This window comes from Lentzea sp. NPDC058450 (assembly GCF_042721395.1).
Classification (GTDB): domain Bacteria; phylum Actinomycetota; class Actinomycetes; order Mycobacteriales; family Pseudonocardiaceae; genus Lentzea.
On sequence record NZ_JBHXLO010000020.1, the window covers coordinates 56,261 to 111,614 of the forward strand.

A 55,354-nucleotide genomic window follows, 5' to 3' on the forward strand; every position below is an offset into this window, starting at 1 on the left:
GGCACTGCCTCTGTCCCGTGGGACGTCCCCCATCCGCAACCGCACCTCGTCGAGTGGGCCTCCGCCGACGGCACCGGTCAGCGCGTGCTGGTCGTGGGCTGCGGTCTCGGCCGCGACTCGGAGTTCCTCGCCTCGCGCGGGTACGAGGTGACCGCGTTCGACATCTCCCCCACCGCCGTCGCGGCCGTCCAGGCGCGGTACCCGGACTCGAAGGTCACCTACGTCGTCGCCGACCTGCTGAACCCGCCCGCCGACTGGCACCGCGGGTTCGACGTGGTCGTCGAGAACATGACCGTCCAGGCGCTGCCGGTGGACCTGCACCCCGAGGCCACCGCGAAGGTCGCCTGGCTCACCGGTTCGACGTTGCTCGTCCTCGCCGTCGCGCGGGACGAGGGCCCCACTCCCGACGGCCCGCCGTGGCCGCTGACGCCGTCCGAGATCCGGGCGTTCGCCGCCGACGGTCTGACCGCCCGTTCGGTCACCAGGGACAACGGCAGGTGGGTGGCCGAGTACACCCGCGACAACTGACCATGAACTGACCACTTATGACGGTCTTCCGCCGCTTAGCGTGAATCATGCTCGTTCGTCGGCTGATCGCCCGTCTGCTCGACTGGCTCCTGGTGCTGGTCGTGGTGTGGCCGTTGGTCCGCGAACCCGCTGCCGTGGTGCTGTGTGCGGCGGTGTACGACGCTCTGCTGCTGCGCCTGAACACCGTCGGCAAGGTCCTCACGGGGTTGCGGGTCGTGGGCCCAGCGTCCGGCCTGAACCTCAGACGCGTGCTGGCGCGCACGCTCGTCACGACCGCGCTACCGGGCGCGGGCGCGGTGCTCGTGCTGACCGGACTGGGCTGGCGGGAGCCGGCGCTGATGACGACGCTCGGCTGGCAGCAGCCGTGGGTCGTCGTCGGCGAGCACGTGAACGCGGGGTCAGCGGGCTGGCTCTCGTCGTTGCTGCTGGTCAGCGGGTTCGCGTTGCTGGTGCTGTCCATCGTGGAGGCGCTCGACCTGCGCGGGACCCGGACGTGGCACGACCGCAAGGCGGGCACGGCCGTGGTGCGCCTGAAGGTCACGTCCCAGCAGAATCGCTGATCGTCCGCAGGCCCGCGGTCCCCTGCGCGTGTTCTTCCCGAGGCTCGCACGACGCTGCTCTGACGACGCGCCGGAACACAATGTGCGCCGATCATGACAAGCGTGGACACTCTGACACTGCCACACCTGCGGCGGCGGACCCAGGATTCCGGGGTGGAATCCGACCGGGTTGACGTTGTTTCAGCAGCGTAACAGGGGGTTGTCCGATGGCAGTCGAGTCCTCACCGCCCCAGGTCACACCTGATGGCCGCGTCGAACTGAGCGACACAGGTCCCATCGAGAACAGCAGGTTCTTCAACCCCGAGCTCGCCCCCGTCCCCGTCGAGCAGCGGACGTGGTCGACCTACAACTTCTTCGCGCTGTGGATGGGCATGGCGCACAACATCCCCAGTTACACGCTCGCGGCGTCGTTGATCGCGATCGGCATGGACTGGGTCCAAGCGTTCCTCACGATCACCCTCGGCAACCTGATCGTGCTGGTCCCGATGCTGCTCAACAGCCACGCGGGCACGAAGTACGGCATCCCGTTCCCGGTGTTCGCCCGCGCGTTCTACGGCATCCGCGGCGCGAACCTGGTGGCGTTGCTGCGGGCGTTCATCGCGTGCGCCTGGTTCGGCATCCAGACGTGGGTCGGCGGCAAGGCGCTGCACGTGATCATCGGCAGGCTGGCCGGTGACGGGTGGACGAAGGCGTCCGTGATCGGCGGGCAGCCGTGGACGTTGTGGCTGTGCTTCTTCGGGTTCTGGGTCGTGCAGATGCTGGTGATCTGGCGCGGCATGGACGCGATCCGGCGGTTCGAGAACTGGACGGCGCCGCTGGTGAGCGTCGGGTTCCTGATCCTGCTCGGGTACGTGCTGGTGAAGGCGGGCGGGTTCGGGCCGATCCTGCACCAGGGCAGCAGCCTCGGCTGGGGGCCGGACTTCTGGAAGGTCTTCTTCCCCGCGCTGATGGGCATGATCGCGTTCTGGTCGACGCTGTCGTTGAACATGCCGGACTTCACGCGGTTCGGCGGGTCGCAGAAGAAGCAGGTGACCGGGCAGATCCTGGGTCTGCCGACCACGATGTCGTTCATCGCGATCGTGGCGATCCTGACGACGTCCGGCGCGCAGGCGCTGTACGGCGAGGCGATCTGGGACCCGGCCGACCTGGCGTCGCGGTTCGACAGCACGCTGCTGGTGATCGTCGCGCTCGTCTCGCTGGTGCTGGCGACGATCTCGGCGAACCTCGCGGCGAACGTCGTGAGCCCGTCCTACGACTTCTCCAACGCGTTCCCGAAGCGCATCTCGTTCGCGGTCGGCGGCCTGATCACCGGCGTGATCGGCATCGTGATCCAGCCGTGGCGGCTGATCTCCGACCCGACCATCTACATCTTCGCGTGGCTCGGGTTCTACGGCGGCCTGCTCGCGTCGGTGGCCGGGGTGTTCGTCGCCGGGTACTGGGTGATGAAGAAGACCCGGCTGGAGCTCGCCGACCTCTACCTGGACGGCCGCGGCGCCTACTGGTTCAACGGTGGCTGGAACTGGCGCGCGGTCGTGGCGACGCTCGTGGGCTCGGTGCTCGCGGTAGGCGGCGCGCACGGCGGGCCGTTCCCCGACGGCGGGCTGATCCCGTTCCTCAAGCCCCTCTACGACTACAACTGGGTCGTCGGCTTCGCGGCCGGCTTCCTGGTCTTCCTCGCTCTGAAGGACAACTCGGCAAAGGAGACGACCAGGTGAGCAACATCATCCGGGCGGCGCTCGTCCAGCAGAAGTGGACGGGCGACAAGGAGTCGATGATCGCGAACGCGGTCGAGCACATCCGCACTGCCGCTTCCCAAGGCGCGCAGGTGCTGTGCCTCCAGGAGCTCTTCTACGGACCGTACTTCTGCCAGGTGCAGGACGCGGACTTCTACTCCTACACCGAGTCCATTCCGGACGGTCCGACCACGCGGCTGATGCAGGAGGTCGCCGCGCAGCACAACATCGTGCTGATCGTGCCGATGTACGAGGTCGAGCAGCCGGGCGTCTACTACAACACCGCGGCCGTGATCGACGCGGACGGCACGTACCTCGGCAAGTACCGCAAGAACCACATCCCGCAGGTCAAGGGCTTCTGGGAGAAGTTCTACTTCAAGCCCGGCAACCTCGGGTACCCGACGTTCGACACGGCGGTGGGCCGCATCGGCGTCTACATCTGCTACGAACGGCACTTCCCCGAGGGGTGGCGCGCTCTCGGGCTCGCGGGTGCGAAGATCGTGTTCAACCCGTCGGCGACCTCGCGTTCGCTGTCCGAGTACCTGTGGAAGCTGGAGCAGCCCGCCGCGGCCGTCGCGAACGAGTACTTCGTCGGCGCGATCAACCGCGTGGGCGTGGAGCCATTGGGAGACAACGAGTTCTACGGCCAGACGTACTTCGTGTCGCCACGCGGCCAGCTCGTCGGTGACGCGGCGTCCGACACCGAGGAAGAGCTCGTCGTGCGCGACCTCGACCTGGACCTGCTGACCGAGGTCCGCGACACGTGGGCGTTCTACCGCGACCGCCGTCCCGACACCTACGAGGGCCTGGTGACGCCGTGAGTGTCCTGATCCGCAACGGCCTGGTCATCAACGCGACCGGCTCACACGCCGCCGACGTGCTGATCGAGGGCGAGCACATCGCGGCCCTCGTGACCCCCGGCTTCGAGGTGCAGGCCGACGAGGTGATCGACGCGGCCGGCAAGTACGTGATCCCCGGCGGCATCGACGCGCACACGCACATGGAGATGCCGTTCGGCGGCACCCAGTCCGCGGACACGTTCGAGACGGGCACGATCGCGGCGGCGTGGGGCGGCACGACCACGATCGTCGACTTCGCGGTGCAGCCCAAGGGAAGCAGTCTTCTGTCCACTCTGGACAAGTGGCACACCAAGGCCGACGGCAACTGCGCGGTCGACTACGGCTTCCACATGATCATCTCCGACGTGACCGACGAGTCGCTGAAGGAGATGGAGTCCTGCATCGCGGCGGGCGTGAACAGCTTCAAGATGTTCATGGCCTACCCCGGCGTGTTCTACGCGACCGACGGCGAGATCCTGCGTGCCATGCAGAAGGCGCGCGAGACCGGTGCCACGATCATGATGCACGCGGAGAACGGCATCGCGATCGACCAGCTCGTCGCGCAGGCGCTGGCGTCCGGGCTGGGCGACCCCGTGCAGCACGGCCTGACCCGGCCACCGGAGCTGGAGGGCGAGGCCACGTCCCGCGCGATCCAACTCGCGAAGGTGACGGGTTCGCCGCTGTACATCGTGCACCTCTCGGCGTCGCAGGCACTGGACGCCGTGACGGCGGCGCGGGACACGGGCCAGAACGTGTTCGCCGAGACGTGCCCGCAGTACCTGTACCTGTCGCTGGAGGACCTGGCGCGGCCGGGCTTCGAGGGCGCGAAGTACGTGGCGTCGCCGCCGTTGCGTCCCAAGGAGCACCAGTCGTCGCTGTGGCGGGGTCTGCGCACCAACGACCTCTCCGTCGTGAGCACCGACCACTGCCCGTTCTGCTTCAAGGACCAGAAGCAGCTGGGCGTCGGCGACTTCTCGAAGATCCCGAACGGCATGCCGGGCGTCGAGCACCGCGTCGACCTGCTGCACCAGGGCGTGGTGAAGGGCGAGATCACCCGCGAGCGCTGGGTCGAGATCGTCGCCACCACGCCCGCGCGCATGTTCGGCATGTACCCGCGCAAGGGCGTGATCGCGCCGGGAGCCGACGCGGACGTGGTGATCTACGACCCGCAGGCGTCCCAGACGATCTCCGCCGACACGCACCACATGGCCGTGGACTACTCGGCCTACGAGGGCTTCGACCTCACCGGCAAGGTCGACACGGTGTTCTCGCGCGGCCGCAAGGTGATCGCCGACGGCGCCTACCACGGCTCGACGGGTCACGGCCGCTTCGTGACCCGCGACCTCAACCAGTACCTCGTCTAGGAAAGGCGCCACCCGTGGACTTCGGTGTAGTGCTTCAGACCGACCCGCCGGCGCGGGACGTGGTGGAAGGCCTCCGCGCGGCCGAGGACTGCGGCTTCCGCTACGGCTGGACGTTCGACTCCTGCGTGCTGTGGCAGGAGCCGTTCGTCATCTACTCGCAGGTGCTCGCCGCCACCCGCGATCTCGTGGTGGGCCCGATGGTCACCAACCCGTCGACCCGCGACTGGTCGGTGACGGCCTCGTTGTTCGCGACGCTGAACGACATGTTCGGCAACCGCACGGTCTGCGGCATCGGCCGGGGCGACTCGGCCCGCCGCGTGATCGGCCAGAAACCGGCCTCCCTGGCCACGTTGGGCTCCGCGATGCACGTGATCAAGGAGCTCGCGGAGGGGCGAGAGGTCGAACACCACGGGACCGCGGTCCAGATCCCGTGGGTGCGCAACGGAAAGCTCGAGATGTGGATGGCCGCCTACGGTCCGCGGGCGTTGAAGATGGTCGGTGAGCAGGCCGACGGCTTCATCCTGCAGACCGCCGACCCGGACATCGCGCGCTGGACCATCGGCTCCGTCCGCGAAGCAGCGGTGGCCGCCGGGCGTGCCCCGTCGTCCATCACGATGTGCGTGGCCGCACCCGCGTACGTCGGCACGGACCTGGCCCACCAACGCGACCAGCTGCGGTGGTTCGGCGGCATGGTCGGCAACCACGTGGCGGACCTCGTCGCGCGGTACGGCGACTCGGGCGTCGTCCCCAAGGCCCTCACCGACTACATCAAGGACCGCGAGGGCTACGACTACGCCCACCACGGCAAGGCGGGCAACCGTTCCACCGACTTCGTGCCGGACGCCATCGTGGACCGCTTCTGCCTGGTGGGCCCTGAATCCGCGCACGTGGAGCGGCTCGAGGAGCTGAAGGAGATCGGCGTCGACAACTTCGCGCTGTACCTGATGCACGACGAGAAGGACAAGACGCGCGACGCCTACGGGTCGGCGATCATCTCCGCCGTGTAGGGCCGTACTGGTCGGAGCCCTGCCGGGCTTGCCTAACGGACCGTGCGGGTCTCGCCGTCCCAACCGTTCCTCAGGCTCGGCAGGAGCTCGGCCAGCTGCACCGGATACACGGTGTCCTCGGCCGACTCCAGCTCCTCCGCGCTCCACCACCGGTGCGCCGTGATCGAGGTTTCCTCGACGTCGTTGAAGCCCGACGTGTCCACGGCCGGGGCCTCGTCGACGGTGGCGTGGAAGAACCACTCCTCGGCGTCGAACGTCTCGCCGTCGAAGCTGAACACCGCGCGGCGGCGCCACACCGGGCCGACGAGCTGGTCGGTGGTGAACTCGAGCCCGGTTTCCTCGAAGGCTTCGCGCAGGGCCGTTTCGCGCAGTTCTTCGCCGTTCTCGACGCCGCCGCCGACCGTGAACCAGAACGACTCCTGCGGGCGGGCCGGGTCGAAGCCCTGGAACAGCAGGACCCTGCCCTCGTTGTCGGTCAGCACGATGCGGGCGGACGGGCGCGGTTTGAGCATCACCGCGTCGGACGGGGTGGCGGGCTCGGCGATCTCGAAGTACGACGGTTGCGGGGCCGTGCCGGCCAGGCGGAGCCAGCGGACGACCCGGCGGCGGCGTTGCAGGAGCGTGTCGCGGACGGCGTCGTTGTGGACCCGGCGGGCGAGCATCACCCGTTCCTCGGCGTCGGCGAGTTCGGCGGCCAGTGCCGGTGCCAGTGCCGAGCGGTCGAGGGCGCCGAGGAGGGCGGAGAGTTCGTTCTCGGCCTGCTCGCGGTCGGCGCGGCCCGCTGCCTCGGCCTGGGAGGCCGCCGCGGAGAGCGCCGGGTCGAGGAGTGCCCGGACGACGACGGCTCGGCGGGCCAGCGCGGCGTCGACCGCTGCCCAGGCCGCGTCGGTTCGGACGTGGAGGCGGTCCAAGCGGTTGGCGATGCGCAGGATCCAGGCGGCCAGCAGCAGGGCGACGAGGACCACGACCAGTGCGGTGGTCATGCCTCGCTCACCCGGCGCGGGTCGGCGGCGATGGCGGTCTCGTAGACGCGCAGCACCTGCGAGGCGACCACCGACCAGTCGAAGGCCTGGACCCGTTGGGACGCAACGGAGACGTACTCGGCGCGCAGGGCGGAGTCGTGCAGCACGGAGCGCAGCGCGTCGGCGAGGGCGCGGGCGTCGCCCACCGGGAACAGCACCCCTGCCTTGCCGTCGTCGAGCACGCGGCGGAAGGCGTCGAGGTCCGACGCGACCACGGCGGTGCCCGCGGACATGGCCTCGGTGAGGATGATGCCGAACGACTCGCCGCCGGTGTTCGGGGCGACGTAGACGTCGACCGACCGCAGCATCCTGGCCTTGTCCTCGTCGCTGACCTGGCCGAGCAGGTCGACGCGGTCGGCGAAGCGGCCTTCGAACGGGTTATCGCCGCGGCCCACGACGAGCAGGCGCAGGCCGGGGAACTCGTCGGCGATCAGGCCGAACGCCTCCCACAGCACCGGCATGCCCTTGCGCGGTTCGTCGTAGCGGCCGACGAAACCGATGGTGCCCTGGGGCCTCGGGTAGCCGTCCAAAGTGGACGCGGAGGCGAAGAAGTCGACGTCGACGCCGTTCGGGATCTCCACCGCGTCGCCGCCGAGGTGCTCGACCTGCACGCGCCGGGCCAGCGCCGACACCGCGATGCGGGCGGTGACCTTCTCGAGGAACGGCTGGAGCACGGGCTGGAACGCGGACAGCATCTTCGAGCGCGGCGTCGAGGTGTGGAAGGTGGCGACGATCGGGCCGTCCGCGACCATCAGCGCGAGGAACGACAGGGAGGGTGCCGTCGGTTCGTGCAGGTGCAGGACGTCGAACCGGTGCTCGTCGATCCAGCGCCGCACCCGCGCGTACGAGACGGGCCCGAAGCTCAGACGCGCCACCGAACCGTTGTACGGGATGCCGACCGCGCGGCCCGCGGACGTGACGAACGGCGGCAGCGCCTGGTCGTCGTCGGCGGGCGCGAGGACGTTCACGGTGTGGCCGAGGCCGATGAGGGCGCGCGCGAGGTCGACGACGTGCGCCTGCACTCCCCCGGGCACGTCGAAGGAGTACGGGCAGACGATCCCGACCTTCACCTGGCTTCCACCTTCACCGCGCGAGCCTCCTGGCCAACGCGGCGCGGCGCTTCTCCGGCAGGTCGGCGAGCCAGAGCTGCTGCAGCATGTGCCAGTCGGCGGGGTGCGCGGCGATGTCGGCGGCGAACACGTCGGCGACCGCCTGCGTGGCGGCCTGCACCGTGCTGACCTTGATCGGCGGGTGGATGCGGAAGTGCCAGCCGTCGTCGGTGAACCAGCACCCGACCGGCAGCAGCGCCGCCCCCGTCGTGGCCGCGAGGTGCGCCGGACCGGCGGGCATCAGCGTCTGCTCGCCGAAGAACGTCACCGGCACGCCCGACGACGTCAGGTCCCGGTCCGCCAGCAGGCAGACGACCTTGTTGTCGCGCAGGCGTTCGGCGAGCACCGTCGCGGGTGGACGGTCACCACCGCTGAGCGGCAGCACCTCGAAGCCGAGCGTCTCGCGGAACTCCACGAACTTCCGGTACAGCGACTCGGGCTTGAGCCGTTCCGCCACCGTCGTGAACGTGCCGGAGTGCCCGACGAGCCACATGCCCGCCATGTCCCAGTTGCCGCTGTGCGGCAGCGCCACCACCGCGCCGGTGCCGTTGCGGATCGCCGCGTCGAGGTTCTCCACCCCGGACACCTGCGAGTCGCACTTCTCGTACGCCTTCTTCAGGTCCATCGACGGCAGCCGGAACGCCTCGCACCAGTACCGCGCGTACGACCGCAGCGAGTCCCGGACGAGCTCGTCCAACTCCTCCTCGCCGGCCTGCGGCACCACCCGTCGAAGGTTCTTCCGCAGCTGCTGAACGCTTGCGCCGTTCTTCTTGGCCGCGTAGTCCGCGCCGACCCGGAACAGCCCCCGCGCCCACGACTCGGGCAGCAACCTGATCAACCGCCACCCGGCGCCGTACCCGAGCGTCGCGAGGTTCACGCCGCCTCCTTGGCGGACTTCGCGACGGCCAGGATCCGCTGCAACACCGTCACGACCGTCATGGCCGCGAGGAGCCACAGCGAGATGTCCATCAGGTACGGCACACCAAGCCCCTGCACACCGGCGCCGACCAACGCCACGATGAACCGCTCGGCCCGCTCGGCCAACCCGCCGTCGGCGTTGAGCCCGGACGCGTCCGCGCGCGCCTTCACGTAGGAGATGACCTGCGAGGCCACCAGGCAGATGAACCCGGCCGCCGCGGTCCACCGGTTGCCGGTGTCGAACGCGTACCAGGTGAGCGCCGCGAACAACGCCCCGTCCGCAATGCGGTCACAGGTGGCGTCGAGCACGGCCCCGAACCGCGTGGGCCCCTGAGCGCGGGCCATCGCCCCGTCGATGAGGTCGAGGAGCACGAAGAACGTCACGAGCGCACAGCCCAGGAACAGCTGCCCGCGAGGAATGAACCACAGAGCGCTGGCGACGGCGCCGATCGTGCCGCCGACGGTCACGGCGTTGGGCGTGAGGCCACGCGCCAGCAGCCACGCCCCGATCGGATCGGTGACGCGCGAGACGGACGCGCGAGCGAAGATGTTCAGCATGGCAGGTCGCAGCCTAGCTGGACTGGTGAAACGCACCGCTCGCGGGTGAGGCGGGACGTCCGGGGCTCAGGTGCGCGCGGGCGCGCTCGGGTGGCCGGCGGGGTGGGCGGGGGTGGCCAGCGGGATGGACGAGCGCGGGCGGCGGACGTGGCCTGCAGGCGGTTGGTGCCCGAAATGGCCGGTTCGCGGGTGCGGCGGGCGGGTGCGGCGCAGGGCGACAGCGGCCTGCATGGACCGTTCACGCGCCACCTTGTTCGAGCGGACCGCTCACGGGACACCACGTTCGAGCGGACCGTTCACGCCTCACGCGCGCCGGACGGAACGGGCGACGGGCCGGGCGAACGCCTTGCAGCGCTCGCGGTCAGCCCGCCCAACCCCCTCACAGATCTCTCAAGCCGGCCCGCGCGAACGAGTCGGCAGTTCTCTCAAGCCGGCTCGCGCAGACGAGCCGGCAGGTCTCAGGACTGCCCGCGTCGACGAGTCGGCGGAACTCTCAAGCCGGCCCTCTCCCACAGGGCCGAACAACTCGAGCCGACCAGCCCAACCAGAGCCGGTGGCCTTCCTCCGAGCCGGCCGGTCGGCCGACTCCATTCACACCGGCCCTCTCCCACAAGGGCCGGCCCGGCTAGCCCAGCCGGCGGTGGTCCTCGGCGATGCGCTTCAGCAACGCCTGCAGTTCCTCCCCTCGCACCGCCAGCCTCTCGAGCCGCCCGAACAGCGCGAGGTACTCGCGCACGTCCAGGGGATCGGTGATGGTGGCGTTGCCGGTCAGCACGCTGACCGTCACCACGCGCTCGTCGTAGATGTGGAAGCCGTGCAGCGCGACGATGTTCGCGTCGACGGACCACGGCACGACGCCCAGGCGGACGTTCGGGCGGCGTTGCAGGGCGGCCAGGTGTTCCACCTGTTCCGCCATCAGGTCGGCCGAGCCCATCCGCCAGCGGAGTGCGCTTTCGGAGAGGACGAACACGAACTGCTTGGCCAGGTCGTCCATCCGGGCTCGGCGGGTGCGCAGGGCGGCCACCGCGGCCTCCTGCTCCGAATGCGGCATCGTCCCCAGCACGACCCTCAGGTAGGACTCGGACTGCAGCAGCGAGGGGACCAGGTTGACCTGGAAGAACCTCGAAGTGGCAGCCCGCGCCTCCACGCGGGTGATCGTCTGCTGGTGGCGGTGCGCTCCTCGGTGCAGCACGACGCGGCGGGTTTCCGCCTCCGCGTGCAGCGACCTGGCGAGTTCGACCAGTTCGATGCGCGTCTCTCTCGCGGCGGCCAGTTCCGCCACGAGACGCTCCACATCCGTCACGGACGGGAGCAGCATGCCGTTCTCGATCTTCGACAGCTTTGACTGGCTCATCCCGGTGGCACGGGCGGTGGCCGTGCCGGTCATCTTCGCCTCGGTGCGCAACCGGCGTAGTTCACGCGAAAGCCGCTCTCTCGCTAATCGCGAACGCTCAGGTGCGGTCATGTTCGCACCGTAACCATTCGCGCACAGTGAGACGATCGGCCATAGGCGGGGACTTGACTCGCAGTTGACACCTCCAGGTGGGTGATCTCACCTACCTGGAATCGCTTTGTGCTGGTGTTACGTCTCGATCGACCGAAGAAATGCACCCGAAAGATGTAACCGAAAGCTATTCCTTGCCACGTGGAAACACGCTCGATTGTCCGCACCGGACAAGGTGAGTGCTTTTTGTCACTCTTTTGTCCAACAATTAGTACGGGCTTCAATCACAGTGAGGTCGACTAAACGCCAGGTTTAGCGCGCTAAACCCCCGAAAACAACAAGACCGCGACGACATCCGGAGGACGTCATCGCGGTCGAGAGCGAAGAACTGTCAGTCGACGGCCTTCCAGCCGTCGGCGAGGAGCTGCCGGGTCTCGCCCAGCAGCTGCGGCAGCACCTTGGTGTGCCCGATCACCGGCATGAAGTTCGCGTCCCCGCCCCACCGCGGCACGACGTGCTGGTGCAGGTGGGCGGCGATCCCGGCGCCGGCGACGACGCCCTGGTTCATGCCGATGTTGAACCCGTGCGGCGCCGCCACGTGCCGGCCGACCCGCATCGCCTTCTGCGTGAACGCGCCGAGCTCGGCGGTCTCCGAGACGGTCAGCGAGGTGTAGTCGGCGACGTGCCGGTACGGCAGCACCATCAGGTGGCCGGGGTTGTACGGGTACAGGTTCAGCAGCGCGAACACCTCGGCCCCGCGCGCGATGATCAACCCGTCCTCGTCGGACAGCGAGACCACCTGGCAGAACGGGCAGCCCGCGGGCTCGTCACCGGCGGCCTTGCCGGCGCCCTGCACGTACGACAGGCGGTGCGGGGTCCACAGGCGCTGCAACGCGTCCGGGACCCCCACACCGTCCTGAGCGGAGTACTCAGGCGTCACGAGAGCAGTTCCGCCGTGGGCGAGGCGTTCTCGCGACGGCCGACCCACTCCACGATCTGCTCCACGGCCCGCTCCACCGGCACGCCGTTGATCTGCGTGCCGTCGCGGAACCGGAACGACACCGCGTTCGCCTCCACGTCCTTGGCGCCGGCCAGGAGCATGAACGGCACCTTCTGCATGGTGTGGTTGCGGATCTTCTTCTGCATGCGGTCGTCGGACGCGTCCACGTCGACCCGGATGCCCTTGGCGCGCAACACCTCGCGCACCGCGAACAGGTGGTCGGCGTTCTCGGACGTCACCGGGATGCCCATGACCTGCACCGGCGCGAGCCACGCCGGGAACGCGCCCGCGTAGTGCTCGGTCAGCACGCCGAAGAAGCGCTCGACCGTGCCGAACAGGGCGCGGTGGATCATGACCGGGCGCTGGCGCGAGCCGTCCGGACCGGTGTACTCCAGTTCGAACTTCTCCGGCAGCATGAAGTCGAGCTGGATCGTCGACATCTGCCAGGTGCGGCCCAGCGCGTCCTTGGCCTGCACGGAGATCTTCGGGCCGTAGAACGCGGCGCCACCGGGGTCGGGCACGAGGTCCAGGCCGGACTCCTCGGCGACCGACGCGAGCGTCGCGGTCGCCTCCTCCCAGATGTCGTCGGGCCCGACGAACTTCTCCGGGTTCTTGGTCGACAGTTCCAGGTAGAAGTCGTCCAGTCCGTAGTCGCGCAGCAGGTCCAGCACGAAGTTCAGCAACGACTTCAGCTCGTCGCGGATCTGGTCGCGGGTGCAGAAGATGTGCGCGTCGTCCTGCGTCATGCCGCGCACGCGGGTCAGGCCGTGCACCACGCCGGACTTCTCGTAGCGGTACACCGAGCCGAACTCGAACATGCGCAGCGGCAGCTCGCGGTACGAACGCCCGCGCGACTTGAAGATCAGGTCGTGGAACGGGCAGTTCATCGGCTTCAGGTAGTAGTCCTGGCCGGGCTTGCGGACGGTGCCGTCCTCGTCGACCTCGGCGTCGAGGTGCATCGCCGGGTACATGCCGTCCTTGTACCAGTCCAGGTGACCGGAGACCTCGAACAGCTTGCCCTTGGTGATGTGCGGCGAGTAGACGAACTCGTAGCCCGCCTCGGTGTGGCGCTGGCGGGAGTAGTCCTCCATCGCCTTGCGAATGATGCCGCCCTTGGGGTGGAACACCGCGAGGCCGGAGCCGATCTCGTCCGGGAACGAGAACAGGTCGAGCTCGACACCGAGCTTGCGGTGGTCGCGGCGCTCGGCCTCGGCGAGACGCTCCAGGTACAGGTCCTGGGCCTCCTGCGACTCCCACGCGGTGCCGTAGATGCGCTGCAGCTGCGGGTTGTTCTCGTTGCCGCGCCAGTACGCGGCGGCCACGCGGGTGAGCTTGAACGCCGGGATGTGCTTGGTGGTCGGCACGTGCGGGCCGCGGCACAGGTCGCCCCAGACCAGCTCACCGGAGCGCGGGTCGAGGTTGTCGTAGATCGTCAGCTCGCCGCCGCCGACCTCCATGATCTCGCTGGTGTCGACGTCGCTCTTGATGTCGACGAGCTCCAGCTTGAACGGCTCGGAGGCCAGCTCGGTCTTCGCGGCGTCGATCGACTCGACGACGCGGCGGGAGAACCGCTGCGAGGACTTGATGATCTGCTTCATGCGCTTCTCCAGCGCCTGCAGGTCCTCGGGCGTGAACGGCTTCTCGACCTGGAAGTCGTAGTAGAAGCCGTCCTTCACGGGCGGGCCGATGCCGAGCTTGGCCTCGGGGAACTGCTGCTGCACGGCCTGCGCCAGCACGTGCGCCGCGGAGTGGCGGATGACGCTGCGGCCGTCCTCGGTGTCGGCCGCGACGGCCTCGACCTCGACGTCGACCTGCGGGACCCACGACAGGTCGCGCAGGTGCCCCTCGGCGTCCTTCACGACGACGATCGCGTCGGACCCCTTGCCGGGGAGGCCGGCTTCGCGCACGGCCGTGCCCGCCGTCGTCCCAGCCGGAACCACCACGCGCGGCGGGTTCTGGGCGACTGCTGGGCGCGACTCGGACACGGTGACTCCTAGATCGAAGAAGATGGTGTGCGGATCAGATGTTATCGGTGCTCAAGATGGACATGACGATCGCGTCGTGGAAGACGCCGTCCCAGAGCAGGGCGTCGCGCAGACGGCCCTCCTCGCGGAAGCCCAGCTTCTTGTAGAGGTGGATGGCCCGCTCGTTGAAGTCGTACACCTCGAGATCCACCCGGTGCAGGCCCCGCTCGTGGAACGCGTGGTCCAGCACGTGCTGGAGCGCGATCGTTCCGTAGCCCCTCCCGAACCCGTCCCACATCGCGATCCGCAGCCCCGCGGACCGGTTGGGAGGGTCGATGGTGAGCACGACCTCGCCGAGGAACTTCCCGTCCTCGGTGATGGCGCGGGTGTAGCGGTTCGGGTCGTTCAGGGTCCGCTCGATGTAGGCCTCGACATCCGCCAGCTCGAACGTCGCGTGAGTGCCCGTGAGCCGGGCGACCTCGCGTTCCTGCGGCCCACCGGCGAGCATGGCGGGGGCGAACTCCAGGCGGAGCGGTACGAGTTCCATGCCTCCGATTGAAGCCGGTCGGCGCAACCGCATTAGCTACGTACACGCTTCTGAGTGGTTTTCCGGATGCGTCACGGCGAGGCGGGCGAGCACTCTGTTCGTCATGTCCGACCTGGTGGTCAAGTGCCCTGTTCGCCTCACCGAGTCCAACCGGGACGATCTGCGCCTGCTGTACGCCGACCTGCGCGACCACTACACGCGCCGCGACGCCCGCAACGGCACGCGCACGGCCCTGCACTTCCTGTGGTCGGGCAAGCTCGACGAGGAGCTCTTCGGCGCGACCTTCGCCGACCAGAGGCACGTTTTCGCTGGTACGAGGCCCGTGCTGAACTCCGCGAAGAATCCTGAAGGACTTCAGGAAACGAACAGGTGGCTGTCAGCCCCAGCTCAGCAGAGCGGCGCATCGTTGAGGACATGAGCGAGCAGGGACAGACGCCTCCACCGCAGGAGCCGTCAGGGGACACACCGCGGGCCGACCGGCCCGCACCGGACCAGGCGACGACCCCGCTGCCGGCCGACACGACGGCCACGCCTGGCCAGCAGCCCACCGCGGGCACGACACCTGGCCCGCAGCCAGAACCCCAGCAGCCAGAACCCCAGCAGGCACCACCGGCCGCCACCGCCGCGGAGCCACCTCCCGCCGCGGCCCCGGTTCCCCCGGTGCCTCCGGCCCGCCGCGGTCGCGTGCGGAGAGTCGCCGGCCACCGGGCTACCCAGCTCGTCGCCGTAGGCCTCCTCGGCCTGGTGCTGGGCGGTGGCATCGTGGGTGCCGTGGCAGCGAACCGCGGAGACCACCGCGGCGGACCCGGCCACGTGCGGATGTACGAGCGCGGCGAACGCGGCCCCGATCGCGGTGACACCAACCGCGGTCCCGGCGACCGCTTCGACCAGCGCGGCCCCTTCGGTGAGGGCCGTCCCGGCGACCGCTTCGAGCGGTGACCGACCGAGCGCACGGCACCGCGTCCTGCCGATTCCCCGACGCCCGACGCGGGCCGTGCGCTCCCCAAAACCAGGAACGCGCGTCACGGCCGGATTAGTCCCCCTCGTTCAGCCGTGACGTGCGTTCCGCCCTAACGCCCTAGTGACCCTGCGGTCCCAGCCGGATCGCGAGCAGCTGCCGCCGCACCACCTTGCCGGTCGCGTTGCGCGGCAGCTGCGGCACGACCACGACCTCGCGCGGGACCTTGTGCCGCGCCAGCCTCGTGCGCACGAACTCGCGCAGCTCGCGCACGTCGATCCGCGTCCCCGCCACCGGCACCACGAACGCGCGCAACCGTTGCCCGTACTCGGCGTCGGGCACGCCGAGCACCGCCGCGTCGCGCACCCGGTAGTGCGTCATCAGCAGGTTCTCGACCTCGACCGGGTACACGTTCTCGCCGCCGGAGACGATCATGTCGTCCTCGCGGCCGTCGAAGTACAGCCGGCCGCTGGGGTCGAAGTGGCCGAGGTCGCCGGTCGACACGAGGCCTTCGATGGAGTCCTTCTGCGTGCCGTCCGTGTACAGGTCCACGGTCAACGAGCCGCGTACGTAGATGCGGCCGGTCACGAACGAACGCGTGATGCGGTTGCCCTCGTCGTCGTAGATCCGCACGACGCAGTTGTGCGGCGGCAGGCCGACGCTGGACGGCGCGGCCGCGAGGTCCTCCGGCGTGGCGACGGTGGCGACGGCGACTTCCGTTGAGCCGTAGAGGTTGTAGAGCACGGGCCCGAGCACGGCCTGGGTGCGCTCGACGAGGTCCGGCGAGATCGGCGCGCCGGAGGAGAACACGACGTTCAGGTGCGACAGGTCGAACGACGCGAGCACGTGCCGGTCGAGCTCCATGATCCGTTGCAGCATCGTCGGCACCAGGACCAGCGTCGTGCACCGCTGCCCCTGCACCGACCACAACGTCTTGCGCGGGTCGAACCGGCGGTGCAGCACCGCGCGCGAGCCCAGCGACATCGCGAGCGTCAGGTGCGAGTAGCCGACCGAGTGGAAGATCGGCGCGGCGATGAACGTCGACTCGCCGGAGTGCATCGGGATGCGGTCGAGGAAGTCCGACGCCGTCAGCACCGACTTGATCTCGCGGGCCGTGCCCTTCGGCGTGCCGGTCGTGCCGGAGGTCAGCTGGATCACGACACCGGGCTCGCGCGGCGGTTCGAGCTCGCCTCGGGGCGCCTTGGCGACCAGCTGGTCCAGCGTCGGCGTGCGGCGGTCCAGCCCGTCGCGCGACCACGCGAGCCAGCGCGGGATCGACGGCGGCAGCTGGTGGAACAGCGGCGTGAACTCCTCGTCGTGGATCACCAAAGACGCGCGTTCGCGTTGCAGCAGGTCCAGGACCACGGGGGCGGCGAAGCCCGTGTTGACCAGCAGCACCCGCACGCCGAGCTTCGCGCACGCCAGCAGCGACTCGACCATGCCGCGGTGGTTGCGGCACATCAACGCGACGATGTGCGTGTGCTGGACGCCCAGCGAGCGCAGCCCCTGCGCGATCGCGTTGGAACGCCGGTCGAGTTGCCGGTAGGTCACCGAACCGCGTTCGTCGACGATCGCGACGCCGTCCGGGTTCAGCCGCACGGACCGGCGCAGCGCCGTCACGTTCGGCCCCCAGATCTTGACCTCTCGCAGCGCCTCCACGGACATCTTGAGGTTCGTGAGACTCACCATGCCCGCGGCGGACAGAACACGGAGTGAGTGCACCCGGCCCATGGCGTCGCGAAACACCTTGCGCAACCCTGGCATCAACAGCTCCTCGCGCTGCAAGTCCCCGAGGTATTCGGACGGTAACTGTCCGCAAGACCCAAGCCAAGCCTTGTTCCATGCGGAATTCGCATGACAACGGGACATGTGGACGTGTAAACGTTTACACGTGCCGTGTACCCGCCAGGGCAGCCTGCCACACTGCTGCGTTGGAAGGAGTCTGACCGGTCAGACCAGGAAGCCGCGCAACAACGACGCCGTCCCGTCGAGGTGTTCGGCCATCGCCTGCCGGGCCGTGGCGGGGTCTCCGTCCAAAATGGAAGCGATGATGCGCTCGTGCTGGGCGTTGGAGTGCGCGAGGTTCGGTTCGAGCAGCGGGATGTGGTCGAGCAGCTCGTTGGCCCGCATCCGGGACTCGGCGACGGCCGCGGTGAGCGCGGCGGACCCGGTGGCCTCGGCGATCGCGAGGTGCAGCCGCGAGTCCTTGCGGCGATATTCGGCGAGCGTTGAAGTGGACGCTTCTTCCAGGCGAGCGCGCAACCCCCGGCGTTCGGCGGGCCCCAGCGACCGTCCCGCGGCCGTCTCCGCCGCGCCGGTCTCCAGCACCCTGCGCAACGTCAGCACGTCGTGCAGGTCGCCGAAGTCCTTGCCGGGCGCGGACTTCGGCAGCACCTCGTTGACGAACGTGCCGCCGTAGCGTCCCCTTCGGGACTCGACGTAATGGTTCTCCTGCAACGACCTGATGGCCTCGCGCACGGTCACCCGGCTCACGCCGAGCCGGGTGGCCAGGTCTCGTTCGGACGGCAGCCGCTCCCCCGGCGCGACGACGCCGAGCCGGATGGACTGCATGAGCCGTTCGACGGTCTCCTCGAACGCGTTGCCCGCCCGCACGGGGCGGAACAACGCGTCCTGCGCGTGCTCCATCATGTCTAGAGCGGTGTCACGTACGCGCCGGCGATGCCGCCGTCCACGAGGAAGTTCGACGCGGTCATGAACGAGGCGTCGTCGGAGGCCAGGAACGCGACCGCGGCGGCGATCTCCTCAGGTTCGGCGAACCGACCGAGCGGTACGTGCACGAGCCGGCGGGCGGCCCGCTCCGGGTCCTTCGCGAACAGTTCCTGCAGCAGCGGGGTGTTCACCGGGCCGGGAGACAACGCGTTGACGCGGATGCCCTCGCGCGCGAACTGCACACCGAGCTCACGCGACATCGCGAGCACGCCGCCCTTCGAGGCGGTGTAGGAGATCTGCGACGTCGCCGCGCCCATCGTCGCCACGAACGACGCCGTGTTGATGATGGAACCCTTGCCGTTGGCCTGCATGTGCGGGATGGCGTACTTGCAACACAAATAAACCGACGTGAGGTTCACCTTCTGCACGCGGTCCCACGCCTCGATGCCCGTGGTCAGGATCGAGTCGTCGTCGGGCGGCGAGATGCCCGCGTTGTTGAACGCGATGTCCAGCTTGCCGTAAGTGTCCACAGTGGTCTGGAAGAGGGCTTTGACCTGTTCCTCGTCGGTCACGTCGACCTGGACGAACAGCCCGCCGACCTCGTCCGCCGCCGCCTTGCCGCTCGTCGGGTCCAGGTCCGCGATGACGACCTTCGCGCCCTCGCTCGCGAACCGGCGCGCGGTCGCGAGTCCGATCCCGCTGCCGCCACCCGTCACGACGGCCACGCGGCCCTCGAGTCGCTGCACCATCTCTTGTTCTCCTCAGGTTCGCCGGATCAGGTCTGCCGGATCAGGTAGCGATGAAGACGTTCTTGACTTCGGTGAACGCGTCGAGCGCGTCGGGGCCGAGCTCACGGCCGAGCCCGGACTGCTTCACGCCGCCGAACGGAGTCCAGTAGCGGACGGACGAATGCGAGTTCACCGACAGGTTTCCGGCCTCGACGGCACGGGAGACGCGGATCGCGCGGCCGACGTCGTTCGTCCAGATCGAGCCGGACAGGCCGTACTCCGAGTCGTTCGCGATCCTGATCGCGTCGGCCTCGTCGGTGAACGGCAGCACGACGACGACCGGGCCGAAGATCTCCTCGGTGACCGTCACGTGGTCGGCGGGCGGCGTGAGCACCGTCGGCGGGAACCAGAAGCCGGGTCCGTCCGGCGAGGTGCCGCGGAACGCCACGTGCTCGTCGTCTGGCACGTAAGACGCCACCTTGCCGAGGTGCGCCGCGGTGATGAGCGGCCCCATCTCGGTGGCCTCGTCGCCGGGCTCGCCGACCTTGACGCCCTTGACCGCGGGCTCCAGCAGTTCCATGAACCGGTCGTAGACGCTCGCCTGCACCAGGATCCGCGACCGGGCGCAGCAGTCCTGCCCGGCGTTGTCGAACACCCCGTACGGCGCGGTGGCGGCGGCCTTCTCCAGGTCCGAGTCGGCGAAGACGATGTTCGCGGACTTGCCGCCGAGTTCCAGCGTCACCCGCTTCACCTGGTCCGCGCAGCCCGCCATGATCTGCTTGCCGACCTCGGTCGAGCCGGTGAAGACCACCTTGCGCACCAACGGATGCGTGACGAACCGGTTGCCGACGACGCTGCCCTTGCCCGGCAGCACCTGGAAGACGCCCTCGGGGATGCCCGCCTCCAGCGCCAGCTCGGCGAGCCGGATCGCGGTCAGCGGCGTCACCTCGGCGGGCTTGAGCACGACCGTGTTGCCGGCGGCCAGCGCCGGGGCGAAGCCCCAGCCGGCGATGGGCATCGGGAAGTTCCACGGCACGATCACGCCGACGACGCCGAGCGGTTCGTGGAACGTGACGTCGAGGCCGCCCGCGACCGGGATCTGCTTGCCGAACTGGCGTTCCGGCGCGGCCGAGTAGTACTGCAGGACGTCGCGGACGTTGCCCGCCTCCCACCGCGCGTTGCCGATGGTGTGGCCGGAGTTCTCGACCTCCAGCAGCGCGAGCTCCTCGACGTGCGCGTCCACGATCTCGGAGAACTTCCGCAGCAGCCGGGCGCGGTCGCCGGGGGCCACGTGCCGCCAGGTCTCGAACGCCTTCTGCGCGCGGCCGATCGCCGCGTCCGTGTCGCCGAGCGTGGTGTGCGGGACGGACCGCACCACCTTCTCGGTGGCGGGATTGATGACGTCAAAGGTCACGGCGTTTTGCTCCTTGCCACGTCCACGAGTGCTTCGAACAGCCTCAGGTCTTCGATGTCCTGCTCCGGGTGCGACTGCACGCCGACGACGAACCGCGCGCCCTCCAGTTCGACGGCCTCGACCGTGCCGTCCGGGGCCTGCGCGGTGACCTTCAGCCCGTCCGCGATCCGGTCCAGCGACTGGTGGTGATGGCATTGAACGGTCGTTCGATCGCCGAGGACGCGGTGCAGCGCGGAGCCCCGCGCGACGGCGATCTCGGTGTGCTCGAACACCGCGGGCGCCGGGTTGTGACCCTCGATGTGCTGGTGCAGCGTGCCGCCGAGCGCCACGTTGAGCACCTGCATGCCGCGGCACACGCCGAGCACCGGCAGGTCGAGCTTCAGCGCGGCCTCGACCAGCGCGAACTCGGCGTCGTCGCGGTCGCGGCGAGGCTCGCCGGTCAGCTCGTGCTTCTCGGCGCCGTAGGTGGCGGGGTCGATGTCCGCGCCACCGGCGATCACCAGGCCGTCCAGGAACCCGATGGTCTCGGCGTTCCAGGTGCCGACCGGCGGCAGCATGACGGGGTTGCCGCCCGCCTTGACCACGCAGTCGAGGTAGCCGCGGTAGAGCACCGCGGCCTCCACGTCCCAGTGCCCGAAGCGCGTGCGCTCCAGGTAGGTGCTGATGCCGATGAGCGGCTTAGAGGCGTTCAAACCCGCGTACCTTCTCCCAGTCCGTGACGGCCGCCTCGAACGCGTCCAGCTCGACCTTGGCCGCGTTCAGGTAGTGGTCGACGACGTCCTTGCCGAACGCGTCGTGCGCGATCTGGCTGCCCGCCAGCAGGTTCGCCGCTTCCTTCAACGTCGTGGGCACGGTCGGCCGGTCGGACGCGTAGGCGTTGCCGACGAACTCGTCCTCCAGCTCCAGCTTCTGCTCGACGCCGTGCAGGCCGGCCGCGATCAGCGCCGCCACCGCGAGGTACGGGTTCACGTCACCGCCGGGCACCCGGTTCTCGAACCGGAGCGACTGGCCGTGGCCGACGACTCGCAGTGCGCACGTGCGGTTGTCCCGTCCCCACGCGACGGCGGTCGGTGCGAACGAGCCCTCCACGAAACGCTTGTAGGAGTTGATGTTCGGGGCCAGGAAGTAGGTGAGCTCGCGCAGGCCCGCCAGCTGTCCGGCGAGGAAGTGCTTCATCAGCTCGGACATGCCGTGTCCCTCGGCGAAGACCGGCTCGCCTTCCTTGGACCGCAAGGAAAGATGAATGTGGCAGGAGTTGCCCTCGCGTTCGTTGTACTTCGCCATGAACGTGAGCGCCTTGCCCTGCTGGGCCGCGATCTCCTTGGAGCCGTTCTTGTAGATCGCGTGCTGGTCGCACGTGCGCAACGCCGTCGTGTACTTGAACGCGATCTCGTGCTGGCCGGGGTTGCACTCGCCCTTGGCCGACTCGACGGTCAGGCCCGCGCCCGTCATGCCGTTGCGGATGGCGCGCAGCAACGGTTCCACCCGCGCGGTGCCGAGCAACGAGTAGTCGACGTTGTACTGGTTGGACGGCGTGAGGTTGCGGTAGCCGGCGTTCCACGCCTGCTCGTAGCTGTCGTCGAAGAGGATGAACTCCAGCTCGGTGCCGACGTAGCAGTCCAGGCCCAGCGCTTCGAGCCGGTCGAGCTGCTTGCGCAGGATCTGGCGCGGCGAGGCGACGACCGGGTCGCCGTTCTCCCAGACGACGTCGCACATGACGAGCGCGGTGCCCTCCTGCCACGGCACGCGGCGCAACGTGTCCAGGTCGGGCTTCATCACGAAGTCGCCGTACCCGCGGTCCCAGCTCGACATCTCGAAACCGCTGACGGGGTTCATCTCGACGTCGACGGCCATCAGGTAGTTGCAGCCCTCCGCGGAATGGCCGAGGACGTCGTCGAGGAAGTACTGCGCGGCACAACGCTTGCCCTGCAGGCGTCCCTGCATGTCCACGATCGCGACCAGGACGGTGTCGATCTCACCGGCGTCCACGGCCGCGCGCAACTCCTCGACGGTCAGCATCTCCGCGTTCCTCCAAAGGTATGTCTGCGAGCCATTGGCGGCACCATCTTGACACCGCCCGGTGACGAGCGCCACCCTCAACCACCGCTCAAAGGACTATTAGGAGTCCATATGGCCAAGCACGTCGAGTACGAGAAGGTGAGCAGCGACTACCTGGAGCACCGACAGCTCAAACGTGGCGCGGCGGGGTGGGTCCTGCTGGCCGGGCTGGGAGTCTCGTACGTGATCTCCGGCGACTTCGCCGGGTGGAACTTCGGCCTCGCCCAGGGCGGCTGGGGCGGGATGCTGATCGCCACGATCCTGATGGCGACGATGTACACGTGCATGGTGTTCGGTCTGGCGGAACTGGCCTCCGCACTGCCCGTTGCGGGCGCGGGGTACGGCTTCGCGAGGCGCGCGCTCGGCCCGTTGGGCGGGTACGCGACGGGTATCGCGATCCTCATCGAGTACGCCATCGCTCCCGCGGCGATCTCGGTGTTCATCGGCGACTACATCAAGGCGCTTGGCATTCTCGACGCGACGTGGCCGGTGTACCTCGCCTGCTACATCGTGTTCGTCGGCATCCACCTGTACGGCGTCGGCGAGGCGCTGCGGGTGATGTTCGTGATCACCGGTGTGGCGGTCGTGGCCCTGGTCGCGTTCGTCGCGGGCATGATCCCGAAGTTCGACTCCTCCAAGCTGTTCGACATCGGTGACGGGTCGTTCCTGCCGATGGGCGTGACGGGCGCGTGGGGCGCGGTCGTGTTCGCGATCTGGTTCTTCCTCGCGGTGGAGGGCGTGCCGCTGGCCGCCGAGGAGGCCCGCGATCCCAAGCGGGACATGCCTCGCGGCATCATCGGCGCGATGGTCGTGCTGCTGGTGTTCGCGGCGGCGATCCTCCTGGTGGCCCCCGGCGGTGCGGGCTCGAAGGTGCTGGAGGCGTCCGGAAACCCGTTGCCCGAGGCCGTGCGCGCGGCTTACGGCGGCGACACCTTCCTGGCGCAGCTGGTGAACTACGTCGGCCTGGCCGGTCTGGTCGCGTCGTTCTTCTCGATCATCTACGCGTATTCGCGGCAGCTGTTCGCGTTGTCGCGCGCCGGCTACCTGCCGCGCTGGCTCTCGAAGACCGGCAAGCGCAAGACGCCGTACCTGGCGTTGATCGTGCCCGGCACGATCGGCTTCATCCTGGCCACGACGATGAAGACGATCGACCCCGTCACGGGTGGCGCCCGGCTCATCAACATCGCGGTGTTCGGCGCCGCTCTGTCGTACGTGCTGATGATGGTGTCGCACATCGTGTTGCGTAAGACGGCGCCGGATCTCCCCCGCCCGTACCGGACTCCTGGCGGTGTGGTGACCACGGGCGTGGCGCTGGTTCTGGCTGTTGCGGCGGTCATCGCGACGTTCTTCGTGGACGAGGTCGCTGCCGCGGTGACGGCGGGCATCGTCGTGGTCGCCGTCGCGTACTACTGGTTCTACAGCCGGCACCACCTGGTCGCGAGCGCTCCGGAGGAGGAGTTCGCGGCGATCGCGAAGGCGGAGGCCGAGCTCGATTGAGCAGGCGAGCGTTGATCCTCGGCGGCACGGGCCTCATCGGCCGTGCCGCCGCTCGGCGTCTGCGGTCCTCCGGGTGGACGGTGGACGCGGTCGGCAGCGAGGTGGACCGTGCCGACCCCCGCGCGCTGGCCGTCGCGATGGGCGACGGCGCGGACCTGCTGGTCGACTGCCTCTGCTACTCGGCCGCCGACGCGCGGGCGTTGCTGCCGTTGGCGCGCAAGGCACGTTCGGTCGTGATGATCTCGGCCAAGGCCGTGTACGTGGACTCGCTCGGCCGTCACGCGAACTCCGAGGACGCGCCGCGCTTCGACGGCCCGGTCACCGAGGACCAGCAGACCCTGGCGCCGCTCGACTCGGACCCGTTCACCCGCTTCGGCTACGGCCCGAACAAGGTGGCGGCGGAACGGACGCTGCTCGACAGCGGCCTCCCGGTCACCGTGCTGCGACCGTCCAAAGTGCACGGTCCGGGCAACCGCCGTCCGCTGGAGTCCTACTTCGTCGACCGGATCCTCGACGGCCACAAGGTCGTCGTGCTGGCGGCACGCGGTGAGGGCGTCGACCACCCGACCGCCGCCGCGAACCTGGCCGCGTTGATCGAGACGGCCGCCTTGCAGCCGGGAGCGCGCGTGCTGAACGCCGCGGACCCGGACGCGCCGAACGGCCTGGAGATCTCGCGGATCATCGCGCGGTCCCTCGGTCACCGGTGGCACGAGATCCTGCTCGACCACTCCGAGGCGGGCCTGCACCCGTGGCGCCGCGGCTTCGTCCTGGACACGTCCGCCGCGCTGACGTTGGGCTACGAGCCGGTCGGCGACTACGAGACCACCGTCCAGGAGACGCTCCGCGACCTCGTTTCGAGCAGCTCATGGCAGTATCGGGCGCGTGAGTGACATTCAGCGTGTAGGAGTCGTCGGTTCCGGCCTCATGGGGTCCGGAATCGCCGAGGTGAGCGCTCGTGCCGGTCTCGACGTCATCGTCGTCGAGGTCAACGCGGGTGCGGCCGAGGCGGCGCAGGGGCGGATCGCCACCTCGCTCGCCAGGGGCGTCAAGTCGGGCAAGCTCAGCGAGGAGGACCGCGACGGCGCCCTGGAGCGCATCCGGTTCACCACCGACATCGGTGACTTCGCCGACCGCCAGTTCGTGGTCGAGGCCGTCGCCGAGAACGAGCAGATCAAGACCGAGGTCTTCACCGCCCTCGACAAGGTCGTGAAGGACGAGGACGCCATCTTCGCGTCCAACACGTCGTCCATCCCGATCATGAAGCTCGGCATGGCCACCAACCGCCCCGAGCAGGTCATCGGCGTGCACTTCTTCAACCCGGTGCCCGTCCTGAAGCTGGTCGAGATCGTGCCGTCGCTGCTGACCGGCGCCGCCACCCAGGACCGCGCCGAGACGTTCGTGCGCGGCGTGCTGGGCAAGGAGGTCATCCGCTCGCAGGACCGCGCCGGCTTCGTGGTCAACGCGCTGCTGATCCCGTACCTGCTCTCCTCGATCCGCATGCTGGAGTCCGGCTTCGCCTCGGCCGACGACATCGACAACGGCATGGTGCTCGGCTGCGCCCACCCGATGGGCCCGCTGCGCCTCACCGACCTGATCGGCCTCGACACCACCAAGGCCATCGCCGAGTCGATGTACGACGAGTTCAAGGAGCCGCTCTTCTCCCCGCCGCCGCTGCTGCTGCGCATGGTGGACGCGGGCCTGCTGGGCAAGAAGTCGGGCCGGGGCTTCCACAACTACGCGAAGTAGACCTCGGGCCCGCTCTCCGGAGCGGGCCTTCTGCTTGTATGGATCACATGACTGGGGTCCTCAACGACTACGACAAGCTCGCCGCCGGGTACGACAGGTCGAACCACGACGACATCTTCAACGCCTACTACGAACGCCCGGCGATGCTCGCCCTGGCCGGTGACGTCACGGGCCGCAGGATCCTCGACGCCGGCTGCGGCGCCGGCCCGTTGCTGGTCGAGCTGAAGACCAGGGGGGCGGACGTCAGCGGTTTCGACCGGAGCCGGGGAATGCTGGACCTCGCCCGCCGCCGCGTCCCGGACGCCGACCTGCGCGTGGCCGACATCGCCGAACCACTCCCCTACGCGGACGCGGAGTTCGACGACGTCGTCGTGTCGCTGGTGCTGCACTACCTCGGCGACTGGGGCCCGTCGCTGGCCGAGCTGCACCGCGTCGTCAAGCCCGGCGGCCGTCTGCTGATCTCGGTCGACCACCCGTTCGCCATGCACATGATCCACCGCAGGGACGGCCTCAAGACCAACTACTTCGAGACCTACAACTACCTCGAGACCTGGGACCACACCGGCGAACCCGTCGAGATGTCGTTCTGGAACCGGCCGCTGCACGCCATGACGAACGCGTTCACCGCGGCCGGGTTCACCCTCACCGAGATCGCCGAACCGCTGCCGTTGCCCGAGGCCGCGGCGAAGTTCCCCGAGGAGTACGCGGCGCTGACGAGGAGCCCGAGCTTCCTGTTCTTCGTGCTGACAGCATGACCGAGCCCTGGACGCACGACGGCAGCCCGGTGTCCGACGTCGTGGCGTTGCTGCGCACGCGGATCGACGCCGGGCACCTCGAAACGTGGCTGACCAGCGAGTCCGGGCGGTCGCTCGCCTTCGTCACGAACACCGACCGCGCCATGCTGATGCTGCTCGACGGCGAAGGCGACGCGGGCGAGCACGCGACCACTCCGGACGCCGAAGGCGCGAGCGACGGGTTCGTCCTCTCCAACGGCCAGAACGACGAGTACCCGAAGGCGGACACCGTTGCGCTGCCGCAAGCCCTGGCCATCGCCGAGCACGTCGTCCGCACGGGCACCTGGCCGGCGGACGCGCACCACGTCAGCGACCGCTAGACGGCGGCCAGCCGGTTCATCGAGTGCTGGATCAGCCCCACCAGGACGGCCTTCGACGACTCGCGGTCCCGCGCGTCGCACAGGATCACCGGGATCGCCTCGTCCAGGTCCAGGGCGTGCCGCACCTCGTCCACCGTGTACATCTGCGACCCGTCGAAGCAGTTCACCGCGACGATGAACGGGATCCCGCGGTGCTCGAAGAAGTCGATCGACGGGAACGACGAGTCCAGCCGGCGGGTGTCCACGAGCACCACGGCGCCGATCGCGCCGGTGGCCAGCTCGTCCCACATGAACCAGAACCGGTTCTGGCCGGGCGTGCCGAACAGGTACAGCACCACCTTGGTGTTGATGGTGATGCGCCCGAAGTCCAGGGCGACGGTGGTGGTGTCCTTGCCCTCGATGCCGGCGAGGTCGTCGACGTGCGTGCCTGCCTCGGTGAGCAGTTCCTCGGTACGAAGCGGCGGGATCTCGGACACCGACGCGACCATGGTGGTCTTGCCGGTGCCGAACCCGCCCGCGATGACGATCTTGACCGCGGTCGGCACGGTCAGCTGGTCGTCAGATCCCACGAACACCATCCAGTACGGCCTGCAGGAGATTCCTGTCGGGAATCTTGGGGGAGGAGGTCTGCACGAGCACGTCGCCGCGCTCGATGAGGTCCGACAGCAGGACCTTCACCACGACGAGCGGGACGTCGAGGTAGGCGGCGACCTCGGCGACCGAGAGCGGGCGTGCGCACAGGGCCATGATCTCGCGATGTTCGACCGTCAGCGACGTCTGGTCGGACGCAAACGAGGACGAGCGGACCTGCGTGACGAGGTGGAGGTCAGGCGCATTCGGCCGAGTGCGGCCGCGCACCATCGCGTAAGGCCGCACCAACGGTCCCGCGGCCTCGTCGTACCACCAGTCGTCGCGCCCGGTCATCAGCGTGACTCACGCGCCGATGGCACGGTCGCGGTCTCCGCGCGCGGGGCCGACGACAGGTACGTGCCGACGCGCTTGACCAGCATGTTCATCTCGTAGGCGATCATGCCCATGTCCGCGTCCTCCTCACCCAGCACGGCCAGGCAGGCTCCGTGGCCGGCGGCGGTCACGAACAAGTATGCGTGTTCCATCTCCACGATGGTCTGCCGAACGGCGCCACCACCGAAATGGCGGCCGGTCCCCCGTGCGAGCGACTGGAACGCCGACGCCATCGCGGACAGGTGTTCCGAGTCGTCGCGGGACAGCCCGGCCGAGCGGCCGAGCAGGAGTCCGTCCGCCGACAGCACGACCGCGTGGCGCGCTCCGACCACGCGCTGGATCAGGTCCTCCAGCAACCAGTTCAGTTCGCCGTGCTGGGCTGCGTTGTTCATGACGAGGGGGCTCCTTCTGATCTCCAGTCGTCGGTCAGCCGAGCGTCCCGGGTACCGCGCTGGAACGCGGCGAAACCGTCCCGGGTCCGCTCCGCCGACCGTTCGCCGGTCACCGGCTCGGCGTGCGGCGGCTCCTCCGAGGACTGCATGAGCTGCGGCGCGAGGCTCTGCCGCTTCTTCCTGCGGGGAAGGGGTGCCTTCCCGTCCTGGGCCGGAGGGGCCGCGGGGGTCCTGTCGTCCACCGATGCTTCTGACACGGCCGTGGGCGCGATTGTGTTCACGTCAGGGTCTACGAGCGCGTGCAGGCCCGCGTTCACGGCTTCCAGCACTTCGGGATTCACCTTCACCGGAAGGCTCGGGTGGTCCTCGACGTGCCCGTGGTGCTGGTCGTGGAACGACCGCACCGGCATCTGGGTGGTCTCGGTGATGTCGCCCGCCTTGTTGTGCGGGGCGACGATGTTCGGCGGCAGCACGCACAACGCGACCGTGCCGCCGTACGGCGAGTCGCGCAGCTCCACCTTGATGCCCCGCCGTGCGGCGAGCCTCGCGACGACGAACAGGCCGAGGCGGGACTCGCCCCGGAACGCCATCGTCTCGAAGTCCGGCGGGTTGGAGAGCTTGGCGTTGGCCTGGAGTCGTTCCTCCTGGGTCAGCCCGAGACCGTGGTCCTCGATCTCGATGACCAGCCCGTGCGGCGCGGAGCTGGAGTGGATGACCACCTCGGAGCGGGGCGACGAGAACGCCGTCGCGTTGTCGACGAGCTCCGCGAGCAGGTGGATGGTGTCGGCGACGGCCACCCCCACGAGCGCGCGGTCGGGCACCGGGTTGACCCTCACCCGGACGTACTGCTCGGTCTCGGCCACGGCCGAGCGGATCACGTCGCTCAGGCGCACTGGCTTGCGCCACTGCCTGCCCGGCTGCTCCCCCGCGAGGATGATCAGGTTCTCCGCGTTGCGGCGGGCGCGGGTCGCCAGGTGGTCGAGCTGGAAGAGCGAGTCGAGCTGCTCGGGGTGTTCCTCTTCGCGTTCGAGCTTGTCGAGGATCTTGAGCTGGCGGTGCACGAGGCCCTGGTTGCGGTGCGCGATGTCGAGGAAGACGCGGTTCACGCCCTCGCGTGCCTGCGTCTCCTTCACCGCGGCCGCGACAGCCGTGTACTGGGCGGCGTTGAACGCGTCGGCGACCTGGCCGATCTCGTCGTTGCCGTAGTCGAGCGGCGGCATGTCGCGGTGCACGTCCACCTGCTCGCCGCCGCGCAGCCGGGCGACGATGTGCGGCAGCCGTTCCTGCGCGAGCCTCAGCGTGTCTTCTCGCAGCGACGCCAGGCGCGTCACCAGGGCGCGCGACACCAGGCGGTTCGAGATGCGCAACGCCAGGACGATGCCGACGACGACCGCGAGCAACGCGATCAGGCTGCCGATCAGCACGGCGGCGACCCGGCTGTCGGCCTTGTCGAGGCCGAGGTCGGCGGCGTTGCGGGCCTGCGTGACGGCGAGGCCGACGAGGTTGTCGTGCACCGGCGCGGCCACCCCGCGCCACTGCTCGTCGGTGACGCCCCGGTCGCCGTTGACGATCTTGCCTTCGAGGTCGAGCAACGTCCGGTACTCGGTGCTGCCGCGCAACGCGTCGTACTGCGAGCGCGGCTGCTCCAGCGCGAACGGGATCGTGGCGTCGAGGCTGCCGTGGTAGGCGCCGATCAGCCGGGAGAACTCGACCCGTTCGGCCGGGGTGAACGTGCCGTTGAGCAACCCGCGCGAGCCGATCGTGGCGCCGCGGGAGAGCCAGTCGGACGCCTGGAAGATCGTGACGGCCTGGACGTTGGCCTGGCTCGCCTCCGAGTCGGGCACGAGGCGTGCCTGCCGGGCCAGCAGCCCGACGCCCGAGTCGAGCAGGCTGTTGTAGTAGTCGTAGACCGCCTGCGGGTTCGCCGACCCGGACGCGATGCCCTGGCGTTGCTTCGGCAGCTCGTCCAGCACGGAGTTGAGGGCGTTGATGCGGTCGGTGGTGTCCTGCGGCGCGCTGTCGGCGAGCTCGGTGAACGCCTCGCGCATCTTCCGCACGGCCTCGTCGGTGACGGCGTGCTGGCGCCCGAGCCCGCCCCGGTCGACGCCCTGGGCGTTGCTGAGGACCTCGAGGCTCTGCTGGCGTTCCTTCTGCAACGCGGCGAGCGCCTCGACGGACGGGATCGCCGCGCCCTTGACCCCGGCCGCGACCGACCGCATGTAGAAACCGTCGAAAAGGGTGTAAGAGGAGAAAACGGCCCACATCACCAGCAGCACCACGCTGGGAACGACCACGACACCGGCCAGCCGGGACCGAATGGTCCGGTAGTTGGTCGGTGTGTAACCGCTCTTCTCGTTCACAGCGCTCTCACGGTCTCCGGTTGCCCACGGCTAGCGCTGCGGGTTACTCAAGTAACTCCTTCGGCTGTAATTAGGTTACGGCGAGGGATCTTCGTTACCCAATGACAGCGATCACACGCAGTACGCGGTTGGCAGGCTACCCAGTCGAGTGATGGGAGCAACACCCGGTACGGGGGTTCTTGCCTAGTGAGAACCCCCGTACGGGCTAGTTCTGTCGCTGCGCTTCTACGGCCTCTCGACCGCTACGACGGTGTAGGTCGTCTCCGGCGTCGGAGGCGTGCTGAACCGGGCATTCGGCAGGTAGAGGCGCTTGCCGAACGCGGCGACCGTCGTCGGCACGTCGAACCGCGCGTCCGTCCGTTCCGCCGCGAGCGTCGCGCCGTCACGACTGAGCGTGTAGCGCGCGACTTTGTTCAGGCGGTTTTGCACCACGTACAACTGCCGCCCCTCACGCAACAGACCGTCGCCATTGGTGAGTACTTGACCGCTCAAATTGATCTCGGTGGATTTGCCGCTCCGAGGATCGATCCTGAAGAGCTTTCCGGTGTTGCTCTGCACGACGATCAAACCGCCGTCCAGACCCGTCACGATGCCGTTGAGGTTGGTCGCCCCCGGCGTCACCACGAGATCGCCCGTCAACGCGAGCGTCCGGTGCGGCTTGAGGCTCAACGGCACCTCGTACAGCACGGCCTTGCGCGAGTCGGTGAACCACGCCGACTTCTCGGTCAGCACCACGTCGTTGACGAACGTGTCGGCCGTGGCGAACTGGAACGTGGCCAGCAACTTGCCCGACCGCGTGTCGTAGACCCGTGCGTCGCCACCGGTGCCACCGGCAACCCACAGCCGTTTGCGCTCATCGACCTTCATGCCGAGCGACGGCGTGCCGGGCCCCTTGGCCAGCACCTTGCCCGTGCCGGTGCGGAGGTCGGCCGCGTAGATGGACCCGTCGGCCCGCGACCCGAAGTAGGCCGTGGTGCCGCTGATCGCGATGCCTTCGGGCTGCCACCCGTTGGGCAGGGAGAACTCGGTCGGAAAGTGCTTGGACGCGCCTGCGGTGGCCGGCGCGGCAGCGGTGAGCGTGACGCCCAGAACCGCCGCGAGCAGGACACCGAATCTGCGGTACATGCCGCTCCTCCTCGGATTGGGGTGCGCCCCAGATCCTTCTCCTGATCGGCGGCGAACAGGAGTTTTCTCAGGAATCCGACATCTCCACAGGTCAGCGGTAGCGACGTGGGCCTGCCAGGTCAACAGCCGCTCAGAGTTCGGCCGCGGCCTCCGCGATGAGTTCCAGCGACTCCCCCTCCCCCAGCGCCACCTCCCGCAACCGCACGAACCGAGCCCCGCACTCCGCCGTCAACCCGGACTCCTCGACGTACTCCCCCTTCAGGAACGTCTCCAGGTACACCACGTCGTTGTGCTGCCGGTGCGGGAACCCCAGCAACGTGAACGGCGACCCCATCGCCGGATACGCCCCCGCACCCCGCGGCACCACCCGCACGCTCACCGTCTCCCGCTCCGACACCTCCATCAGGTGCAGCAGCTGCGCCTTCATCACTCGCGGCCCGCCGATCACCTGCCGCAGCACCGCCTCCGGGAACACCACCCGCACCACCAACGGATCCGGATCCCCCAGCCGCGTCGCCCACGCCTCCCGCACCATCGCGAGCCGCGCCGTCCGCACCGGGTCGTCACCCTGCAACACCGCGTTCGCGTACCCCGGCAACTGGAACACCGCCGGCACCAGATCCAGCGTGAACGCCGAGAACGACGTCGCCTCGAACACCAGGTTCGCGAAATCCGCCGCCGGCTCGAACCGCACGGCACCAAGAGAACGCGCCCGCGCCTGTTCAGCGAACTGCGCCCGCAACACCACCGACTGCCACTCCGGCACCGGCACCTTGTAGACGTACCCGAGCGCCATGATGTCCACCGCCGCCGACGGCTGCACCGCGTTCTCCATCATCGACAGCTTCGCGCTGCTGAAGCCCACCCGCTGGCCCGCCTCGGTGAGGCTCAGCTCGCGCTCCGCGCGCCACCCGGCCAGCTGCCGCCCGATGGCGCGTTCGAGTGTCGTGGCCCGGAAATCCTTCGGCATGACGCGAAGGATATGACCAATTCGGATTCCCGAAAGGGACGGGTCGCTGTGGATAACCCTTTAGCGCCAAGGAAGTTCGTTAGAACTGACCGTGTGCCGTTAAACGCTCGCACGGCCTATTCAGCTATTGCGCGCGCATGGGCACGCACGAGGTCGTGGAACCGGAACGCGTCGTCGCCCACCTCGGTCAGCAACGCCTTCTCGACCAGGTCGTCCAGCGCGTCCTCGACGTCGCACTCGGGCTCGCCCGCGATCGCCGCCGCCACCGGCACACCGAACGCGTCCGGCGCCCACGCGCACAACCGGTAGAGCCGCGCCTGCCGTTCCGGAAGCTCCACATAGGACCGATCGAGCAACGGCCCGAGCCGTCCGTCGTCGGTGAGCGGCCCGACGCGGATCTCCTGCCCCAGCCCCAGCGGCACGCGGCTCGTCACCAGCACCGTGCCGGACGCGGGCAGCAGCGGCGTCACCTGCTCGGCCGAGTCCGCGTTGTCCAGCAACAGGGTGAACTGCCTGCGCGCCACCAGGGCGCGGAACACGGCGGGGTCGTCGGTCGGCAGCCCGAACGCCCGCAGCACGCGGCCCACGTCGTGCGCCGCCAGGTCCACGTACAGCCGGCTGCCGGATCCCCTGTCCCGCAACCACTTCAGCGCCAGCGCCGTCTTGCCCGCCCCGGCGTCGCCGTGCAGCACCGTCACGCCCGGCCGGATCGACGCGAGCTCCGCGTCCCTGCCGACGAAATGCCGTGGCGGCGCCGGTGGCCGGAAGCGCGGCGGCACGTCGTTGCCTGCTCTGATCGAACCTGTGGCCTGCACGGCCAGCACGTCGCTCATCCCCGTACCTCCCCGAACACCTGAAGTTACGGTCTTTCCCCGGCTTTCATCAGACGGCCATAGAGTGATCGCACGTGAGCGCGGCGCCGGTCCGCGAGGTCGAGGACCGCACCTGGCGGCCGTTGACGATGATCTTGCAGGTGAGCTCGCCGCGCACGCCCTCCAGCCGGATCACGACCCGGCCCTTGCGCTTGCCCCGCCGTTCGAACGGCATGTCGGGGTTGCGCAGGGTGCGTTCCTCCTCGCCGGGGAACGTGTAGCTGAGCCGGTCGGTCGTGCCCGTTCCCTCCACCACAACGCGAATGCTGGGCGCTGCCGCACAGCCGGCGCTTCCGGCCAGCAGCAGGCCCACGAGTAAGGCGGCTGTCTTCATGACCGAACTGTAGGAACAACCCCTGCGACGAAGCATCAGCCTGAAGGCTCTGGCGGCATCAGCCATCAGACTGACAACGGACGCCCTTCAGCCCGCCTGAAGGGCGAGGAAGAGGTCAACTCTCGCCTCGAACTCCGCGAGGTCGACGCCCAGCAGCTCCTCGACCCGGCCCACCCGGTACCGCAGCGTGTTGACGTGCACGTGCAGCCGCGCGGCCGCCGCCGTCCACGAACCAGAGCAGTCGAGGAACACCTTCAGCGTGCCGACCAGGTCCGATCCGTGCTCGGCGTCGTAGTCCAGCACCGGGCCGAGCAGGCGGCGGCGCAACGACGTGCGCAACTCCTCCGGCACGCCCGCGAGCAGCAGCTGGTGCAGGGCGATCTCCTCGCCCGCCACCACGCACGTGCGACCGCCACGGCGCTCTCCCAGCCGACGCGCGTGCGTGGCCTCCTCCGCAGCGCCACGCAGTCCGCGCGAGGTGACCGGTGAGCTGATGCCGACGAGCACGCGCGACGAGCCGAGGCCCGGTTCCATCACGCGCATCGCGTCGCGCACGTCGTCGGGCACCGCGTCGGCCGCCTTCGCCACCGCGTAGACCGTGTCGCCGACGGGGGTGACGAGTGCCTGCGGCAGCGTCTCCTCCAGCACGGCGGCCGCGAGTTCGGAACGCTGGTCGGAGGTGACCGCGCTGATCACCCGCAGCCGCGCGCGTTCCAGCCCGGCCGCCGCCAGCCGCGACTCGACGTCCGCCGACCCGCTCAGCACGGCGGCGACCAGCGGCGCGGCTGTGCGGTTCTCGATCTGCCGTCCCTGCGCCTCGCGCAACCGTTCCAGGCCCACCAGCGACGCGAGCTCCGCCGCCGCCTCGGGCTGCACCGACCCGCCCACGACGAGGATCCAGCTGGTCAGGCGGTTGCCGCCGCGTTCGGAGACGGGCACCAGGGTCATGCCGCGGACCGTCTTCGGCAGCCGGTCGGCCTGCAGGAACTCCTTCACCAGCGCGACGCGGTCCGGCAGCTCGCCGCCGCCGACCACCCGGCCGGTCGTGGAGAGCACCCAGCACGGCGCGTTCAGCTCGTGGCCGCCGGCGAGCAGCAACGCGGGCAGGCCGGAGCCCTCCGCGACGACGTTCAGCAGTCTGCGGTGCCGCGAGAGCCCGACCAGTTCCATCGACACGCGTTCGGTGATGGTCGCGAACGAGAGGTCGACGGGCACCTCGAGCAACGGCACGTGGTGGCGTTCGCAGGCGTCGACCAGGTCGTCGGGGAGGTCCTTGTGGCCGGTGTCGGACGCGGCGAGCCCGGCCACGCGGGCGGAGGCGAGCGAACGGACGAACGTCTCGGAGTCGCCGGGGCCGTGGTGCCAGAGCAGGCCGGAGAGCACCAGCTCCCCGCCGGACAGGTACCGGCTGGGGTCGGGCAGCTCCGTTCCGTACACGCGGGTGACCGTGCGGTCGAGCTGGTCCTCACCGGTGTGCAGGCTCAGCCGCAGCTCCGGCATCTGCAGCAACGTCCGCAGCAGCAACATGACACGTCACTTTCGTCCATTCGTGTTTGTAGGAAAGCACAAATTCACGGGCTGTAGGAGCCTGACGATTCATGTAATGCGGCCGTAGCTCAGGGACACATGCGCTCTGTGTACTGGCTCACAACCAGATGGGAGGGCGAGTGACGATCTCCACGCACGTGCTGGACGCGGCCCGCGGCAGGCCGTTCGCCGGCATCGCCGTGTCGCTGCAACGGCGCGACGGGACCGAGGTGGCGAACGCCGAGACGAACACCGATGGCCGGATCACCGGATGGGGTGAAGGTCTTCCGGCCGGGGTCTACCGGCTGGTGTTCGACACGGCCGAAGCGGCGCCGTTCTTCCCCGAGGTCGTGCTCACCTTCGACTACTCCGATCCGGCGCAGCACTACCACGTGCCGTTGCTGCTGTCGCCGTTCGCCTACTCCACCTACCGAGGTAGCTGACGATGGACTTCCTTCGACCGGAAACGCTCGCGGAGGCGTTGGAGCTCAAGGCCCAGCGCCCTGATGCCGTGCCGATCGCCGGCGGCACGGACGTCATGGTGGAGATGAACTACGACCACCGCAGGCCGTCCGCGCTGCTCGACCTGACCAGGATCGCGGAGCTCCAGCAGTGGTCCGAGGGCCTGCGGGTCGGCGCCGGGGTGCCGTACGTGCGGATCATCGACGAGTTGGGCGCGCAGTTGCCCGGCCTCGCGATGGCCGCGCGCACGGTCGGTTCGCCGCAGATCCGCAACCGCGGGACCGTGGGCGGCAACCTGGGCGCGGCCTCGCCCGCCGGGGACACGCACCCCGTGCTGCTGGCGTCCGGCGCGGTGATCGAGGTGGCGTCGGTGCGCGGCACCCGGATGATCCCCGCCGCCGAGTTCTACCTGGGCGTGAAGCGCAACGCCCTGGAAGCCGACGAGCTGATCACGGCCGTGCACCTCGAGCCCGCTCCGGGCCCGCAGCAGTTCTCCAAGGTGGGCACGCGCAACGCCATGGTGATCGCGGTGTGCTCGTTCGGGATCTCGCTGTTCCCGCGGGAGAACCGGGTCGGCGCGGCGGTGGGGTCGGCCGCTCCGACGCCCCGGCACGCGGTCGACGCCGAGCAGTTCCTGGCCTCGGCGCTGGACTTCCAGAACCCGAAGCCGTTGCTGGACTCGGTGAAGCGCGAGTTCGGCGAGCTGGTGTCGCAGGCCGCGTCGCCGATCGACGACGTGCGCGGGTCGGCGGCTTACCGCAAGCACGCACTGGCCGTGATGGCACGCAGGACGCTGGGCTGGGCCTGGCAGGAACTCTTGGACGGGGACAAGGCATGCGCGTGAACGTGACGGTCAACGGCGAGCAGCGCCAGGCCGACGACGTCTGGGAAGGCGAGTCGCTGCTCTTCATGCTGCGCGAACGCCTCGGCCTGCCCGGCTCGAAGAACGCCTGCGAGCAGGGCGAATGCGGGTCGTGCACGGTGTACCTCGACAACGTGCCGGTGTGTGCGTGCCTGGTCGCCGCAGGTCAGGCGCAGGACCGCGAGGTGAAGACGGTCGAGGGGCTCGCGGACGGGGATCAGCTCGACCCGGTGCAGGAGGCGTTCGTCGAGGCGGGCGCGGTGCAGTGCGGCTTCTGCACGCCCGGTCTCGTGGTGCAGGCGCACGACCTGCTGGACCGCGTGCCGAACCCGTCCGACCCGGAGATCCGCGAGGCGCTCGCCGGGAACCTGTGCCGCTGCACGGGGTACGAGAAGATCCTGGACGCCGTGCGACTGGCGGCGTCCCGCCGATGATCGTCCTCGACCGCTGCGCGGTGTCCACTGTGGACGAGGCCGGGACCGAGCACGCGTCCGGGCACGTCGTGATCGACGGCGGCCGGATCCGGTCCGTCGGCTCGGGTCCCGCGCCCCGCCCGTACGAGTCGCACACGTACGTCGACGCGTCGTCGTGCCTGGTCACGCCCGGCCTGATCAACACCCACCACCACCTCTACCAGTGGGCGACGCGCGGGCTCGCGACCGACGCCACCCTGTTCGAGTGGCTGACCACGCTGTACCCGGTGTGGCGCGGCCTGGACGACACCGTGACGCACGCGGCGGCGTCGGCGGGCCTCGCGAAGCTCGCGCTGACGGGCTGCACGCTGGCCGCCGACCACCACTACGTGTTCCCGTCCGGTGGCGGTGACGTGTTCGACGCGCTGGTGTCGGCCGGGCGCCGGATCGGCATCCGACTGGAGGCGATCCGGGGGTCGATGGACCGCGGCCAGTCGCACGGCGGGCTGCCGCCGGACAACCTGGTCGAGGACACCGAGGCCGCGTTGATCGCGACCGAGCAGGCCATCGGCGACTACCACTCGACCGCCGCGGACGCCCTGGTGCGCGTCGCCGTCGGCCCGTGCTCGCCGTTCTCGGTGTCGCGCGAGCTGATGACCGGCGCGGCCGCGTTGGCCCGACGGCACGACGTGCGGCTGCACACCCACCTCGCCGAGACGCTGGACGAGGAAGAGCAGTGCCAGGCGGAGAACGGCTGCACGCCGACCGAGTACGCCGAGCAGCTCGGCTGGCTCGGGCCGGACGTGTGGCTCGCGCACACCGTGCACCTCAACGGCGACGCGGTGAAGCGGCTCGGGGCGACCCGGACCGGGTCCGCGCACTGCCCGACGTCCAACGGGCGACTGGGCACCGGTATCGCGCCCGTCCGCGACCTGCTGGACGCGGGTGCGCCGGTCGGTCTGGGTGTCGACGGGGCGGCGTCCAATGAGGACGGTGGGCTGGTCACCGAGCTGCGATCGGCCCTGTACCAGGCACGTCAGCGTGGCGGGCCGGGTGCGCTGGACGCCCGCAAGGCGTTGTGGATGGGCACGATGGGCGGCGCGCAGGTGCTGGGCCGCGCCGACGCGCTGGGGTCGATCGAGCCCGGCAAGGTCGCCGACCTCGCCGTGTGGGACCTGTCCGGTCTGGACTACGCGGGAATCGCGGACCCGGTGGCGGCGCTGGTGCTCGGCACGCCGCCGCCGTTGAAACTGTTGATCGTGGGCGGAGAGGTCGTGGTGCGGGACGGCGTCCTGCTCACGGCGTCGACCGACGACCTGGCGCGTGACCTCACCGCGGCCAGCGTGAAGCTTCAGGAGGCAGCGCGATGACCCTCACTCCCGCCGAACTCACCTCCGCGGTGTCGGGTGGCATCGGGACGTCACCGCAACGCCCGGACGGCAACCTCAAGGTGCGCGGCGAGTTCGCCTACGCGTCCGACCTGTGGCACGAGGACATGATCTGGGGCTCGACGCTGCGCTCGCCGCACCCGTACGCCCGGATCACGTCGGTGGACATCACCGAGGCGTTGAAGGTGCCGGGCGTGTACGCGGTGCTGACGCACTCCGACGTGCCCGGGCGCAACCTGTACGGGCTGGAGCACAAGGACCAGCCGGTGCTCGCCGTGGACGTCGTGCGCTACCAGGGCGAGCCGATCGCGCTCGTCGGCGCCGACCACCCGGAGACCGCGCTGCGGGCGATGAAGAAGATCGTCGTGACCTACGACGTGCTGGAACCCGTGGTGGACATGGAGACCGCGGCCGACGACACGCCGTTGCACCCCGGCGGCAACCTGGTGCGGCACGTGCCGATCCGGCGCGGTTCGCAGGACGTCACCGCCGACGTCGTGGTGACCGGGCGGTACGAGGTCGGCATGCAGGACCAGGCGTTCCTCGGGCCCGAGTCCGGGCTCGCGGTGCCGGCGACCGACGGGTCGGTCGACCTGTACATCGCGACGCAGTGGCTGCACGTGGACCGCGACCAGATCGCGGCGGCCCTGGGGTTGCCGCAGGAGCAGGTGCGGCTGACGTTGTCCGGTGTCGGTGGCGCGTTCGGCGGCCGTGAGGACCTGTCGATGCAGGTGCACGCGTGCCTGCTGGCCCTGCACACCGGCAAGCCCGTGAAGATGGTCTACAACCGCGAGGAGTCGTTCTACGGGCACGTGCACCGGCACCCGGCCGTGCTGTACTACGAGCACGGCGCCGACCACACGGGCAAGCTCGTCTACGTCCGGACTCGGATGTACCTGGACGGCGGCGCTTATGCGTCTTCTACGCCCGCTGTCGTGGCGAACGCGGCCACTCTCGGCGTTGGTCCGTACGAGGTCGACAACGTGACGGTGGACTGTTACGGCGTCTACACGAACAATCCGCCGTGCGGTGCCATGCGCGGATTCGGTGCTGTGCAGGCGGGTTTCGCCTACGAGTCCCAGATGGACAAGCTGGCCGAGGCGCTGGGCATGTCGCCGGTCGACGTGCGGGTGCGCAACGCGATGACCGAGGGGTCCGTGATGCCGACCGGGCAGGTGGTCGACTCGGCCGCGCCCGTCGCGCAGCTGCTGAAGCTGGTGCAGGACAAGCCGTTGCCCGCCGGCACGTCGTCGGACATCCGCGAACTGCCCGGTGGCGTCTCGAACACCACGCACGGCGAGGGTGTCGTGCGTGGGGTCGGGTACGCCGTCGGCATCAAGAACATCTGCTTCTCCGAGGGCTACGACGACTACTCGACCGCTCGTGTGCGCGTCTCGATGGTCAACGGGGAGTTGGCCGCCGCGGTGCACACCGCCGCGTGCGAGGTCGGCCAGGGCCTGGTGACGATCATGCAGCAGATCGTGCGGACCGAGCTCGGCATCGAGCGCGTGACCGTGCTGCCGATGGACACCACGATCGGCAACGGCGGCTCGACGTCGGCGTCGCGCCAGACGTACGTGACCGGTGGTGCCGTGAAGGCCGCCTGCGCGCTGGTCAAGTCGCGTTTGGACGGTCGGGTGGACATCGGTGACGAGATCATCGACGAGACCACCGAGTGGCGGCACCGCGCGACCGAGGCGCTGGATCCCGAGACGGGCCAGGGCAACGCGCACGTCCAGTACGGGTTCGCCGCCCACCGCGCGGTGGTGGACGTGGACGTCGACCTCGGCCTGGTGCGCGTGGTGTCGCTGGACTGCGCGCAGGACGTCGGCCGGGCGCTGAACCCGCAGGCCGTGGTGGGCCAGATCCAGGGCGGGTCCGCCCAGGGCCTCGGCCTCGCGGTGATGGAGGAGATCCAGACCTCCGGCGGCAAGGTGCGCAACCCGTCGTTCACCGACTACCTCATCCCGACCGTGCTCGACATGCCCCCGATGAGCATCGACGTGCTCGAACTCGCCGACCCCCACGCGCCGTACGGCATCCGCGGCGTCGGCGAACCGCCCACCATCTCGTCGACCCCGGCGATCGTGGCGGCGATCCGCGCGGCGACCGGCCTGGCGCTCACCCGCGTCCCGGTCCGCCCGGAACACCTCACAGGTACCTGAGTTTCTTGGAGTTTGTTGCTGTGAACGCACATCTGCTCGCCACCATCGACCTCGCGACCCAGAACGTGGCCTCCGGTGGAGGCCCGTTCGGCGCGATGATCGTCCGCGACGGCGAGGTGATCGCCACCGGCGTGAACCAGGTGACGCCAACGCTGGACCCCACCGCGCACGCCGAGGTCGTCGCGATCCGCGCGGCCTGCCAGGTCCTCGGTGATTTTCGTCTGACCGGCTGCACGCTGATCTCGTCGTGCGAGCCGTGTCCCCTGTGCCTGTCCGCCGCGCTCTGGGCGCGGGTGGACAAGGTGATCTACGCCGCCGACCGCCACGACGCGGCGGCCGCGGGTTTCGACGACCGGGAGTTCTACGAGCTGTTCAGCAAGTCGCGTGACGACTGGGAACTCCCGGTACTTCAGGTCTCCACAGGCGAGGACAACGCCCCGTTTACCGCGTGGACGTCACTCGCAACTCGAATCGATTACTAGGCCGTGTTTGTTCACGAGTAACTAGTACATCGGCGGCTTGCTCCCAGAGGAGCGCTGGCCGCGCGTCAAAGGGCCACGAGCCTGACTGCTGACCGGAGCTGTCTTCAATCGCGTTCCGGCGTTGGAACGCGCCCACCGGCATGGGAAAGGCCGTCCTCCATGACCCAGTTGCGGAGCCGACAATCGGCGTCGGCCCTCGATCAGTTCTTCCGCATCACCGAACGCGGCAGTTCGTTAGGCCGTGAAGTGCGCGGTGGCATCACGACGTTCGTCGCGATGTCGTACATCGTGCTGCTGAACCCGTTGATCCTCGGCGCGTCCGCGGACATCACCGGCGCCAAGCTCACCATCGCCGAGATCACCACCGCCACGGCACTGGCCGCCGGCGTGATGACCGTCCTCATGGGACTCGTCGGCAACGCACCGCTCGCCATCGCCGCCGGGCTCGGCGTCAACGGCGTGGTGGCCTTCCAGATGGCACCGGAGATGACGTGGGCGCAGGCCTTCGGTCTCGTGGTGCTGGAAGGCATCTGCATCGTGATCATGGCCGTCTCCGGGGTCCGTGAGCGGATCATCAACGCGATCCCGGAGCCGTTGAAGATCGCGATCACCGTCGGCATCGGTCTCTACATCGCCTTGGTGGGACTGGTGTCCGCCGGTTTCGTGACCCGCACGCCCGACGCCGCGCACTCGACGGTGCCGGTGCGGATGGGGATCGACGGCCACCTGAGCGGCTGGCCGATCGCGATCTTCTGCCTCGGGCTGCTGCTGATGATCGTGCTGATGGCGCGGGGCGTACCCGGTGCCGTGCTGATCAGCATCGTGGTGGCGACGCTCGTCGCGATCGGTGTGAACGCGGCGTTCGACGTCCAGGGCTGGGGGCTCGTCACGCCCTCGTTGCCCGACTCGGTGGTGAGCTCGCCGGACTTCGGGTTGTTCGGGCGCGTGGACCTGTTCGGCGGCTTCGTGTCGGCGGGCGTGATCGCGGCGACGATCTTCCTGTTCACGCTGGTGCTGTCCGGGTTCTTCGACGCGATGGGCACGATCACGTCCGTCGCCGAGGAGGCGGGGCTGCGCAAGGACGGCAAGGTCGAGGGGATGGGCAAGATCCTCATGGTCGACGGCGCCGGCGCGATCGCCGGTGGCGTCACGGGGTCCGCCCCGAACACCGTGTTCCTGGAGTCGGCCGCGGGGGTTGGCGAAGGCGCCCGCACCGGCCTGGCCTCGGTGGTGACCGGCGGGCTCTTCCTGGTGGCGTTGCTCTTCACGCCGCTCGCGACGGTCGTGCCCGCCCAGGCGGCAGCGCCCGCACTGGTGGTGATCGGCGGCCTGATGATGACCCAGATCCGCCGAATTCCCTGGCAGGAAACGGATTACACGATCCCCGTCTTCCTGACCATCGCCATCATCCCGTTCACCTACTCGATCACCAACGGCATCGGCGCCGGCCTCGTGTCGTTCGTCGTGCTGCGCATCTGCAAGGGCCGCTGGCCCGGCTGGCTGATGACCGGCCTGGCGCTGATGTTCGCCGTGTACTTCGCGGTGGACCTGATCAGCGGCAAGTGACCGCCGGGGCTCGGCCGGGCGGCCACCCGGCCGAGCCTTCTTGGGAGGACTTCGATGCGTGATCTGGCACCGACCTTGCTGTCGTGGGACCGGTTCGCGGTCGCGTCGGTCGTCGCCGTGCGGGGCAGCGCGCCCCGGCCGGTCGGCGCGGCGATGGCCGTCGGACCGTCCGGCGAGGTGATCGGCAGCGTGTCCGGCGGCTGCGTGGAGGCCGAGGTCCTTGACCTGGCGTGCCAGGTGCTGGAGACGTCCGAGTCCGTTCTGGCTTCGTTCGGCTACTCCGACGACACGGCGTTCGCCGTCGGCCTGACCTGCGGCGGTTCGCTCGACGTGCTCGTGCAACGCGACACTCCTTCGTTGCGTGCGGCTCTGTCGGCGTCGGTCGCGGGTGTTCCGCTCTCCGTGCGGTTCGAGGCCGAGGGCCGGGTGTTCACCGAGTCGTGGCTGCCCCCGCCGCGGCTGCTGGTGTTCGGCGCCATCGACCACGCCGCCGCCGTGGCCGAGATCGGCCGCTTCCTCGGCTACCACGTGACCGTGTGCGACGCACGGCCCGTGTTCGCCACCGCGGCCCGTTTCCCCGCGGCCCACTCAGTCGTCGTCGACTGGCCCCACCGCTACCTCGCCTCCACCCACACCGACTCCTCCACCGCCGTCGTGGTCCTGACCCACGACCCGAAGTTCGACATCCCGGTCCTGGTGGAGGCACTCGCGCGCCCGTTGGCCTTCGTCGGCGCCCTCGGCTCCCGCCGCACCCACGCCGAGCGGCTGGCCCGGCTGCGCGCCGAGGGTGTTCCCGACACCTCCCTGGCCCGTCTGCGTTCCCCCATCGGCCTCGACCTCGGCGGCCGCAGCCCCGCCGAGACGGCGGTGTCGATCGCCGCCGAACTCGTGGCCGTCCGGCACGGCGGCACGGGCCTGCCGCTGACCGCGCTGTCCACCCCCATCCACCGAACCCTGGAGAGTCATGGCACTGATCTTCCTCAACGGCGGCGGCATGAAGGACGGACCGCTGCACTCGCAGCTCCAGGGCACCCCGATGGTGTGCCGGGCGCGCAGTGCGGCCAAGTACCGCTACTTCTCGGTGCGGGGGAAGTTCCCCGCGATGCACGAGTCGGGCTCGGCCTCGGTGGTCGGTGAGCTCTACGACCTGCCGCTGAAGATCCTGCGGGACCACCTGGTCCCCGCGGAGCCCGCCGAACTGGAGATCGGCGTCATCGAACTGGAGGACGGCAGCGCCGCCCTCGCCACCGTCCTGCGCGACGGCCTGGTGGACCCACTACTCCAATCAGGTGACATCCGAGACATCTCGTATCTGGGTGACTGGCGCGAGTTCCTACATCGCGAGGGGTGAGGGAAGCGGCACCGGGGGGATGCCGCCGGCAAGGGGGAGTTGCCGCAGGCGGCGGGACCAACCGAAGTGGTCCCGCCGCGGGTCCTTCCCACCCGCTCTGCTCACCGCGATCGGCCCTTCAACAGCCCGCGCTCGTACGCCACCGCGACGGCAGCGGCCCGATCCGACACCCCGAGCTTCGCGTAAACGTGCAGCAGATGCGTCTTCACCGTCGCCTCGCTGATGAACAACGCCGCCGCCACCGCCCGGTTCGTGGACCCCTTGGCCACCAACCCCAGCACGTCCAGCTCCCGCGTGGACAACGGCTCCAGCGCAGGCTCCCGAACCTGCCCCAGCAACCGCGTCGCCACCGCGGGCGACAACACGGCCTCCCCGGCGTGCGCGGCCCGGATGGCCCGCTGCAACTCGTCGCGAGGAGTGTCCTTCAACAGGTACCCGGTGGCGCCGGCCTTGATGGCGGGCAACACGTCCCGGTCCGTGTCGTAGGTGGTCAGCACCAGCACGCGGCACGGGTGCCCGCGCAGCCGTTCGATGGCCGACAGGCCGTCCGAGCCGGGCATCCGCAGGTCCATCAGCACGACGTCCGGCGACACCGCCGTCACCACGGCGACGGCCTCGTCCCCCGACGCCGCCTCCCCCACGACCTCGAAGTCGGCGGCCGCGGCCAGCATGCCGCGCAGCCCGTCCCGCACCACGGGGTGGTCGTCCACGATCACGAGCCGGATCACGCCGCCACCTCGCACAGGCCAGCGAGCCCGGCAGACAGGCGGAAAGCGGTGTGGGGCCTGCGGTCGCCGCCAGCGTGGGCATTGCGCACCCCGCGGCCGTCACCAATGGCGACGACCCGGCCCTCACCGAACGGCCGACGGCGCTGCGCGCCCCGCACCGGCCGCGCTCCACCTGCCAAGCCGTCCCCCGCCCGCGTCTCCACCACGCCCGCGATCACGCCGACATCGCCCCTCCCGACTCCGACTTCACGAACCACACGCCCCGCTCGGCCATACCCGCCCGGCCCTCACGCCGGCACCCGCGCCGAGATCGCCGTGCCCGCACCCGGTTCCGACTCCACGAACAGCGCGCCGGACAGCCGGTGCACCCGGTGGCGCATCGCGGGCAGGCCGAAGCCGCCCGACGGGCGCGTCAGGTCGAAGCCCACGCCGTCGTCGCGCACGTCCAAGGTCACCACGTCCTCCATGTAGGACAGGGTGAGGCCGACCCGGGAGGCGGCGGCGTGCTTGGCCACGTTCGCCAGCGCCTCCTGCGCGGTGCGCAGCAGGGCGACCTCCACCTCGGGGTGCATGGTGCGCACGGCTCCGGTCAGCGTGACGGAGACCGGCACGCCGTTGATGGTCGACCAGCCCGTGGCGACGTCGTCCAGGGCCTCGTGCAGGGCCGCGGAGTCCAGGGCCGGTGGACGCAGGGCGTGGACGGAGCGGCGGGCCTCGGTCAGGTTCGCGCGGGCCAGGTCGGTCGCCACGGCCACGCGGCGTTCCCAGTCGGCGCCGGAGGCGGCGGACAGCTGCGTGATGATGCCGGCCAGGCCCTGGGCGAGGGTGTCGTGGATCTCGCCCGCCAGGCGGTGGCGTTCGTCCTGCACGCCTGCCTCGTGCGCCTGCACCAGCAGTTGGGCGTGCAAGCCCTCGTTCTCCTCCAGCAACTCCTTGCGCAGCCTGGACTGTTCCGTCGTCACGTGGCCCACGTACGTGAAGGTGCACGCCACCACCACGAACACGAGCAGCAGCAACCAGAACGCCGCCTCCTGGCCCGGCGGCGGGTAGCCGCCGAACAGGGACAGCGTCGCCAGGCCCGCTGTCAGGGCCACGACGAAGAACATCCAGCGGCCGCGCAGGAGTTCGCTCGCGTAGATGTAGACCGCGTACGAGACCGCGCCGAACCAGTGCTCCTGCATGCCGAGCACGCCGTAGAACACGACCATGCCACCGACGAACACGGCCATCAGCTTCGGGCGCGCGTGCCACGAGGGGTGCAGCGTGAACCACCACGTCATCCACACGTAGCCGAACGCCACGACGCCGTAGGTGAACCAGAGGTCCACGCCCGTCTGCGTGGTGAAGATCGAGTACAGCACCGTCGTCACGGTCAGCACGAAGTACGGGATCACGCGGGCGATCGAGACGAGCCTGCGCTCCCACCTGTCCAACGCGGCCATGTCCACGAGCTACTCCCAGCGGAACGTCTTGGCCGCGACGGTACCCGCCACGAGGCTCACCAGCCCCATGATCGCGAGATGCCCCCAATCCGGCGCGGTACCGAGCCACGCCTGGTGCAGCGCCTCCACTCCGGGAGGCGTGTACGAGCCGATCGTCTGGATCACCGAGGGCAGCATGAACCGCGGCAGGTACACGCCGCCGAAGAACATCAGCAGCATGAACACCACCGTCGCCACGCCACCGGCCGCCCGCGCGGTGGGGGCCAGTGCGGCGATCACCAGGCCCAGCGCGAACGTCCCCGCGCCTCCCAGCACCACGGCACACGCCAGGCCGAGTGGATGGTGAGGCAGGTCGACGCCGAAAACGACGTACCCCACGACTATAAGCAGCAGCACCGACAAGATCACCGCGACGAAGTTGACCACCATCTGCCCGACCAGCAACCGCGCCGGGTGCATGGGCGTCGTCGACAACCGCCGTAGCACACCGGTCTCCCGATACGTGGCCACGACGGCGGGCAGCCGCTGCAACCCGATGAACACCAGGGTGAACACGACCAGCGACGACAGGTAGCTGTCGATGAACCGCAGCCCGCCGAAGTTGGCATCGGGCGTCCGCAACGTCGGAATCGCCCCCAGCACCAGCAACAGCAGCGACGGGAACACGATGGCGAACAACGAGTTCAGCCGATCGCGCACGAACAGCCGAGCCTCGATCTCAACGATCTTCCACATCACGACCCCCGGTCAGTTCGACGTACGCGTCGTCCAGCGAGACCTGGTCGACGCGGAGCTGACGCGCCACGACAGACCGCCGCGCCAGGAACGAAGTCACGGCGTGCACCAGGTCCTCCGACGCCCCGGACACCACCACCTGCTCCCCCACCACCGACACCGACGCGACCTCCGGCAGCGCCTCCAGCAACGCCACGTCCAGCGCCCCCGACGGCACGAACCGCACCCGCGTCGCACCGTCCACTCGAGACACCAGCGCGGACGGCGAGTCCAGCGCCACGATCCGGCCGTCGCGGAACACCGCCACCCGGTCGCAGAGCCGCTCCGCCTCCTCCATGAAGTGCGTGACCAGCACGATCGTCACCCCGGACGACCGCACCTCCTCGATCACCGACCACGTGTCCCGCCGTGCCTGCGGGTCGAGCCCGGTCGTCAGCTCGTCGAGGATCGCGATCCGCGGCGACCCGACCAGCGCCAGCGCGATCGACAACCGCTGCTTCAACCCACCCGACAGCTGCCCGAACTCGGCACGCAGGTGCTCACCCAGCCCGAGCCGGGAAGACCAGTCGACCGGCGAGGGGTAGAACGACGAGAACAGCTCCAGCGCCTCGCGGACCCGCATCCGCTCCGGCAGCGCCGAGGCCTGCAACTGCACCCCGATCGCCGCCCGCACGTCCCCCGGCGCCTGCCCGAGCACCGACACCGTCCCCGAGTCCGGCGTCCGCAGCCCGGCCACGCACTCGACCGTCGTCGTCTTGCCCGCCCCGTTCGGCCCGAGCACGCCGAAGATCTCCCCCTCGGCGACCTCGAACGACACGGAGTCCACGGCGACACGAGGCCCGTACCTCTTGCCCAGATCGCGCACTTCGATGATTGCCATGCCTCCAGCCTCGAAGACCGGGCGCCGAAGATCATCGAACAACGAGCGCGACCGGGATCAACCGATCGGTTGATGCCCCGCGTCAGTTGTCCAGGGCGGTGGCACGCAACGCCGCGGCCAGCCGCGCCACCGGTTCCGGCACCGGTCCGGGCACCCGCGCCAGCAGGATCCGCCGTTGCTCGGCGGGACCACCCCGCACGGCCATGATCCGCACGCCGTCGGGCAGCACCTCCGCCAGTGAGGCGGACGCGGTCGTGATCCCGAACCCCGCCGCCACCAGGTGCAGCTTCGCCAGCCAGTCGCGCGCGGTGTGCGCGACGACGGGCCGTTCGTCGAGCCCCGGCCACACGCCCATCGTCAACTGGTCCCCCGGCCCGGCGATCCACCGCTGCCCCCGCAGGTCGGCGATGTCGACGAAGTCGTTGCGCGCCAGCGGATGCGAGGACGGCACCGCCACGCACAGGCTGCGCTCGGTCAGCGTCTCCGTCGCCAACGCCGGAATCTCGTCGTCCGGAGCGCGGAACGGAGGCTGCGACGCGATCAACGCGACGTCCAGCGTCCCCGCCCGCAACGCCCGGACCAACGCCGGTGTGCTGCCCTCGCGCGTCACGACCGTGATCGACGGGTGCGTCCGCTCCAGCGCGAGAAGTGCCTGGGGCACGAGCCAGGAACCCGCGGTGGCGAACCATCCCAGCCGGACAGTGCTCGCGTCCTCGTCCGGCAGCCCGGCAAGCTCCCGTGCGCCCGCATCGACCTGATCGACCACCACGGCCGCACGCCGCAACACGAGCCGACCAGCCGCCGTGAGCCGCACGCCGTCATGGCGCCGCTCCAGCAACGAAGCCCCCGCCGCCTTCTCCAGCGCGGCGATCTGCCGGGACACCGCCGACTGCGTGTACCCCAGCGCGGAGGCCGCCGCCGTCAACGTGCCGCGCTCGGCGACCTCGCGGAACACCCGCAGCGCGACCAGCGACGCATCACTCAGAGCCATGACGTCAACGCATACCCTGAATGACAGATTCTCGCTACCCGCATGCCTTCGGCGAGCCTACCGTCGAAGACGTGATCGAAACAGGATTCGGATTCAGCAGCACCGCCGCGGAGGTCAGCGAAGGCATCGACCTGACCGGCAAGCGCGCGATCGTGACCGGCGCGTCGTCCGGCATCGGCGTCGAGACCGCCCGAGTACTCGCGCTCAGAGGCGCCGAGGTCACCCTGGCCGTCCGCGACACCGACGCCGGCGAGAAGACCGCCCAGGACATCGACGGGAACGTCCACGTCGCCCACCTCGACCTCACCGACCTGGCGTCCGTCGAGGCGTTCACCAGCGCGTGGACCGGCCCGTTGCACGTCCTCGTGAACAACGCGGGCGTCATGGCCACCCCGCAGCAGCAGACCGAACAGGGCTGGGAGTGGCAGTTCGCCACCAACCACCTGGGCCACTTCGCACTGGCCACGAACCTGCACCACGCACTCAAGGCAGCGGGCAACGCACGGATCGTCTCGCTCACGTCGACCGGCCACATGATCTCGCCCGTGGTGTTCGACGACGTCCACTACGCGTTCCGCCCGTACGACCCGTGGAGCGCATACGGCCAAAGCAAGACCGCGAACGTGCTGTTCGCTGTCGAGGCCACGCGCCGATGGGCGGCGGACGGCATCACGGCCAACGCCGTCATGCCCGGCGGCATCTACACCAACCTCCAGCGGCACACCGGAGGCCAGGGCAGCGGCACGGTCGACGAGTCCCTCATCAAGACCGTCGAGCAGGGCGCGGCGACGTCCGTCCTGGTGGCCACCTCACCGTTGCTGGAAGGCATCGGCGGCCGCTACTTCAACGACTGCAACGAAGCTCAGACCGTCGACCGCCGCGGCGAGGCTCGACGACTGCAGGGCGTCGCCCGCTACGCCCTCGACCCGGAAGGCGCCGAACGTCTCTGGGCCTACTCCGAGACCCTGCTGGCGAAGGCATGAGCGTCGCACTGGTCACCGGCGCCACCCAGGGCCTCGGCCTGGCGCTGGTCGAGGGCCTCGCCCAGCGCCTCGAGCCGGCCGACACCGTCTACCTGACCGGCAGGAACCTCGACCGGGTCACCGAGGCCGTGCAGTCCATGCCGGGTGGCGGCGCGAAGGTCCGCGGCGAACTCCTGGACGTCGCGGACCCCGGCGCAGCCAAGAAACTGGCCGCACAACTGGAAGAACGCCACGGCGGCGTCGACATCGTGTTCGGCAACGCGGTCATGCGCGTCGGCCCGGACGACGAGCCGAAGGCGATCATCGACAGCTACACCGAGGTCAATAACTTCGGCACCACGAGGCTGCTCAACGCCTTCGCGCCGGTGCTGAACGACAACGGCAGCCTCATCGTGGTCGCGAGCTCGCTCGGCACCCTCCGGCACCTGGCTCCGGTGCTGCACGGGCGGTTCACCCGGCCGTCCACTCTGGACGAACTGGACGCGCAGATCGCGCGCTGGCGCGACGAGGTGAAGGACGGCCGCGCGAAAGCCGGCGCCTGGCCGGGCTTCGTGAACATCCCGTCCAAGATCGGCCAGGTCGCTGCCGTGCGCGTGCTCGCGGACGAACGGCGCGAATCCGATCTGGCCAGAGGAATCCTGCTCGCGGCGGCGTGCCCGGGCATGATCAACACGCCCACTTCCGCGCTGTGGTGGGACGTCAGCACCGCGCCGACCCCGGCCCAGGCCGCGACCGCGCTGCTGGACCTCGCCCTGACCCCGCTCGATCCCGCGCAGTACGGCGAGCTCGTCCGCCACGGCGAGGTCGTGCCGTTCAGCTGATGGGCTTGTCCAGCCCGTGCACGACCTGGTCGAGCAACGTCCGGATGACCCCTTCGTTGTGCTCGCTGCGCCCCGGCGTGATCATCCGCGACGTCGCCTCGACCATGGCGTGCACCAGCATCGCCCGCAGCTGCGCCCGTTCCACCCCGGCGGTCTTGAACACCCCGACCAGCGGCGCCAGCAACCGTTCGTGCTCGGCCCGGATCTGCTCGCGCGCCGCGTCCGGCAACGTGTGCGCGGACAACGCCACCACCGCGCCGTGACTGCCGTCGGTGATGATCGCGAGCTCGGTCCGCAGGTACGCCTCGATCTTCGCGGGCACCGACGACGCGCCGTTGACCGCGTCCTCCAGCTTGTCCGCCCACTCCGGCAGCGCGTCCGAGACGATCGCGGCGACCAGTTCCTCCCGCGAGCGGAAGTACTCGTAGAGGCTCGGCCGCGACAGCCCGACCCGTCTGGCCAGCGACGCGAGCGTCAACGCCTCCGCTCCCTCGGACGCGACGATGTCCCGGCCGGCGTCCAGAAGGGCGCGCAACCGGTTGGCGCGATGCTCGGCAACGGTGTCTGCGCTGATCCTCGGCACATTGGGATCGTATCGCGCTTGATTTCCCGACGGGGAGTTGGAATAGTTCCCGACAGAGCGTCGGTATCAGGGAGGCCTGCATGTTCATCGCGACCAACCGCATGTTCGTGAACCCGGACATGTCCGAGGAGTTCGAGCGCTACTTCCGCGGCAACATGCGCACGCACCTGCCCGGAGTCCCCGGCCTGTTGCGCAGCACGCTCCTCAAGCCGACCCAGGACGACCAGCCGTACGTCTCGGTCAACGAGTTCGAGTCCGAGGAGGCCTTCCGCGCGTGGGTCGCCTCCGACGCGTTCCGCGAGGCGCACAAGGGCCACCGCACGATCGCACGCCTCGTCACGGGCAACGACCCGGAGCGCTTCACGCACGCCGAGGACATGATCCTTCCCCGGCAGCGCACCGAGCAGGACTCAGAGCTCTGACAACAACTTCTTCATCCGGTTGATCTCGTCGTCCTGGGTGGCGACCACGTCGTCGGCCATCTCCTCGACCTGGACGTTGGTCCCGGAGCCGCGCACGTCGGTCGCCATCTTGATCGCACCCTCGTGGTGCTTGATCATCAACTCGAGGAACATGCGGTCGAAGTCCTTGCCCCGCGCGGCACCGAGGGCGTTCAACTGGTCCTGAGTGGCCATGCCGGGCATCGTCGAGTGGTCGCCGTGCGTGCCGATGGCGTTGAACGTGCGCTGCCACTGCTTCATGGCGCCGATCTCGGGTTCCTGACTGAACCTGATCCGGTCGGCCAGGCCCTTCAGGGTCTCGTTCTGCGCGCGCTCGGGGGCGAACCTCGTCATGGCGATCGCCTGCTCGTGGTGGGCGATCATCATCGCCACGTACTCGCGGTCGGCGTCGTTCGGCGGCGCCGCGACCCTGCCCGTCACGTCCGAGGGGTTGACGGTCGGCGCGGAACCACCGGGAGTGTCCGGCGCGATGACCGGCGCGGCGGCGGGCTCGGTCGACGTGCAGCCGGCGAGCAGTGCGGCCGCAGCGACGACGGCCAGGACCCCAGAACGCATGCTTCGGACAATACAGTCCACCGCCCGCCGGTCCAGGCCTCGCGACGTGGCATCCGCTTGGTGACGCGGTGAAACCGGACAATCACTCCATGCCGACTGTCCACTTTCGCAAGGATGGACAAAGAGTGCGGAACCCTCCGAAAGAACCTGGCCCTTAGCAAGGCGAAAGGGTCATACTCGCCCCCACCAACCCGTATAGAGGGGGTAAAGCTGTGTCTTCACGCGCAACGACCCGGCGACGCAGAGCGTCACTCGCGGTTCTGGGGGCGCTCGCGCTGACGCTGTCGACGGCGACCGGGCCGGCGTACGCCGAGCCCGACCTGCCTTCCGACGGCGCCGGACTGAGCGAGGCCCAGCTCGAGTCGCGGGCGGAGGGTTCCGCCGCGCTTCCCGGCGTCGACGAGATCAGCCGCAGCCGCAACATGGTCCCGGTCGCCCACCTGGACAAGCAGGTTCCGCTCAGCTCGACGCAGACCGACATCGCGTTCCAGGACAACTACGCGTTCGTCGGCAACTACGACGGCTTCGTGATCTACGACATCCGCAACCCGCGGAGCCCCAAGATCAAGAGCCAGGTCCTCTGCCCCGGCTCGCAGAACGACATCTCGGTGTACGGGAACCTGCTGTTCCTGTCGACCGACTCCTCGCGCAGCGACAACTCCTGCGCCAGCGTCTCCCAGTCCGCGACGATCAAGGAGTCGTGGGAGGGCATCAAGGTCTTCGACATCAGCGACAAGAGCGCCCCGCGCTACGTCGCCGCGGTCGAGACCGCCTGCGGTTCGCACACCCACACGATGGTGCCGAGCAAGAACAAGAAGGACGTCTACCTCTACGTCTCTTCCTACTCGCCGAACGCCACGTTCCCGGACTGCCAGCCGCCGCACGACAAGATCTCCATCGTCAAGGTGCCGGTGAAGAACCCGGCCGCGGCCTCGCTGCTCAAGGCCCCGGTCCTCTTCCCGGACGGCGGCAACGGCGGTCGCCCCGGCGACATCGAGACCGGCTACACCTCGGCCACCTCGGGTTGCCACGACATCACCGTCTACCCGCAGCTCGACCTCGCGGCCGGCGCCTGCATGGGTGACGGCGTCCTCTGGGACATCTCGAACCGGGAGAACCTGGTCGAGATCAACCGGGTGCAGGACGACGCGCACTTCGCGTTCTGGCACTCCGCCACGTTCAACAACAGCGGCACCAAGGTCGTCTTCACCGACGAGCTCGGTGGCGGTGGCGCGGCGACGTGCAACGAGAAGATCGGCCCGAACCGCGGCGCCAACGGCATCTACGACATCGTGGGCAAGGGCAAGAACCGCAAGCTGGTGTTCAAGTCCTACTACAAGATCCCGCGCATGCAGACCGACTCGGAGAACTGCGTCGCGCACAACGGTTCGCTGATCCCGGTGCCCGGCAAGGACATCATGGTCCAGTCCTGGTACCAGGGCGGCATCTCGGTGTGGGACTTCACGAACTCGGCCAAGCCGCGTGAGATCGGCTTCTTCGAGCGCGGCCCGATGCCGAACCTCGCCGGTGGCGGCACCTGGTCGACCTACTGGTACAACGGCTACATCTACTCCTCGGAGATGGGCCGAGGCTTCGACGTGATCGACATGCGCGACCCGCGCACGTTCATCGCGAAGCTGTTCCGCACGGACGAGCTCAACGTCCAGACGCAGGGCAACTTCTACCGCGGGTAGCCGGTTCCTGACATCAGCGCGGCTGCCGACGTTCGGCAGCCGCGCTGATCGCTGTCAGGACCAGGGTCACCGCGACACCGCCGAACACCGCCCACACGGGGTTGCCGACGTCCATCGCCCAAGCGGCGACGACGGCCGTGAGCCCGTAGCCCGCGCCGGTCACCGCGTACATCATCGAGAACCCGGCCGCGTGCGCGCCGACCGGAAGCCGTTCGCGCAGAGCGAGACTGCGCGTCACCAGCACCCCCGACTGGAACAGCCCGGCCGCGAGCAAGGCGCCCGCGATGCCCGGCAGGTTCGGGAACAACGCCAGCGCGCCGACGCACGTCGCCGTGATCACCAGCAGCACCAGGCCCTGCGTGCGGAACGTGCCCGGCCACGGCCGCAGCCCGTACAGCACCGCGCCCAGCGCGCTGCACGCCGCGAACCCCATGAGCAGCGGCCCGATCCAGCCGATGCCGATCCCCCGGTGTTCGAGCAGCGCCGGCAGCACGAGCTCGGCGACCGCGAGCTGCGCCAGTGCCGCCGCGCTCACCAGGTAGATCGGCCACGCCGACGCCACGACCCTGGGCTTCGCCGTGCCGGACCGCGACGTCACGTGCCCGCGCGGCAGGATGAACACCAGCCACGCCGCCACCACGATCAGGCTCACCGACACCACGACGGGCGCCCGGTGGTCGACGCTCAGCGCCAGCACCGTGACGAGCGCGGGCGCCACCGCCCACACCACCTGCGTGATCATGGCGTCGAAGCCCATCGCCTTGGGCACCAACGCGTCCGGCACCAGCCCGAGCAGCATCGCCCGCAACCCGCCGGGTGTCGTCGACGGCCCCGCGCCGGCCACGAACGCCGCGATCGCCAGCACCGTGACGTTCTGCGTGAGCGCCAGCGTCGTGAACGCCACCGCCCCGACGACCAGCCCGATCGACAGCTGCCCGCGCATCCGCGACGGGTCGAGGAACAACCCGAGCAGCGCGGCGCCGAGGACCTCCCCCAGCACGTACACCGCGACCAGCGACGCCGCCAGCACGTACCCGCCGGGCAGTCCCCTCGTCAGGAACACCATCATCAGCGGCGTCATCGACATCGGCAGCTTCGCGGCGACCGTCACCACGGCGCACGCCAGCACGTCCCGGTTCGCGAGGTCGCGGTACCCGGCAGCGGAGATCGTCATCTACTCGCCCAGCTCCTGGAACAACGTCAGCTGCAACCCGGCAGGGGCTTTCAGGCGCGCGTTCAGCGAGTTCCACGGCGTGCGCGTGGGTTCCGCGATCACCTCGGCCCCGGCGGCCTCGAGCCGCCGGGTCGTTCCCTCGGAGTCCGTGACCTCGAACGCGACCCGGACGTGCCCCGCGACCCGCTTGCCGACCTCGACCTCGTCGATGAACTCGGCGTGCGGCGGATCGGTGATCTCCAGCGTCGCCCGCCCGGCCTCGAGGATCGTGACCCGCCCGCCGTCGGAGGAGAACGC

General features: G+C 69.5%; 57 protein-coding genes and 1 pseudogene (2 of these 58 cut by a window edge). 26 read left to right on the plus strand and 32 right to left on the minus strand.

Annotated features, from left to right (window positions below; all coding sequences use genetic code 11):
* From ACFWNN_RS28145 to ACFWNN_RS28170, 6 genes are all read left to right on the plus strand, one after another.
* Positions 1-528, plus strand: partial view of a class I SAM-dependent methyltransferase gene (locus tag ACFWNN_RS28145; protein WP_382442939.1) — the 3' portion only. 84 nt of this gene lie to the left of the window's left edge; the window shows 528 of its 612 coding nt (coding positions 85-612); its start codon lies off the left edge, out of view; it ends in the stop codon at positions 526-528.
* 47 nt (positions 529-575) lie between these two features.
* Positions 576-1,088 (plus strand): hypothetical protein, encoded by a 513-nt coding sequence (locus tag ACFWNN_RS28150; RefSeq protein ID WP_382442940.1) that lies wholly within the window; start codon positions 576-578, stop codon positions 1,086-1,088.
* 206 nt (positions 1,089-1,294) lie between these two features.
* On the plus strand, positions 1,295-2,803 hold the full coding sequence (locus ACFWNN_RS28155) for an NCS1 family nucleobase:cation symporter-1 (RefSeq protein ID WP_382442941.1): 1,509 nt from the start codon (positions 1,295-1,297) through the stop codon (positions 2,801-2,803).
* Positions 2,800-3,642 carry a nitrilase-related carbon-nitrogen hydrolase gene (locus tag ACFWNN_RS28160; RefSeq protein WP_285641124.1) on the plus strand — a complete coding sequence of 281 codons (843 nt, stop codon included), beginning with the start codon at positions 2,800-2,802 and terminating at the stop codon, positions 3,640-3,642. The genes ACFWNN_RS28155 and ACFWNN_RS28160 overlap by 4 nt, the downstream gene beginning before the upstream one ends.
* A complete protein-coding gene (gene hydA / locus ACFWNN_RS28165) occupies positions 3,639-5,024 on the plus strand; it encodes a dihydropyrimidinase (protein WP_382442942.1) in 1,386 nt (461 codons plus the stop codon). The genes ACFWNN_RS28160 and hydA overlap by 4 nt, the downstream gene beginning before the upstream one ends.
* Before the next feature lie 14 nt (positions 5,025-5,038).
* Positions 5,039-6,031: a TIGR03842 family LLM class F420-dependent oxidoreductase gene (locus tag ACFWNN_RS28170; RefSeq protein ID WP_382442943.1), complete on the plus strand. Its 993-nt coding sequence runs from the start codon at positions 5,039-5,041 to the stop codon at positions 6,029-6,031.
* Positions 6,032-6,063: 32 nt separating this feature from the next.
* Here ACFWNN_RS28170 and ACFWNN_RS28175 read toward each other — a convergent pair whose 3' ends face one another.
* The 8 genes from ACFWNN_RS28175 to ACFWNN_RS28210 form a co-directional block, all read right to left on the minus strand.
* The gene (locus tag ACFWNN_RS28175; protein ID WP_382442944.1) at positions 6,064-7,014 is read right to left on the minus strand and encodes an NUDIX hydrolase; all 951 of its coding nucleotides are present in this window, start codon (positions 7,012-7,014) and stop codon (positions 6,064-6,066) included.
* The gene (locus tag ACFWNN_RS28180; RefSeq protein ID WP_382442945.1) at positions 7,011-8,123 is read right to left on the minus strand and encodes a glycosyltransferase family 4 protein; all 1,113 of its coding nucleotides are present in this window, start codon (positions 8,121-8,123) and stop codon (positions 7,011-7,013) included. Before ACFWNN_RS28180 ends, ACFWNN_RS28175 begins: the two co-directional genes overlap by 4 nt.
* Positions 8,124-8,136: 13 nt before the next feature.
* The gene (locus ACFWNN_RS28185; RefSeq protein ID WP_382442946.1) at positions 8,137-9,039 is read right to left on the minus strand and encodes a phosphatidylinositol mannoside acyltransferase; all 903 of its coding nucleotides are present in this window, start codon (positions 9,037-9,039) and stop codon (positions 8,137-8,139) included.
* Entirely contained in the window at positions 9,036-9,638 is a 603-nt protein-coding gene (gene pgsA, locus ACFWNN_RS28190) for a phosphatidylinositol phosphate synthase (protein WP_382442947.1), read from the minus strand. Before pgsA ends, ACFWNN_RS28185 begins: the two co-directional genes overlap by 4 nt.
* Positions 9,639-10,263: 625 nt before the next feature.
* The gene (locus tag ACFWNN_RS28195) at positions 10,264-11,103 is read right to left on the minus strand and encodes a helix-turn-helix domain-containing protein (RefSeq protein ID WP_382442948.1); all 840 of its coding nucleotides are present in this window, start codon (positions 11,101-11,103) and stop codon (positions 10,264-10,266) included.
* 370 nt (positions 11,104-11,473) lie between these two features.
* The gene (locus ACFWNN_RS28200; protein ID WP_382442949.1) at positions 11,474-12,022 is read right to left on the minus strand and encodes an HIT family protein; all 549 of its coding nucleotides are present in this window, start codon (positions 12,020-12,022) and stop codon (positions 11,474-11,476) included.
* Complete coding sequence (thrS, locus tag ACFWNN_RS28205) at positions 12,019-14,025, minus strand: threonine--tRNA ligase (protein WP_382443051.1); 2,007 nt, start codon at positions 14,023-14,025, stop codon at positions 12,019-12,021. The genes ACFWNN_RS28200 and thrS overlap by 4 nt, the downstream gene beginning before the upstream one ends.
* A gap of 76 nt (positions 14,026-14,101) precedes the next feature.
* Positions 14,102-14,593, minus strand: coding sequence for a GNAT family N-acetyltransferase (locus ACFWNN_RS28210; RefSeq protein WP_382442950.1), 492 nt, complete (start codon positions 14,591-14,593; stop codon positions 14,102-14,104).
* 103 nt (positions 14,594-14,696) lie between these two features.
* On the opposite strand from ACFWNN_RS28210, the gene ACFWNN_RS28215 reads away from it, so the two are divergent.
* Both ACFWNN_RS28215 and ACFWNN_RS28220 read left to right on the plus strand, forming a co-directional pair.
* On the plus strand, positions 14,697-15,011 hold the full coding sequence (locus tag ACFWNN_RS28215; protein ID WP_382442951.1) for a hypothetical protein: 315 nt from the start codon (positions 14,697-14,699) through the stop codon (positions 15,009-15,011).
* Complete coding sequence (locus tag ACFWNN_RS28220) at positions 15,008-15,532, plus strand: hypothetical protein (protein WP_382442952.1); 525 nt, start codon at positions 15,008-15,010, stop codon at positions 15,530-15,532. Before ACFWNN_RS28215 ends, ACFWNN_RS28220 begins: the two co-directional genes overlap by 4 nt.
* Before the next feature lie 139 nt (positions 15,533-15,671).
* Here ACFWNN_RS28220 and ACFWNN_RS28225 read toward each other — a convergent pair whose 3' ends face one another.
* The 6 genes from ACFWNN_RS28225 to ACFWNN_RS28250 form a co-directional block, all read right to left on the minus strand.
* Positions 15,672-17,315, minus strand: coding sequence for an AMP-binding protein (locus ACFWNN_RS28225; RefSeq protein WP_382442953.1), 1,644 nt, complete (start codon positions 17,313-17,315; stop codon positions 15,672-15,674).
* 186 nt (positions 17,316-17,501) lie between these two features.
* On the minus strand, positions 17,502-18,200 hold the full coding sequence (locus ACFWNN_RS28230; protein WP_382442954.1) for a FadR/GntR family transcriptional regulator: 699 nt from the start codon (positions 18,198-18,200) through the stop codon (positions 17,502-17,504).
* 2 nt (positions 18,201-18,202) lie between these two features.
* Positions 18,203-18,970, minus strand: coding sequence for a 3-oxoacyl-ACP reductase (locus tag ACFWNN_RS28235; RefSeq protein ID WP_382442955.1), 768 nt, complete (start codon positions 18,968-18,970; stop codon positions 18,203-18,205).
* A gap of 40 nt (positions 18,971-19,010) precedes the next feature.
* The gene (locus ACFWNN_RS28240) at positions 19,011-20,363 is read right to left on the minus strand and encodes an aldehyde dehydrogenase family protein (RefSeq protein WP_382442956.1); all 1,353 of its coding nucleotides are present in this window, start codon (positions 20,361-20,363) and stop codon (positions 19,011-19,013) included.
* Positions 20,360-21,055: a gamma-glutamyl-gamma-aminobutyrate hydrolase family protein gene (locus tag ACFWNN_RS28245; protein WP_382442957.1), complete on the minus strand. Its 696-nt coding sequence runs from the start codon at positions 21,053-21,055 to the stop codon at positions 20,360-20,362. The genes ACFWNN_RS28240 and ACFWNN_RS28245 overlap by 4 nt, the downstream gene beginning before the upstream one ends.
* A complete protein-coding gene (locus tag ACFWNN_RS28250; protein WP_382442958.1) occupies positions 21,042-22,382 on the minus strand; it encodes a glutamine synthetase family protein in 1,341 nt (446 codons plus the stop codon). The genes ACFWNN_RS28245 and ACFWNN_RS28250 overlap by 14 nt, the downstream gene beginning before the upstream one ends.
* A gap of 111 nt (positions 22,383-22,493) precedes the next feature.
* Here ACFWNN_RS28250 and eat point away from each other — a divergent pair, with 111 nt between their 5' ends.
* From eat to ACFWNN_RS28275, 5 genes are read left to right on the plus strand one after another with little or no spacing between them, the layout of a single operon-like run.
* Positions 22,494-23,918 (plus strand): ethanolamine permease, encoded by a 1,425-nt coding sequence (gene eat, locus ACFWNN_RS28255; protein WP_382442959.1) that lies wholly within the window; start codon positions 22,494-22,496, stop codon positions 23,916-23,918.
* Entirely contained in the window at positions 23,915-24,808 is an 894-nt protein-coding gene (locus ACFWNN_RS28260) for an NAD-dependent epimerase/dehydratase family protein (protein ID WP_382442960.1), read from the plus strand. The genes eat and ACFWNN_RS28260 overlap by 4 nt, the downstream gene beginning before the upstream one ends.
* Positions 24,801-25,664, plus strand: coding sequence for a 3-hydroxybutyryl-CoA dehydrogenase (locus ACFWNN_RS28265; protein WP_382442961.1), 864 nt, complete (start codon positions 24,801-24,803; stop codon positions 25,662-25,664). The genes ACFWNN_RS28260 and ACFWNN_RS28265 overlap by 8 nt, the downstream gene beginning before the upstream one ends.
* Before the next feature lie 47 nt (positions 25,665-25,711).
* The gene (locus ACFWNN_RS28270; RefSeq protein ID WP_382442962.1) at positions 25,712-26,419 is read left to right on the plus strand and encodes a class I SAM-dependent methyltransferase; all 708 of its coding nucleotides are present in this window, start codon (positions 25,712-25,714) and stop codon (positions 26,417-26,419) included.
* The gene (locus tag ACFWNN_RS28275) at positions 26,416-26,778 is read left to right on the plus strand and encodes a hypothetical protein (protein ID WP_382442963.1); all 363 of its coding nucleotides are present in this window, start codon (positions 26,416-26,418) and stop codon (positions 26,776-26,778) included. Before ACFWNN_RS28270 ends, ACFWNN_RS28275 begins: the two co-directional genes overlap by 4 nt.
* On the opposite strand, the gene ACFWNN_RS28280 is transcribed toward ACFWNN_RS28275, so the two are convergent.
* The 9 genes from ACFWNN_RS28280 to ACFWNN_RS28320 all read right to left on the minus strand — a co-directional run bounded on the left by ACFWNN_RS28280 (position 26,775) and on the right by ACFWNN_RS28320 (position 35,321).
* Positions 26,775-27,356, minus strand: a complete 582-nt coding sequence (locus tag ACFWNN_RS28280; protein ID WP_382442964.1) for an ATP/GTP-binding protein — start codon at positions 27,354-27,356, stop codon at positions 26,775-26,777. The two genes, ACFWNN_RS28275 and ACFWNN_RS28280, sit on opposite strands and share 4 nt — an antisense overlap.
* Entirely contained in the window at positions 27,337-27,702 is a 366-nt protein-coding gene (locus tag ACFWNN_RS28285; protein WP_382442965.1) for a DUF742 domain-containing protein, read from the minus strand. Before ACFWNN_RS28285 ends, ACFWNN_RS28280 begins: the two co-directional genes overlap by 20 nt.
* Positions 27,702-28,133: a roadblock/LC7 domain-containing protein gene (locus ACFWNN_RS28290; protein ID WP_382442966.1), complete on the minus strand. Its 432-nt coding sequence runs from the start codon at positions 28,131-28,133 to the stop codon at positions 27,702-27,704. The genes ACFWNN_RS28285 and ACFWNN_RS28290 overlap by 1 nt, the downstream gene beginning before the upstream one ends.
* Entirely contained in the window at positions 28,130-30,493 is a 2,364-nt protein-coding gene (locus tag ACFWNN_RS28295) for a nitrate- and nitrite sensing domain-containing protein (RefSeq protein ID WP_382442967.1), read from the minus strand. Before ACFWNN_RS28295 ends, ACFWNN_RS28290 begins: the two co-directional genes overlap by 4 nt.
* A 225-nt stretch (positions 30,494-30,718) precedes the next feature.
* Positions 30,719-31,618 (minus strand): superoxide dismutase, encoded by a 900-nt coding sequence (locus ACFWNN_RS28300; RefSeq protein ID WP_382442968.1) that lies wholly within the window; start codon positions 31,616-31,618, stop codon positions 30,719-30,721.
* 130 nt (positions 31,619-31,748) lie between these two features.
* Positions 31,749-32,588: a Scr1 family TA system antitoxin-like transcriptional regulator gene (locus ACFWNN_RS28305; RefSeq protein WP_382442969.1), complete on the minus strand. Its 840-nt coding sequence runs from the start codon at positions 32,586-32,588 to the stop codon at positions 31,749-31,751.
* Between the two features lie 116 nt (positions 32,589-32,704).
* Complete coding sequence (locus ACFWNN_RS28310) at positions 32,705-33,421, minus strand: hypothetical protein (RefSeq protein WP_382442970.1); 717 nt, start codon at positions 33,419-33,421, stop codon at positions 32,705-32,707.
* A 49-nt stretch (positions 33,422-33,470) separates the two neighbouring features.
* Entirely contained in the window at positions 33,471-33,794 is a 324-nt protein-coding gene (locus ACFWNN_RS28315) for a hypothetical protein (protein ID WP_382442971.1), read from the minus strand.
* Positions 33,795-33,881: 87 nt separating this feature from the next.
* Positions 33,882-35,321 carry a PucR family transcriptional regulator gene (locus ACFWNN_RS28320; protein WP_382442972.1) on the minus strand — a complete coding sequence of 480 codons (1,440 nt, stop codon included), beginning with the start codon at positions 35,319-35,321 and terminating at the stop codon, positions 33,882-33,884.
* A 128-nt stretch (positions 35,322-35,449) separates the two neighbouring features.
* On the opposite strand from ACFWNN_RS28320, the gene uraH reads away from it, so the two are divergent.
* The 9 genes and pseudogenes from uraH to ACFWNN_RS28365 all read left to right on the plus strand — a co-directional run.
* Complete coding sequence (uraH, locus tag ACFWNN_RS28325) at positions 35,450-35,764, plus strand: hydroxyisourate hydrolase (protein WP_382442973.1); 315 nt, start codon at positions 35,450-35,452, stop codon at positions 35,762-35,764.
* A 2-nt stretch (positions 35,765-35,766) separates the two neighbouring features.
* The gene (locus ACFWNN_RS28330) at positions 35,767-36,627 is read left to right on the plus strand and encodes an FAD binding domain-containing protein (protein WP_382442974.1); all 861 of its coding nucleotides are present in this window, start codon (positions 35,767-35,769) and stop codon (positions 36,625-36,627) included.
* Complete coding sequence (locus ACFWNN_RS28335; RefSeq protein WP_382442975.1) at positions 36,618-37,079, plus strand: (2Fe-2S)-binding protein; 462 nt, start codon at positions 36,618-36,620, stop codon at positions 37,077-37,079. Before ACFWNN_RS28330 ends, ACFWNN_RS28335 begins: the two co-directional genes overlap by 10 nt.
* A complete protein-coding gene (locus ACFWNN_RS28340; protein ID WP_382442976.1) occupies positions 37,076-38,428 on the plus strand; it encodes an 8-oxoguanine deaminase in 1,353 nt (450 codons plus the stop codon). Before ACFWNN_RS28335 ends, ACFWNN_RS28340 begins: the two co-directional genes overlap by 4 nt.
* A complete protein-coding gene (locus ACFWNN_RS28345) occupies positions 38,425-40,611 on the plus strand; it encodes a molybdopterin cofactor-binding domain-containing protein (protein WP_382442977.1) in 2,187 nt (728 codons plus the stop codon). The genes ACFWNN_RS28340 and ACFWNN_RS28345 overlap by 4 nt, the downstream gene beginning before the upstream one ends.
* Positions 40,612-40,631: 20 nt before the next feature.
* A complete protein-coding gene (locus ACFWNN_RS28350; protein WP_382442978.1) occupies positions 40,632-41,093 on the plus strand; it encodes a nucleoside deaminase in 462 nt (153 codons plus the stop codon).
* Between the two features lie 159 nt (positions 41,094-41,252).
* Entirely contained in the window at positions 41,253-42,659 is a 1,407-nt protein-coding gene (locus ACFWNN_RS28355) for an NCS2 family permease (protein ID WP_382442979.1), read from the plus strand.
* 54 nt (positions 42,660-42,713) lie between these two features.
* Positions 42,714-43,796 carry an XdhC family protein gene (locus tag ACFWNN_RS28360; protein ID WP_382442980.1) on the plus strand — a complete coding sequence of 361 codons (1,083 nt, stop codon included), beginning with the start codon at positions 42,714-42,716 and terminating at the stop codon, positions 43,794-43,796.
* A pseudogene (locus tag ACFWNN_RS28365) lies at positions 43,693-44,010 on the plus strand (gamma-glutamylcyclotransferase); the annotation flags it as partial. The gene ACFWNN_RS28360 and the pseudogene ACFWNN_RS28365, both read left to right, overlap by 104 nt.
* Positions 44,011-44,111: 101 nt before the next feature.
* Here the strand turns inward: ACFWNN_RS28365 and ACFWNN_RS28370 are convergent.
* The 5 genes from ACFWNN_RS28370 to ACFWNN_RS28390 all read right to left on the minus strand — a co-directional run bounded on the left by ACFWNN_RS28370 (position 44,112) and on the right by ACFWNN_RS28390 (position 48,786).
* The gene (locus ACFWNN_RS28370) at positions 44,112-44,738 is read right to left on the minus strand and encodes a response regulator (protein WP_382442981.1); all 627 of its coding nucleotides are present in this window, start codon (positions 44,736-44,738) and stop codon (positions 44,112-44,114) included.
* 287 nt (positions 44,739-45,025) lie between these two features.
* Positions 45,026-46,180 (minus strand): sensor histidine kinase, encoded by a 1,155-nt coding sequence (locus ACFWNN_RS28375; RefSeq protein WP_382443052.1) that lies wholly within the window; start codon positions 46,178-46,180, stop codon positions 45,026-45,028.
* A gap of 9 nt (positions 46,181-46,189) precedes the next feature.
* Positions 46,190-46,915, minus strand: a complete 726-nt coding sequence (locus ACFWNN_RS28380; RefSeq protein ID WP_382442982.1) for an ABC transporter permease — start codon at positions 46,913-46,915, stop codon at positions 46,190-46,192.
* A complete protein-coding gene (locus ACFWNN_RS28385) occupies positions 46,899-47,795 on the minus strand; it encodes an ABC transporter ATP-binding protein (protein ID WP_382442983.1) in 897 nt (298 codons plus the stop codon). The genes ACFWNN_RS28380 and ACFWNN_RS28385 overlap by 17 nt, the downstream gene beginning before the upstream one ends.
* Positions 47,796-47,877: 82 nt before the next feature.
* Positions 47,878-48,786, minus strand: a complete 909-nt coding sequence (locus ACFWNN_RS28390; RefSeq protein WP_382442984.1) for a LysR family transcriptional regulator — start codon at positions 48,784-48,786, stop codon at positions 47,878-47,880.
* Between the two features lie 71 nt (positions 48,787-48,857).
* On the opposite strand from ACFWNN_RS28390, the gene ACFWNN_RS28395 reads away from it, so the two are divergent.
* Positions 48,858-49,769, plus strand: coding sequence for an SDR family NAD(P)-dependent oxidoreductase (locus tag ACFWNN_RS28395; protein ID WP_382442985.1), 912 nt, complete (start codon positions 48,858-48,860; stop codon positions 49,767-49,769).
* Positions 49,766-50,590, plus strand: coding sequence for an SDR family NAD(P)-dependent oxidoreductase (locus ACFWNN_RS28400; protein WP_382442986.1), 825 nt, complete (start codon positions 49,766-49,768; stop codon positions 50,588-50,590). Before ACFWNN_RS28395 ends, ACFWNN_RS28400 begins: the two co-directional genes overlap by 4 nt.
* Here the strand turns inward: ACFWNN_RS28400 and ACFWNN_RS28405 are convergent.
* Positions 50,583-51,173, minus strand: coding sequence for a TetR/AcrR family transcriptional regulator (locus tag ACFWNN_RS28405; RefSeq protein ID WP_382442987.1), 591 nt, complete (start codon positions 51,171-51,173; stop codon positions 50,583-50,585). The two genes, ACFWNN_RS28400 and ACFWNN_RS28405, sit on opposite strands and share 8 nt — an antisense overlap.
* Positions 51,174-51,253: 80 nt before the next feature.
* Between ACFWNN_RS28405 and ACFWNN_RS28410 the strand changes: the two genes are divergently transcribed.
* Positions 51,254-51,595: an antibiotic biosynthesis monooxygenase family protein gene (locus ACFWNN_RS28410; RefSeq protein ID WP_382442988.1), complete on the plus strand. Its 342-nt coding sequence runs from the start codon at positions 51,254-51,256 to the stop codon at positions 51,593-51,595.
* Here the strand turns inward: ACFWNN_RS28410 and ACFWNN_RS28415 are convergent.
* Positions 51,584-52,189, minus strand: coding sequence for a DUF305 domain-containing protein (locus ACFWNN_RS28415; protein ID WP_382442989.1), 606 nt, complete (start codon positions 52,187-52,189; stop codon positions 51,584-51,586). The two genes, ACFWNN_RS28410 and ACFWNN_RS28415, sit on opposite strands and share 12 nt — an antisense overlap.
* A gap of 212 nt (positions 52,190-52,401) precedes the next feature.
* On the opposite strand from ACFWNN_RS28415, the gene ACFWNN_RS28420 reads away from it, so the two are divergent.
* Positions 52,402-53,883, plus strand: coding sequence for an LVIVD repeat-containing protein (locus tag ACFWNN_RS28420; protein ID WP_382442990.1), 1,482 nt, complete (start codon positions 52,402-52,404; stop codon positions 53,881-53,883).
* A gap of 13 nt (positions 53,884-53,896) precedes the next feature.
* Here ACFWNN_RS28420 and ACFWNN_RS28425 read toward each other — a convergent pair whose 3' ends face one another.
* Positions 53,897-55,057: an MFS transporter gene (locus tag ACFWNN_RS28425; RefSeq protein ID WP_382442991.1), complete on the minus strand. Its 1,161-nt coding sequence runs from the start codon at positions 55,055-55,057 to the stop codon at positions 53,897-53,899.
* Positions 55,058-55,354, minus strand: partial view of a VOC family protein gene (locus ACFWNN_RS28430; protein ID WP_382442992.1) — the 3' portion only. Its footprint extends 99 nt past the window's final position; the window shows 297 of its 396 coding nt (coding positions 100-396); the start codon falls outside the window, past its right edge — the gene reads right to left on this strand; the stop codon is at positions 55,058-55,060.

Excerpts from the sequence above, each read along its gene's own strand:
- ACFWNN_RS28275 (WP_382442963.1), top strand. The coding sequence starts at position 26,416 with ATGACCGAGCCCTGGACGCACGACGGCAGCCCGGTGTCCGACGTCGTG.
- ACFWNN_RS28425 (WP_382442991.1), bottom strand. The coding sequence starts at position 55,057 with ATGACGATCTCCGCTGCCGGGTACCGCGACCTCGCGAACCGGGACGTG.
- ACFWNN_RS28315 (WP_382442971.1), bottom strand. The coding sequence starts at position 33,794 with ATGAAGACAGCCGCCTTACTCGTGGGCCTGCTGCTGGCCGGAAGCGCC.
- ACFWNN_RS28215 (WP_382442951.1), top strand. The coding sequence starts at position 14,697 with ATGTCCGACCTGGTGGTCAAGTGCCCTGTTCGCCTCACCGAGTCCAAC.
- pgsA (WP_382442947.1), bottom strand. The coding sequence starts at position 9,638 with ATGCTGAACATCTTCGCTCGCGCGTCCGTCTCGCGCGTCACCGATCCG.
- ACFWNN_RS28380 (WP_382442982.1), bottom strand. The coding sequence starts at position 46,915 with ATGTGGAAGATCGTTGAGATCGAGGCTCGGCTGTTCGTGCGCGATCGG.
- ACFWNN_RS28230 (WP_382442954.1), bottom strand. The coding sequence starts at position 18,200 with ATGATGGAGCACGCGCAGGACGCGTTGTTCCGCCCCGTGCGGGCGGGC.
- ACFWNN_RS28210 (WP_382442950.1), bottom strand. The coding sequence starts at position 14,593 with ATGGAACTCGTACCGCTCCGCCTGGAGTTCGCCCCCGCCATGCTCGCC.
- ACFWNN_RS28250 (WP_382442958.1), bottom strand. The coding sequence starts at position 22,382 with ATGCTGACCGTCGAGGAGTTGCGCGCGGCCGTGGACGCCGGTGAGATC.
- ACFWNN_RS28175 (WP_382442944.1), bottom strand. The coding sequence starts at position 7,014 with ATGACCACCGCACTGGTCGTGGTCCTCGTCGCCCTGCTGCTGGCCGCC.
- ACFWNN_RS28235 (WP_382442955.1), bottom strand. The coding sequence starts at position 18,970 with ATGGTGCAGCGACTCGAGGGCCGCGTGGCCGTCGTGACGGGTGGCGGC.
- ACFWNN_RS28335 (WP_382442975.1), top strand. The coding sequence starts at position 36,618 with ATGCGCGTGAACGTGACGGTCAACGGCGAGCAGCGCCAGGCCGACGAC.
- ACFWNN_RS28355 (WP_382442979.1), top strand. The coding sequence starts at position 41,253 with ATGACCCAGTTGCGGAGCCGACAATCGGCGTCGGCCCTCGATCAGTTC.
- ACFWNN_RS28220 (WP_382442952.1), top strand. The coding sequence starts at position 15,008 with ATGAGCGAGCAGGGACAGACGCCTCCACCGCAGGAGCCGTCAGGGGAC.
- ACFWNN_RS28345 (WP_382442977.1), top strand. The coding sequence starts at position 38,425 with ATGACCCTCACTCCCGCCGAACTCACCTCCGCGGTGTCGGGTGGCATC.
- ACFWNN_RS28150 (WP_382442940.1), top strand. The coding sequence starts at position 576 with ATGCTCGTTCGTCGGCTGATCGCCCGTCTGCTCGACTGGCTCCTGGTG.
- ACFWNN_RS28270 (WP_382442962.1), top strand. The coding sequence starts at position 25,712 with ATGACTGGGGTCCTCAACGACTACGACAAGCTCGCCGCCGGGTACGAC.
- ACFWNN_RS28305 (WP_382442969.1), bottom strand. The coding sequence starts at position 32,588 with ATGCCGAAGGATTTCCGGGCCACGACACTCGAACGCGCCATCGGGCGG.
- ACFWNN_RS28225 (WP_382442953.1), bottom strand. The coding sequence starts at position 17,315 with ATGCCAGGGTTGCGCAAGGTGTTTCGCGACGCCATGGGCCGGGTGCAC.
- ACFWNN_RS28300 (WP_382442968.1), bottom strand. The coding sequence starts at position 31,618 with ATGTACCGCAGATTCGGTGTCCTGCTCGCGGCGGTTCTGGGCGTCACG.
- ACFWNN_RS28390 (WP_382442984.1), bottom strand. The coding sequence starts at position 48,786 with ATGGCTCTGAGTGATGCGTCGCTGGTCGCGCTGCGGGTGTTCCGCGAG.
- ACFWNN_RS28195 (WP_382442948.1), bottom strand. The coding sequence starts at position 11,103 with ATGACCGCACCTGAGCGTTCGCGATTAGCGAGAGAGCGGCTTTCGCGT.
- uraH (WP_382442973.1), top strand. The coding sequence starts at position 35,450 with ATGGGAGGGCGAGTGACGATCTCCACGCACGTGCTGGACGCGGCCCGC.
- ACFWNN_RS28385 (WP_382442983.1), bottom strand. The coding sequence starts at position 47,795 with ATGGCAATCATCGAAGTGCGCGATCTGGGCAAGAGGTACGGGCCTCGT.
- ACFWNN_RS28340 (WP_382442976.1), top strand. The coding sequence starts at position 37,076 with ATGATCGTCCTCGACCGCTGCGCGGTGTCCACTGTGGACGAGGCCGGG.
- ACFWNN_RS28285 (WP_382442965.1), bottom strand. The coding sequence starts at position 27,702 with ATGACCGGGCGCGACGACTGGTGGTACGACGAGGCCGCGGGACCGTTG.
- ACFWNN_RS28330 (WP_382442974.1), top strand. The coding sequence starts at position 35,767 with ATGGACTTCCTTCGACCGGAAACGCTCGCGGAGGCGTTGGAGCTCAAG.
- ACFWNN_RS28410 (WP_382442988.1), top strand. The coding sequence starts at position 51,254 with ATGTTCATCGCGACCAACCGCATGTTCGTGAACCCGGACATGTCCGAG.
- ACFWNN_RS28375 (WP_382443052.1), bottom strand. The coding sequence starts at position 46,180 with ATGGCCGCGTTGGACAGGTGGGAGCGCAGGCTCGTCTCGATCGCCCGC.
- ACFWNN_RS28155 (WP_382442941.1), top strand. The coding sequence starts at position 1,295 with ATGGCAGTCGAGTCCTCACCGCCCCAGGTCACACCTGATGGCCGCGTC.
- ACFWNN_RS28400 (WP_382442986.1), top strand. The coding sequence starts at position 49,766 with ATGAGCGTCGCACTGGTCACCGGCGCCACCCAGGGCCTCGGCCTGGCG.
- ACFWNN_RS28320 (WP_382442972.1), bottom strand. The coding sequence starts at position 35,321 with ATGTTGCTGCTGCGGACGTTGCTGCAGATGCCGGAGCTGCGGCTGAGC.
- eat (WP_382442959.1), top strand. The coding sequence starts at position 22,494 with ATGGCCAAGCACGTCGAGTACGAGAAGGTGAGCAGCGACTACCTGGAG.
- ACFWNN_RS28360 (WP_382442980.1), top strand. The coding sequence starts at position 42,714 with ATGCGTGATCTGGCACCGACCTTGCTGTCGTGGGACCGGTTCGCGGTC.
- ACFWNN_RS28290 (WP_382442966.1), bottom strand. The coding sequence starts at position 28,133 with ATGAACAACGCAGCCCAGCACGGCGAACTGAACTGGTTGCTGGAGGAC.
- ACFWNN_RS28280 (WP_382442964.1), bottom strand. The coding sequence starts at position 27,356 with ATGGTGTTCGTGGGATCTGACGACCAGCTGACCGTGCCGACCGCGGTC.
- ACFWNN_RS28415 (WP_382442989.1), bottom strand. The coding sequence starts at position 52,189 with ATGCGTTCTGGGGTCCTGGCCGTCGTCGCTGCGGCCGCACTGCTCGCC.
- ACFWNN_RS28310 (WP_382442970.1), bottom strand. The coding sequence starts at position 33,421 with ATGAGCGACGTGCTGGCCGTGCAGGCCACAGGTTCGATCAGAGCAGGC.